This window comes from Ruegeria profundi (assembly GCF_049800715.1).
Taxonomy (GTDB): domain Bacteria; phylum Pseudomonadota; class Alphaproteobacteria; order Rhodobacterales; family Rhodobacteraceae; genus Ruegeria; species Ruegeria profundi_A.
On the sequence record NZ_JBNAFO010000005.1, the window covers coordinates 118,215 to 174,656 of the forward strand.

Below are 56,442 nucleotides of genomic sequence, written 5' to 3' on the forward strand. Positions count from 1 at the left end.
ATGACCTCTTGCACCTCGTCCAGAAAGATCTCGATAACCTCATCGAACTCATCAGCGCCAACCTCGTCACGGAGCTGTCGAACTCGGGGCCAGTGGATCATGGGTTGTGTCCTGCATCGGAATTGAATGGATCGTTGGTAGTCCGGTTTGAGTAAATGTCGGGTTAAGCACCGGCCTTAATTGGCCTTCACTCGATGTTAAGCCCCAGACGCGTAGGATCGCACCATCCCGATAAAAGGAAGCGTGTGGGGTTGCAGAGTGCCAGCGGCAAGTCTTGAGGAAACCAGATCCGATCTGGACTTCGGTGCAATCCGGAGGGTGCTGGTTGTGGATGACAGCCGCCTGCAAAGGCGCATTCTGGTGGCATCGCTCAAGAAATGGGGATTTGAGGTACTTGAGGCAGACAACGGCGAGGCGGCGATAGATATCTGCACCGCAGCCGCGCCAGACCTTGTGCTGAGCGATTGGGTGATGCCGGGGATGAGCGGGCTTGAGTTCTGCCGCGCCTTCCGTGCGCTTGAGGCAGAACATTACAGCTATTTCATCCTGCTCACCTCCAAAAGCGAAAAGCAGGAGGTGGCGCGGGGTCTGGACGCGGGCGCGGATGACTTCCTGATCAAACCGCTTGAGGCGGATGAGCTGCGCGCGCGTATCTCGGCCGGGGCGCGGATTCTGGATATGCAGCGTGAGTTGTCACAGAAAAATCGCCTGATCGAATCTGCCCTGCAAGAGTTGAAACTGGCGCATGAGGCCATCGACAAGGACCTGATTCAAGCCCGCAAGATACAGGAATCGCTAGTGCCCGACCTCACGCAAGAGTTCGGAAAATCGCGCGTTAGCCTGTTGTTGAAGCCTTGCGGGCATATCGGAGGTGATCTGGTGGGGATGTTCTCACCCGGCCCCAACCGCCTTGGGTTCTACAGCATTGATGTATCTGGTCACGGCATCACCTCGGCGATGATGACGGCGCGGTTGGGCGGTTATCTGTCCAGTAAACATTTCGAACAGAACGTCGCAATGGAAAAGCGGTTTGACAAATTCTACGCTTTGCTTCCCCCGGAGGAAGTCGCGGGGATGCTGAATTCCCGATTGCTGGCGGACGCGGGGATCGAAGAATATTTTACGATGGTCTATGCCATTGTAGACCTGCGCAACGGGCATATCAGGATGGTTCAGGCCGGGCATCCACATCCGTTGATGCTGCGACGCGATGGCACGACCGAGTTTCTGGGCGAAGGTGGGCTGCCCATCGGGTTGATCCCGGATGTGAAGTTTCAGCAGGTTGAGGCGAAGATGGAGCCCGGGGACCGGTTGTTGCTGCATTCAGACGGGTTCACGGAATGCGCCTTGGCGGAAGGCGGAATGCTGGATGATGACGGCTTGCGAAAGATGGCGCTCGACTGTGCGGCGGGTCGCGGAGGGCCTGAGTTTCTGGACGATCTGTTCTGGCGCCTGACTCAGGTGATGTCACCTGACAGCGGTATGGGGGACGATGTCTCGGCAGTTTTCTTTGAATACAATGGGGCCTAGATCGTTTAAGGTTTTACCTGACTCATCAAGTGAAACGAATGTCCCGAATACGCTGAAAGCGTGGCAGGGTATTCGTGTCGCAGGTTAAACCCGAAACGATCTAAAGCCCGCGAAGATGCAACGTCGCGAAATGGCGATCGCCATCATTGCCCAGAGTTTCAACCGCGTCGGCGGCGTGCATCCAGAGCGCTTCGTGGAACGGCTCGCTTGGTGGCCCCAGGCGGCGCACGGGACGCGCTTGATAGATCAGGCAGACCTTCTCGGCCCAAAGATCATATTCCGGCATATACGTGAACCGACGGAACGCGCCGACTCGACGTGGTGCAGCGATCAGCCAGCCTGTTTCCTCGAACACTTCCCGATGCAGGGCGGTTGTTGGCGATTCGCCTGGATCAATGCCGCCGCCGGGCAATTGCAGATCCGGCCCCGGTTCGGTCTGACAGGTCAGAAGAAGGTGCCCGGAGCGAGGCAGCAACGCGTAGACTCCGACCCGCCGAGTATACTTGCGCCCAGGTTCAGGGCTTTCGCCGAACCGTCTGATCATGTATGGCCCCTTACAACCCAATCTCTGCGACCTATATGGTGCCGGTATGCCAACCCTTGGCGTGTAAGGAAACCCCATGTCTCTTGGAACAAAAATCGCGTGGGACGATACCGTCCTGCCCTTTCAACTCGATGTATCGGACATGCGCGGGCGCGTGGCCCGTCTGGATGGCGTGTTGGACGGCATCCTGAAACAGCATGACTATCCGGAAAAGGTTGAGGCCCTGGTGGCCGAGATGGCCCTGCTGACCGCGTTGATCGGTCAGACTGTCTCGCTCCGATGGAAGCTGTCGTTGCAGGTGCAGTCCAAGGGTCCGGTGCGCATGATTGCCACCGACTACTACGCACCACAGAAAGAGGGTGAGCCGGCCCGCATCCGCGCTTACGCCAGTTTCGACCGCGATCGTCTGACCGATGGTGCGCCCTTCGATCAGGTGGGCGAGGGCTATTTCGCGATCATGATCGACCAAGGCGAAGGCACGCAGCCCTATCAGGGCATCACTCCGCTGGCCGGAGGCTCGATCAGCGCCTGTGCCGAAGCCTATTTTGCGCAGTCCGAGCAGCTGCCGACCCGCTTCTCGCTGAGCTTCGGCAAATCGACCGAACCGGGTGTGGGTGAGCATTGGCGTGCAGGCGGCATCATGTTGCAGCATATGCCCAAAGCCTCGCCCTTTGCGGCATCCAGCGAAGGCACCGGAGAGATCCTGACCGCTACGGATCTGGTCGATGGCGAAGAGGGTGAGAACTGGGGCCGCGTCAATATCCTGCTGGATACGGTCGAGGATCTTGAGTTGATCGGCCCCTCGATTGCGCCAACCGATCTGCTGGTGCGTCTGTTCCACGAGGAAAACCCACGGGTCTATGACGCGCAGCAGGTACAGTTCGGTTGCACCTGTTCAGAAGAGCGCGTGCGCCAAAGCCTGTCGATCTATTCGGCCAAGGACATTGAAAAGATGACCACCCCCGAAGGTCAGGTTACGGCCGATTGTCAGTTCTGCGGCGCGCATTACGTGCTGGATCCTGCCACCGTAGGGTTTGACGCCGAAGACAGCAAAAGTGTCTGAGTTAGAGACACAACTCCGGACGGCCTTGGGGCGTCCGGGCCATCGGTCCAGTGATTTTGACCTGAACCCAGACACCGTGCTGCCGCCGGGGCGCAAACTGCGCCCGGCGGGGGTGCTGGTGCCGATCACCGTCGCGGACGGGATGCCACGGCTGATCCTGACCAAACGATCCTCGGCGTTGAAGCACCACCCCGGCCAGATCGCCTTTCCCGGCGGCAAGCAGGATGAAGGCGACGCGGATGTCACCGCCGCTGCCCTGCGCGAGGCGCGGGAAGAGGTCGGTCTGCCCACTGACCTGCCCGAGGTTGTGGGGTTTCTACCCACGCATGAAACCGTCACGTCCTTCTCGGTCACCCCGGTGGTGGCGATCATTCGGCAGGGCTTCGACCCGGTGGCTGAGCCGGGCGAAGTCGACGAAATTTTCTCGGTCCCCCTTGCACATGTGCTGAACCCTGCGAATTATGTGATCGAGTCGCGCCGTTGGCAGGGAACAAGACGGAAGTATTTTGCCGTGCCCTATGGCCCTTATTACATATGGGGCGCGACCGCCCGCATATTGCGCGGGCTTGCAGCACGGGTGAGTGAATGAAGCAAATCAGCGCAGCTTGGGTTTCGGACCCTGCGACACAAAAGGTATGCGCAGCCCTCACGGATGGCGGCGCGCAAGCGCTGTTTGTGGGGGGATGCGTGCGCAACGCGCTTTTGGGCGCGCCGGTGTCGGACATTGATATCGCAACAGATGCGCATCCCAAAACGGTGCTGGACCTGGCGCAGAGCGCTGGGCTCAAGGCGATCCCTACGGGAATTGATCACGGCACGATCACTGTGGTTTGCAATCACATCCCGCATGAGATTACCACCTTTCGCCGCGATGTGGAAACCGATGGCCGCCGCGCGGTTGTGGCCTTCTCGGACAAGGTGGAAGAAGATGCAGCCCGGCGCGATTTCACCATGAACGCGATCTATGCGAGGCCGGATGGCGCCGTGTTAGACCCGCTTTTGGGTCTGCCAGACCTTCAGGCGCGCCGTGTGCGGTTTATCGGGACCGCAGAAAACCGCATCCGCGAAGATTACCTACGATCCCTGCGCTACTTCCGGTTTCATGCCTGGTACGGAGATGTAGAGGTCGGGTTCGATCCGGATGCTCTGGCCGCGATTGCAGCGAACCTGGACGGTTTGTCCAACTTGTCGCGGGAACGTGTCGGGGCCGAGTTGCTGAAACTGTTGGGTGCGCCCGATCCGGCCCCTTCCGTTGCCGCAATGCGCAGCACGGGAGTACTGGCGCAGCTTCTGCCGGGCGCGGATGATTGCGCCTTGGCGCCTTTGGTCGCCATTGAGCAGGCCGCAGGTGCCGAACCGGACGCGGTGCGCAGACTGGCGGCCATTGCCACGCCCGAGGACGCGGAGACGCTGCGCCTGAGCCGCAACCAACTGCAACGCCTGACCCGGATGAGGGATGAGGCGCAGGCCTCGACCAGTGTGGCCGAACTGGGCTACCGCTACGGCGACGAGGGGGGCTTGCACGAAACGCTACTGCGATGCGCCTTCCTCGAGCGCCCCTGGTCCGAGGATCTGCGCACAGCGCTGCATTCCGGGGCCGCGGCGCAGTTCCCTATCAAGGCGACGGATCTGATTCCCAATTTCTCTGGCCCCGCTCTGGGCAAGAAACTGGCTGATCTTGAGGCAAGCTGGATCGCATCTGGCTTTACCCTGACGCGCGAGGATTTGCTGGCCGGGTAGCGCGAAGTCTCAAAAGGGGATGACAAATCAGAACGTTTGTGCTTACGTGCAGCTGTCACATGGATGGAGGACTGCGAATGTATTACGGGATCTGGTTCGGCTAAAGCCGGGACGCTTACCCCGTACAGGGTGGTGTTCAGGCGCCATTCTTCTTCGCATGTCTAATTTTCTGCTCAATCGGAGCACTCCTCTATGTTTCGCTATTTCGAAAACCTCGTTGACCCTTTTGGCCCCTATAAGGAGGCCGACGCGCCGCCAACCAAGCTGTGGCCGTTCATGCTGGACTATTCGCGCCCGTTCTATCGGGTGTTCGCCTGGGCGGCGCTGATCTCGATCGTCGTGGCCGGGGTTGAGATCGGGTTGATCGCCTATATGGGTCGCGTGGTTGACCTGTTGGGCGGCACTCCGGCAGAGGTCTGGCAGAACCACGGGACTGAGCTGTTGCTGATGGCCGCGTTTGTCCTGCTGTTGCGTCCGTTGCTGCATTTGATCGACGTTCTGCTGCTCAACAATACAATCCTGCCGAGTTTTGGCACACTGATCCGCTGGCGTGCGCATAAACATGTTCTGCGCCAGTCAGTTGGCTGGTTCGAGAATGACTTTGCCGGGCGGATTGCCAACCGGATCATGCAGACCCCTCCCGCCGCGGGCGAGGTGGTGTTTCAGGTCTTTGACGCGATTTCGTTCTCGCTCGCGTATCTGATCGGCGCGGCGATTCTGCTCTATGCGGCGGACCCGCGATTGTTGATCCCGCTGCTGATCTGGTTTGCGCTTTATGCGCTGTTGGTGCGCTGGACGATTCAGCGCGTTGGCCCGGCGTCTAAGGCGGCATCCGATGCGCGCTCGACCGTGACGGGGCGTGTGGTGGACAGCTACACCAACATTCACTCGGTCAAGATGTTCGCCCATGGCCGGCAAGAGATGGACTATGCCCGCGAAGCCATCGAGGAGACGCGCCGCACATTCCAGATCGAAATGCGGATCTTCACCATCATGGACGCGGTTCTGGTCACTCTGAACGGTCTGCTGATCGTGGGCGTCGTGGGATGGGCGATTTCTCTGTGGATGCAAGGCACAGCTTCGGTTGGTGTTGTTGCTGCGGCGACTGCCTTGACCCTGCGCCTGAACGCGATGACCGGGTGGATCATGTGGGCGCTGACCAGCTTCTTCCGCCAGCTTGGCATCGTCGCTGAGGGGATGGAGACCATCGCCCAACCCATCGACCTGCTGGATGCGCCTACGGCGAAGCCGCTGCAACTGAGCAAGGGTAAGATCGAAATCAACGATCTGTCCCACCATTATGGCCGCGAGGCCGGAGGATTGGACCACATCCATCTGACCATTCAACCGGGCGAGAAGATTGGCCTGATCGGGCGCTCCGGTGCCGGAAAATCGACCCTAGTAAAGCTTCTTTTGCGGTTTTATGACGTTGAGCGTGGCGCAATCTTGATCGACGATCAGAACATCGCGCAGGTCTCGCAGGACAGTTTGCGCAGCCGCATCGGCATGGTCCAGCAGGACAGCGCCTTGCTGCATCGGTCAGTCCGCGACAATATCCTCTATGGCCGTCCGGATGCGACCGAGGACCAGATGATCGCCGCGGCCAAACAGGCCGAAGCGCATGAGTTCATCCTCGACCTGCAGGACCCTCAGGGCAGAACCGGGTATGATGCGCATGTGGGCGAGCGTGGCGTGAAACTATCAGGGGGTCAGCGGCAGCGTGTGACGCTGGCGCGGGTCATTTTGAAGGACGCGCCGATTTTGCTGTTGGATGAGGCGACATCCGCCCTAGATTCCGAGGTTGAAGCATCCATTCAGGAAACCCTTTACGGTATGATGCAAGGAAAAACCGTGATTGCCATTGCCCACAGGCTCAGCACTATCGCACAGATGGACCGTATTCTGGTGATGGATGCGGGCCGGATCGTGGAAGAGGGCGCGCATGCCGATCTTTTGGCGCAGGGTGGCCTTTACGCGCAGTTCTGGGCGCGGCAATCTGGCGGCTTCATGAATCCGGAGGCCGCTGAATGAGGGTTGCCGACCTCATCAACCCGTTCAAGAACATCGAGACGCCCCCACCACAAACGCTGGGGGCGTTCATTCGCTGGAGTCTGTCAGGCGCCTGGCCCATGCTGTTTGTCGCGGCGGCGTTCTCGGCGATTGCAGGCGCGATGGAGGCCGCCACCGCCTGGATTCTGGGCCGGGTCATCGACGTCGCGACCTCGGGCGGGCCCGAGCGGTTTTTGACCGCTGAGAATATTTGGATGATCCTGGGCGCGGCGGCGTTCTTCATGGTGATCCGCCCGATCCTGTTTGGCCTGTCCTCGGTGTCGAACAACTATATCGTCATGCCAAACATCCCGCCCTTGGTTCTGGCCAAGCTGAACCGTTGGACCTTGGGCCAGTCAGTCACGTATTTCGATGACGATTTTGCCGGTCGGATTGCCCAGAAGCAGATGCAAACCTCGAACGCGATGGCTTCGGTCGTGTCGGAAACGATCAGTGCGATTGTGTTTGCTTTGGCGTCTCTTGTTGGATCTTTGCTTTTGTTAGGGTCTATTCATCCGTTGGTGATGCTGCCCTTTGCCGGTTGGCTTGTGGTCTATTTCATGCTGGTCCGCTGGTATCTTCCCCGCATTCGCAAACGCTCGGCCGCTCGGGCCGGTGCACGGGCCATGGTGTCGGGGCAGGTGGTGGATACGATCACCAATATCAAAACCGTCAAGCTGTTTGCCCACTCCGCGTTCGAAGATCAGACAGCGCGAAACGCGATGGTTGACCTGCGCGAAAGGTCTCTGGATTTCGGCAAACTCTCTGCCGCGTTCCGGTTCATTCTGATGGTTCTGGCAGGTGTTCTGCCCGTGATGTTACTTGGTGCAACGCTTTGGCTTTGGCAACTGGGCATGGCAACGGCCGGGGATATTGTGGCGGCGGGTGCGGTTGCGATCCGCATTTCCCAAATGACGGGCTGGGTCAGCTTCACGCTGATGGGTCTCTACGCCAATGTTGGCGAGATCGAAAACGGTATGAAAACGCTGGCCAAGTGGGATCGGGTTGAGGACGCTGCGGCAGCCAAGGACCTTGCTATTTCTCAGGGCAGCATCGCCTTTCAGGCGGTCAGCTTTGCCTACGGCCGGGATATCGGCGGCGTTTCTGATCTGAACCTAATGATCGCACCGGGTGAAAAGCTGGGCATCGTCGGAGCCTCTGGTGCAGGCAAATCCACCCTCGTTTCGCTGTTGTTGCGGCTCTATGACGGGGAAAAAGGCGAAATTTTGATTGACGGACAGCATGTGTCGCAGGTGACACAAGACAGCCTGCGCCGTCAGATCGGGATGGTCACGCAGGAAACCGCCATGTTTAACAGATCGGCGCGTGAGAACATTCTGTATGGCCGCCCCGATGCGTCCGAGGCCGAGATGATCAAGGCCGCCGAGAAGGCTGAAGCGCATGAGTTCATCCTAAGCCTCGAAGACGCGCAAGGCCGGAAAGGCTACGACGCGCATCTCGGTGAGCGGGGCGTGAAGCTCAGCGGTGGACAACGGCAGCGGATCGCCCTGGCGCGCGCAATTCTAAAGGACGCCCCTATCCTTGTGCTGGACGAGGCGACCTCGGCGCTCGATTCCGAGGTCGAAGCCTCGATCCAGAATGCGCTGCATCGGGTGATGGAGGGCAAAACCGTGCTGGCCATCGCGCACCGCTTGTCCACCCTCAGCGAGATGGACCGGATCGTTGTGCTGGATCAGGGGCAGATCGTTGAGGCTGGCACGCATGAGGCGCTTTTGGATCAGGGCGGGCTCTATGCGCGGTTCTGGCATCGCCAGTCGGGTGGTTTCATTCAGGCCGAGGCCGCGGAATAAGGGTTTTGTTGCAGGCAAAGCCCGGCTATCAGGCCCCCATGACGCAGCAATTCACCATCAACCGCCTTGGTCATCAGGGTGACGGCATCGCAGACGGCCCTGTCTATATTCCCCGGACTTTGCCGGGCGAAGTTGTCAGCGGAACTTTGGTCGGCCAGCTACTGGAAGACATGAGGGTGGAAACCCCGTCCGATCAGCGGGTTAAAGCCCCTTGCCGCCACTACAAAGCGTGTGGAGGCTGCCAGTTGCAGCACGCCTCAGACGCCTTTGTGGCGGATTGGAAAGTGGGAATTGTGCGCGCAGCGCTGTCAGCACAGGGCCTTGAGGCCCCGATGCGGCCGATTCACACCTCACCCGAGCGGTCTCGTCGGCGGGCAACAATTGCCGTGCGGCGGACAAAGAAAGGCACGCTGGCCGGATTTCACGGTCGCGCGTCCGACACGATCACTGAAATCCCGGATTGCCATCTCCTGGACCCGGCCCTGATCGCCGCGATCCCGGTCGCCGAATCGCTGGCGCTGCTGGGTGGCAGCCGCAAAGGTGTACTGGCAGTTACGCTGACCCTGTCCGAGGGTGGTTTGGATATTGCGGTGTCTGGAGGCAAGCCCTTGGACGGCCCACTGGAACTCGCTTTGGCGCAAGCGACCGAGAAACACGGGCTGGCGCGCCTCAGCTGGGATGGTGAGGTGATCGCGATGCGGCAACCGCCAGTCCAGCGCTTTGGAATCGCCGGGGTCATCCCGCCACCGGGGGCCTTTCTGCAGGCCACAAAGGACGGAGAACAGGCTCTAACACAGGCTGTTTTGGAAGCCACGCAAGGTGCAAGGCGGGTTGTGGACTTGTTTGCCGGGAGTGGAACCTTCTCTCTACCGCTCGCGCAAGAGGTCGAGGTTCACGCGGTCGAAGGTGAATCCGCTATGACGCAGGCACTTGATCAGGGATGGCGCAAGGCCACGGGGTTGAAACGCGTCACCTGTGAGGCCCGTGATCTGTTCCGGCGCCCGCTGATGTCGGATGAGTTCAAGGGCTTTGATGCCGTGGTCCTTGACCCGCCGCGTGCGGGGGCCGAAGCGCAGGTCGCAGAACTTGCGCAGGCGCAGCCCCCGGTGATCGCCTATGTCTCGTGCAACCCCATTACCTTTGCGCGGGATGCAAAAACGCTGGTTGATGCAGGCTACGCCCTTGAATGGGTGCAGGTCGTTGACCAATTTCGGTGGTCGTCCCATACGGAACTGGCCGCGCGGTTTGTGCTGAACCCCGCACGTTAAGGAGACAGCAACCCATGGCGTTCAAACAGCGCTTGCAGAGCATCATCGAAGCCCCCCTCTTCGGGCAGTTCATCACGGCTGTGATCATCTTCAACGCGATCTTGCTGGGGATGGAGACCTCACCGACGCTGATGGACGCGGCTGGGCCGCTGATCGTCATTCTCGATAAACTATGCCTTGCGGTTTTTGTGGTCGAGATCGCGATGAAGCTGATCGTCTCGGGCCGCAACTTCTTCAAGAGTGGTTGGAATCTGTTCGATTTCACGATCGTCGGCATCGCTCTGGTCCCAAGCGCGGGCGGTTTGTCGGTGCTGCGGGCCCTGCGAATCCTGCGGGTCTTGCGCGTGATCTCGGTTGCCCCGCGCCTGCGCCGCGTGGTCGAGGGCTTTATCTCGGCCCTTCCGGGCATGGCCAGCGTGTTTCTACTGATGGCGATCCTGTTCTATATCGGCGCGGTGATCTCGACCAAGCTGTTCTCTTATTCCTTCCCGGCTTGGTTTGGGGATTTGGGCCTGTCAGCCTATACGCTGTTCCAGATCATGACGCTTGAAAGCTGGTCCATGGGCATCGTGCGTCCGGTGATGGAGGTTTACCCCTACGCCTGGCTGTTCTTTGTGCCCTTTATCATGGTCACGACCTTCGCGGTTGTGAACTTGCTAGTCGGTCTGATCGTGAATTCGATGCAGGATGCGCACCACGCCGAGGACGAAGTGAAGACCGATGCCTACCGAGATGAGGTGCTAGAGCGGCTGGAAGCCATAGAACGCCGACTAATTGAGCAATCAAACATCAAAAAGTGATTTCAGTTTTTGCAGTTTTTGGCATAATAACCAAAAAAAAGCAGCAGGCAGTGAATCATGGATCGTCGAGCATTTGGATTGGGTGCAATGGCAACGCTGAGCCTTTCGGCTTGTGCCTCAGCTGGCCCCAGATTTCTGACATATGATGGACCCGAGGTGACCTCGCTGGTCGTCAACAAGAGCGCGCGCAAGATGTACCTTCTGCATCATGAGCATGTCTTGCGGGAATATGATGTTGATCTGGGCTTTGCGCCCAATGGCACCAAAACCAAGCGTGGTGATGGTCGGACCCCCGAGGGGAGCTACCTGATCGATCGGCGCAACCCGAGAAGCCGCTATCATCTGTCTTTGGGCATTTCCTATCCCAACTCACAGGATGTAGCTCAGGCCAAGGCGGCGGGCGTTGATCCAGGTGGTGATATCTTTATCCACGGTCAGCCCAATCTGCGGTCGGAGCTTAAGCGTGCCAAGAAGACCCCGGACTGGACCGCCGGATGCATCGCCGTCAAGAATAACGAGATCGAAGAGATCTATGCGATGGTCAACAAAGGTACGCTGATCACCCTGCGTCCCTAGCGCCAGGGCCCAAACCCGAATTTCGCATAGTCGCGCTGGTAGGCTTTTGCTGCCAGCGCCTCGAGTTGTGCGTCGTAGATCTCTTCCAATCCATAGGGCGCGTCTGCTGCGCGGATTTCTGGCGTGGGTGGGTTTGCGTTCCCCAAGCTTGCGGCGAGATCGGGCAGAGCGGTCTGCAGGTCATCCTCTCGCAGAATCAGGTCGGGTAAGGCGATAGGCACCATCGCCTCGATCACCTTTGACTGGCTGCACCACATCGCATCAACCCGGATCGGAGTCTGGCCGTTCAGGTTGTGATGCAGGAAGGTCAGGAAAGCTGCAAACGCCGCATGGTGCTGGTCTTTCGAGTAATTCTTTTCACGCAACTGTCCGGGGATCGGAAGTTTGAAACGATTGCGCAGCATGTGGCGGATATCGGCATAGTCGTCATGGTCTTTGGCCAGAACAAAGTTGCAAAACGCAGTATGCGCGCGGGCGATCGGATGTTGCAGAACGGTGAATTTGCGGTGCCCAGGATGGGTTTGCATCCAGCTTTCGACCGCGTCGCGGGTGCCGTGCAATGCGCCCTCGTCGCACCCATCAATCCGTGCTAGCCATTGGGCAATAACAGGCTCTAACCCGCCGGGAATCGGTAGAAACAGCATTGGTGTTGTCGGGGCCGCGATACATTTTTGCAGCTTTGGTGCGCGTCGTGGTTCCAGATCTGGCGTGCGGTGCAAGGCGAAACGGTCCATCCCTGATACTGCGCGCGCCATCTCGTCCGGGTTGGTCACTTTGGTCACAGCGGCTGACGGGTTCTGCGGCTTGAGCGTATCGTCCAGCGCATCCAACCGCCCGACCGCTCCGAGCCACTTGGCGAGACCGTTCAAAACCTCAAGATCGTCCAGTTCATCATAGTTGATGTAAAAGGCGGTCTGGCCCGATCTTTGCAGGTGGTTCAGCAGGGACATCTGGAAAGAGGCGATTGTGTCGACATAATCCGAGAACTCAGCCGCGTCGAATTCGACCGTTTCCTCCAACCGGCGCTTGATATTCTTCAACTGCCATTGCTTGGTTTTCCGAACGATCTTCAGCGAAAGATAGCTGTCAAGCGGATTGCGGCTGAGGATGATTTTGGCGCAGAGCGGGTCGTTTAGGACCTCAGGCAGGATGCGCGGGTCGTGTTCCTGAAAATACCGAAACCCGTGCAACCCGTCCGGGGCTGCGCGGATCGCTGTCAGGAGTTTCCCGGGATCTTGGTCTCTTTCGTCCAGTGTTAGACCCAGAATCTGATCTGATTTCACCCGCCCGATGAAATGCGGGTTGAAGGCCTCACCATGGCAAGTGAGGCCGTCGATCCGGTTCAAGTTGGCCTCTAACAGGTTTGATCCGGTGCGCATCGCACCCAGGATTACGAACGATTCAAAGGGACCGGCCATCGGGGATCACTGCACCAGATAAGGTTTGCGGAAAGGCTTGGTGCGGGTTCCAAACACATCATCGACGGGGAAGTCGCCCATCAGTTGCGGGTGCATGCCCTGGTTCTTGAGGTTCTGGAGGAATTGCCCAAAGCCGGCCAGATCGACCATAAGCGGGGCCTCGGTCAGGTGGCGGGACGTCTGTGGTGCGATCTCGTCCAGAATGGTTTGCAGAGGCTCCATCGGGGCCTCAATGAAATCTGCCAGCGTCCAGCTCCGCACACGCGCTTTTGTCCAAACCGAGCTTAGCACCTCAAGCTGTTTGCTTTCGATCTGTTGCAAGCGGGCAGCTTCGCAGCGGATATCGGCGAAGTTCATGTTTGACCGGAACAGCGGAATCGCCCACGCCCCGGTAATCACCGAGATCTGCGCGTTCTTGTCCCGCGCCAGAAACCAGTTGATGTCCTGCGTATCCTGAGGGCCGAACTGGAAACACTGGCGCTGCCCGCGCGTGTTCCAGATCAGGTTCGACAGGAACGCCTTGGGGTTATAGTCGCGCAACGTGGCACTGTCGCTGAGCGCGCCATTGGTGATCGTCTCATCCTGCGCGAATTCGGCGCGGTTTGCGGCAAAGAGGTGCCCGTGAACCCGTGTGTTGGTCGCAGTTTCCAGCCAGGTTTCGAACTCTTCAAACAGGTCCGAGAACCCCTGAAACACCGAATAACCCGCAGCCGTCAGACCGTTCTCGCTGCCGTGGCGGGGAAAGCGGCTTTGCATATAGAGGCCATCTCGCCCATGAGTGCGCCGCTCGACCGCCTTGGAGAAAACGCGGTCGATCTTGCCCGGGTTAGGTTCGGCCGGCCGCATCGCGCTGGTCTGGTCGGTCAGGAAAGAGTGATAAAGTCTCTCGGCCCGGGGCCAGATTTTACGGGCAACAAAGCAGTCCGACCGGCGTAGCAGTTGCAGGTGGTCATCGTAAAAGATGTGGGGCCGCCCCTGGTAGTCGAATTTCGACAGGGTCAGGGACCGGCTTTCGATATGCGTGGAATAGAGCCGCGCAAGTGTCTGAAAATAGCTTTCATCCGGTATCCAGACATGGCGGAAATAGCGGTCATAGACCTTACGCCTGGGGTCTTGCAAAATGGCCGAGAGGGTCTGCCGCGTCAGGCACCACCATTGGCTGCCCATATGCGGAGTCAAACCGTCTGGGATGCTGCGGCGCATGCCGGTCGCCCGTTGCAGTTTTACATAGGCGTCAAACAGTTTGCGCTGATTGCGCCATGAAAACGGGAACCGCAGGGTAAAGCGTTCATGGTCCAGCCCACCGATCGTCCAGCTGACATCGGCGGTAGTAGCGCTTTCGATGAAATCGACGCGGGGACGGTCGGACAGGTAGTCGATCAGCTCTTGCACTGGGCGCAGAGGCAGACACGCGCCGGACGACAGGAATACATGTCGCACGTCCGGGAAGCTGTCCAGCATCTGCTCTGATGCGGACTGCGAGGCCGCGACGATACCCCAACGGCCCCAATCGCACGTATGACGCTCCGAGAAACCGACTAGGGGGTTGTCCGCGCAGGAGGCGACAAAGTTGGAATACGTCTTTTCGGCGACCTTGCCGTCCACGTGGATCACAACTGGGCAGCCCGCGGCGGTCCAATGGCGGGCAACCTGCTCCGCCCGGTCCAGGGCGGTATGAACCAGCATGACGATTCCCAGCGAACTCATGCCCAGTTGCCTTTCGACATGAGGCCCAGAATCTCAAGCTGTCGCCAGTTGATGTATTGTTCGGACCGATCGCAGCGGAAAACGGGCTGCTCCTCCAGCTGTTTGGCGTAGGCCTTGTACTCACCGGACCCGCGATAGTGCTGATTGCGCTGCATCTCTTCGCGCGCCTTTTCGCCTAGGGTGTTGATCAGTTTGGCATGCAACAACGCGCCACTGGTCTTTTCCCCGCCCCATTCGTCATAAACTTGGTTCAAACCCCTCGGCAGCAGTGAATGGGTCGAGCTGATATAGACATAGCGCCGATCCCACTTCACCAAGGGTATCTTGTTCAGCGCCGGGGCCTTCGAGGGGTTGTCCTTAAAGAAAACACGTGCCCTTGGGCCACCCTGAATCCAAAGGTTCTTATATTCGGGGTTCTTGGAAATCATGTAATTCCCAGCATCGAACCAACGCGCGATTTCAAACGGGTCCTGACCCTCGTGATAGGGTTCGTCGTCTACGGGACCATCGGGATACATGTCGATCAACATGGTGCCGAAACTTCGCACCGCACAGCTGTCCAGCCAATCCGTCAGCGCGCTGATCGGGCGGGTGTCGCAGAACGGATAGATGAAGAACTCATCAGGATCGACGGTCAGAACCCAATGCCCATGCGCGTATTTGCGCAGCAGATAGTTGGACCAATCCAACCCAAAACCCGCCTTTTTGTAGCTGGTTTTCGTCTGCCAGACCGAGACATCGGGCTGCGCGCGCAGAAACTCGAGACTGCCGTCATCGCTGTCATTGTCGACAACCAGAAAATGGTTCACGCCCAGCTTGCGGTAGTAGTCCAGAAAGAAGGGCAGGCGGATCTTCTCGTTACGGACAACGCTCATCAGCAACACATCGTCCGGGCGGATGGCGGCGGTATTGGTGCTGATGGGCTTCAGCTCACGCCGTCTTTTGACGCAGCGCACGAGACGGCGCTTGCGCCGCAACCTCATGCGATAAGACTCCAAAAGGCCCACGCGACTGCCCAACCCTTGTTATTGACGCGAGCTTCCCCGGATTGAATGCTGAGTGTCCAACATACGGGTTCCGCCGACTATGCCATTTTTTCATCTTGCGGGGCAATGCATTTACAACAGGTTAGTGACCCTAGCCCTTTTGATCCGACCAGCCCCCTGCATTCATCAGCCCAAGCTGCTGTAGTTTTAACCAACCGGTATAGGCCTCGGACTGGTCCGTCCACATATCCGGTTGCGCGATGATCCCATCATAGTATGTTTGGAATTGGTCGGGATCATGAAAATGCTGGCGGCGCTGTTTCTCGATCCGCGACTTTGTGGTGATCTCGGGCAAAAACTTCGTGTGCAAAAGCACCCCGGAAGGCGTGTCTCCGTTCGGCCCATCATAGAGAGCATTCAGGCGACGTGGCAGCGCGGAATGGGTCGAGTTTACATAGGCATAGCGCCGAGACCACTTGACCAGAGGGATCTTGTTCAAAGTCGGTGAGCGCTGGCGTGTATTGGCGAAAAACACCCGCTCGCGCGCGCCGCCCTGGACCCATAGATTACCCATAGGGGTTTGCCTTTGCGCGCGGTAAGGGCCGGCGTCGAACCAGTTCAGGGTCTCGGTCGGATCACTTTCCGGGTCATGGGTTTGCGACCCGAGCGGGCCTTTCGGGTAGAGATCCAGCATCAAAGCACCGAACCCGGCGCGGCCTTGCTCTTCCAGCCAGCGGGTCAGGTCCTGCAAAACTCGGGTGTCGTGATGCGCGTAGATCAGCAGCTCATCCGCGTCGACTGTCAGGCACCAGTGACCGTGGCCGTACCGGATTTGCAGTGAGGTCAGCCAATCCAGACCAAAGCGCGCGGCGCGGTAGCTGACCTGAGTGTACCAAAGCGATACGTCAGATTGCTGCGATAGAAACTCGGTCGATCCGTCGTCACTGCCATTGTCCACGATCAGAAAATGGTCGATGCCCAAGGCGCGGTAGTGCCGAAAGAACCACGGCAGACGGTCCAATTCGTTGCGCAGGGCGGTGAAGGCCAGAATGCCTCCACGCTGGATATCCGAGGTTCTGTTCTGCAAACAGGTCAACTGGTGACGACTGCGCCAGGATTGCCACAGCAGCCTGCGCCGTTTCCAGCGCAGCCGGTATTTCTGGGCCGGGCTGATACGAGGGAGCTGGACGCTGACGGGGGTCAACGGCGGCTCATTTCTCGTAGGCGCCGGTTTGGTGCCAGCGCCACGCGTCGGTAATCATCGTCTCTAACGTTGAGCGTTTTGGCCTCCAGCCCAGCTCTCCTTCTGCGCGGACCGAGCCTGACACCAGCTTGGTACAATCCCCTGCGCGGCGCGGCCCGACGCTGTAGGGAACGGCGCGGTTGGTGACGGTTTTGGACTGCTCGATAACCTCAAGAACCGAGAACCCCGAGCCGGTGCCCAGGTTGAACACGCGGCTGTCCTTGCCCTGTTGCAGCCAGTTCAGGCCCAGAACATGCGCGTCGACTAGGTCGCAGACATGCACATAGTCGCGGATGCAAGTGCCGTCTGGCGTGTCGTAGTCGGTGCCAAACACAGTCAGGCCATCCCGCTTGCCATCAATCGCATCCAGCATCAGCGGGATCAGATGGGTCTCAGGGCGGTGGAACTCTCCAACCTCGCCTTCGGGATCGGCACCAGCCACATTGAAATAGCGGAAGATCACATGGCGCAGGCCGTGAGCGGCTTCAAAATCCCGCAGGATATCCTCGATCGCGCGTTTCGAGGCGCCATAAGCGTTCATCGGGTGCTGGGGCGTATCCTCATCCAGCACAACATTGTCCTGATCGCCATAGGTCGCGCAGGTTGAGGAAAATACGAAATCCAGACAGCCTGCGGCCACTGCAGCTTCGATCAGAGTCAGCGAGCCAGTCACATTGTTCGACCAATAGCGCGCGGGCTCTTTCATGGCCTCACCCACCTGGCTGAGGGCGGCGAAATGCATCACGGCCTGAGGCTGATATTTGGCAAAAACCTCATCCAGCCGCGCGCGGTCCAGCAGGTCGCCCTGTTCAAACGGGCCAAACTTGACCGCATCCTGCCAGCCGGTGACAAGGTTGTCATAAGTAACTGGTACGAAGCCCGCCTGCGCCAGCGCCTTGCAAGCATGAGAGCCGATATAGCCTGCGCCGCCCGTGACAAGGATCGTTTTCATATCAGGTCCAGTGGTCATAGCTGAGCGCTTCTACGTCAGATAACAGAATCGGTCAGGGGGAAAAGGGATCACTCCAGCCCCATATCCGCCATCATCGCCTCGATCTTGGGCACGTCCTGAGGGTTGTTCAGCTCCCAAAACTGGCGGCCTTTGGCTTCGACCTCGACGCAGAGAACCTTGCGGCCGTTCTCCATGAAGCGCAGCTGTTCCAGACCTTCCAACTGCTCCAGCGGACCGGTGGGCCAGCTGGGATAGGCCGCCAACGCATCCGGGCGGTAGGCATAGACGCCCACATGGTGAAACACCGGGGTTGGATCCGTTCCTGCATAGCTGTCAGACGTGAAGGGCACCACCTCTTTCGAGAAATACATTGCACTGTTATCGCTGGAAAAAACGGCGGTCGTGCCGCCGACGCGTCCGTGTTTGCGATCATTGAGCAGGCTGTTCAGCGCGTCTCCGTCGCAGCGCAGAACAGGTGTGGCGACACCGGCCTCGGGCGCGGCGCGCAGGCCCGAGATCAGGTCCTCGACAAACCAATGCGGTGTCAGCGGCGCGTCGCCTTGCAGGTTCACGATGATCTCATAGCCACCGCCCAAAACCTCATGCGCCTCGGCACAGCGTTCGGTACCGTTCTGGCAGGCTTCCGAGGTCATCACGACCTCGGCCCCGAACCCTTCGGCGGCCTCCCGGATGCGGTCGTCATCTGTGGCGACAACGACCTTGTCCACGCCTGACACAGACTTGGCCGCTCGCCATGAACGCTCGATCAGTGTCATGGCTTTGCCCGTTGCGCCAGTCAGCGGCACCAAAGGCTTGCCCGGATAGCGGGATGAGGCGTAGCGGGCGGGAATGGCGATCAGAACGGACATCAGGCTTCCTTCAACTCAACACCCGGAGCGTAGGCGATGAAGAACGGGTTTGCATAGCCGTCCTTGCCATAGGTCAACGGTGTGTGGTCGTCGAACCGGACCACCTGACCACCAGCCCCTGCCAGTACAGCGTGCCCGGCGGCGGTGTCCCACTCCATCGTGCGTCCGACCCGTGGGTAGAGATCCGCCTCACCCGTTGCGACCAGACAGAACTTGAGGGACGAGCCCGCGCTCTTGCTGTCCTGCACCTGATATTTGTTGATGTAATCCTCGGTTGCCTGATCCCGGTGCGATTTAGAGGCGACGATCAGAAGGGCAGAATTGTCCGGATTAGAGACTGAAATCGACGTGATCTCCCCCGCGTGGACTTTATCCAATGCGCCGGTTTCCTCAACCGATTGCCCATCGGCTTGGGTATAGAACATGCGACCGCGCGCAGGGGCATAGACGACACCGCGCGTGGGGGTACCGTTTTCGACCAGTGCGATATTGACGGTGAAATCTCCGCGCCGATTGATGAATTCCTTGGTGCCATCCAACGGATCAACGATCAGGAATGTTTCGCCCTTTTCGGAATGCGAGGCGCCCTGTTCTTCGGTCACCAGCAGGATGTCGGGGAAGGCGGCGCGCAGCCCTTCTGAGATCAACGCATCGGCGGCCTCATCAGCCTCGGTCACGGGGCTTTCGTCGGATTTGACCTTCACATCGAAGGTGTCCGAGTTGTAGATTTCCATGATCTTGTCACCGGCTTCCAGTGCCAGACGTCGGATGACGGGGATAAGGGCGTCGTAGGTCACAAAAAAGCTCCGATTTGGTGGTTTATTGATCGAATGTGGTGACGGACTTATGATGTGCTGGTTACCGAACGGCAAGGTATTCGTGAAAGACTGAGGTCAACAGAGCAGGAAAGACCCGACACGTGTTCTATTTCAGGAGTAACAAGACCCTGCTGGGTGGTGCCTTCACCACGGTCGAGCTGATCTTTCATGCCGTTGTGCGCGATATCCGCACCCAACACGCAAACGCGGTGGTCGCGATTTTGCGCAGTATTATCCAGGTCCTTGTGATGGTGCTGGTGTTTTACTTGATTATGTCCTTCATGGGCACGCGGGTGGCCAAGGTGCGTGGTGACCTTGTTTTGTATCTCTTGTCAGGCGTGTTCCTGTTCTTGCTGCATATTCGGGCTGTAAAACAGGTCGCAGGTGTGGGAGCGGGCAACAACCCGATGATGCTGCACTCACCTATGAACATGGTGATCACGATCGTGGCCACGGCGCTCGGGACGCTCTACACCATGATGGTGACTATGTTTGTCATCCTGTTCATCTACCATGCCGCAGTAAAACCGTTGGCAATCGAACAGCCGGGGCCTGCCTTTGCGATGGTGCTTTTGTCGTGGTTCACCGGATGTGCGGTGGGGTTGGTTTTGATGGCGCTGCGGCCTTGGTTTCCAATGACGGCAGGCATTCTGACCACGGTGTACCGACGGTTGCAGATGATCTTCTCTGGCAAGATGTTTTTAGCCAATGCGCTGGGCGGATACATGTTGATGCTGTTCACCTGGAACCCGTTGTTTCATTTGATCGACCAATGCCGCGGTTTTGTGTTCCGCAACTATTACCCGCGCAACACAAGCTGGGAATATGCGGTCTGGGTTGGCGTCGCGCTGGTGATGATCGGCCTGCTGGGCGTCTTCTTCACCAAGAAACACGTCTCACAAAGCTGGAGCGCGCGCCGCTAAAGCGCAACGCGCAGGGTTAGGTTGATCCGCCCGCCTTTGGGTAGCAGTTTGGATGATTTGAACCGGATGCGGTCCACGCCGTGATAGGTCAATCGCGCTGGGCCGCCCATGATCACCACGTCGCCCGAGTTCAGCCAGATGGATTCCGTCTTGCCTCCGCGTGTTGTGTTGCCGATGCGGAACAGCGCGTCATCGCCGAGCGAGACCGACAGCACAGGCCATGAGAAATCGGCCTCATCTTTGTCCTGATGCAGGCCCATCTTCGCGTCTTCGCCATAGTAGTTGATCAGGCAGCAATCCGGCGCGCGATCACGCCCCACCAGATCGTGCCAGATCGCAAGGACAAGTTCGGGGATCTTGGGCCAGTTCATGCCCCCGGGATGCTGGCCCTGATAGCGGTAGCCCGCCTTGTCCGTCACCCATCCCAAATCCCCGGCAGAGGTCATGCGCACCGACATCTCTTTGCCCGATGGTGTCACGGGGCGGAACAGGGGCGCAGATTTCAGAATCGGGCGCAGCGCATCGATCAGCCGGCTCTGGGCGGCATTGTCCAGATAGCCTTTCCTGATCTCAAATCCCCGTAAAAGCAGCCGAGCCATGCCGGATTCCCCATTCCTTACCAAATCCTTGCCAAAAAAGGCCGCAGATTCCCGAAAACCTGCAATTCAGAATGCTTGCAGGCCTCTGGTCCGGCCCTTATATACGCCGAGACGCGCGATGGTGTAGTGCTGTCGCGCACATCAGATCGGGGACGGGATGCCATAACGGGTCCGGCCCTCGGGACATCGCCTTGAAGAGAAAGGGATTGAAAATATGGGAAAAGTAATCGGGATTGACCTCGGCACCACCAACTCGTGTGTTGCGATCATGGATGGCTCGCAGCCGAAGGTCATCGAAAACGCCGAAGGGGCGCGGACCACGCCCTCGATCGTCGCCTTCACCGAAGATGAGCGACTGGTCGGTCAGCCTGCAAAACGTCAGGCGGTCACCAACCCCGACAACACGATCTTTGGCGTCAAGCGTCTGATCGGTCGTCGTGTGGATGATGCAGAAGTCGAAAAAGACAAGAAAATGGTGCCGTACGCCATCGTCAATGGCGGCAATGGCGACGCGTGGGTTGAAGCCCGCGGTGAAAAGTACTCCCCGAGCCAAATCTCGGCCTTCACTCTGGGCAAGATGAAGGAAACCGCAGAAAGCTATCTGGGTGAGGAAGTCACGCAGGCGGTTATTACCGTTCCGGCATATTTCAACGATGCTCAGCGTCAGGCCACCAAAGACGCCGGTAAAATCGCCGGTCTGGAAGTGCTGCGGATCATTAACGAACCGACAGCGGCTGCTCTGGCTTATGGTCTGGACAAGGAAGAAACCCAAACCATCGCGGTCTATGACCTTGGTGGCGGTACCTTCGACGTGACCATTCTGGAAATCGACGACGGGTTGTTCGAAGTTAAGTCGACCAACGGTGACACCTTCCTGGGTGGTGAAGACTTTGACATGCGCATCGTCAACTACCTTGCGGATGAGTTTAAAAAGGAACACGGTGTCGACCTGTCGCAAGACAAGATGGCTCTGCAGCGTCTGAAAGAAGCCGCTGAAAAAGCCAAGATCGAACTGTCCTCGACCTCGCAGACCGAAATCAACCAGCCGTTCATCTCAATGGGTTCGAACGGTCAGCCGCTGCACATGGTCATGAAGCTGACCCGTGCCAAGCTGGAATCGCTGGTTTCGGACCTGATCAAAAAGTCGATGAAGCCTTGCGCCGCTGCTCTGAAAGATGCCGGTCTGTCGGCTGCTGACGTGGACGAAGTTGTTCTGGTCGGTGGTATGACCCGGATGCCGAAAGTGATCGAAGAGGTCACCAAATTCTTCGGTAAAGAGCCCCACAAAGGTGTGAACCCGGACGAAGTGGTTGCCATGGGCGCCGCGATTCAGGCCGGTGTTCTGCAGGGTGACGTCAAAGACGTGGTTCTGCTGGACGTTACCCCGCTGTCGCTGGGCATTGAGACGCTGGGTGGCGTGTTCACCCGTCTGATCGACCGCAACACCACGATCCCGACCAAGAAGTCTCAGGTCTTCTCGACCGCCGAGGACAACCAGAACGCCGTAACCATCCGCGTGTTCCAGGGTGAGCGTGAAATGGCTGCGGACAACAAGATCCTGGGTCAGTTCAACCTCGAAGATATCCCGCCGGCGCCGCGCGGTATGCCTCAGATCGAGGTGACTTTTGACATCGACGCCAACGGCATTGTCTCGGTTTCGGCCAAGGACAAAGGCACCGGCAAAGAGCAGAAGATCACCATCCAAGCCTCGGGCGGTCTGTCCGACGAGGACATCGAAAAGATGGTCAAGGACGCCGAAGAGAACGCGGAAGCCGACAAGGAACGCCGCGAGCTGGTCGACGCCAAGAACCAGGCGGAAAGCCTCATCCATTCGACCGAGAAGTCGATGGAAGAGCACTCCGACAAGGTCGATCCGACCACCATCGAAGCCATTGAGCTTGCAATTGCCGCGCTGAAGGACGAGCTGGAAACCGAGAACGCCGACAAGATCAAGTCCGGCATCCAGAACGTCACCGAAGCTGCTATGAAGCTGGGCGAAGCCATCTACAAGGCGCAAGCCGAAGAAGGCGAGGAAGAGCCTGCAGCAGCAGATGCGGGTCCTGCGGATGATGACATTGTCGACGCCGAGTTCGAAGATCTGGACGACGACAAGCGTAAGTAACCGGTAACCGGGCCAATCTGGGCCGGTCCGCTTGCCGGGCCGGCCCGATTACGTTGAGGCAGAAGGGAAAACTGATGTCAAAACGCGACTACTATGATGTGCTTGGTGTCACCAAGGGCGCATCTGCGGATGAGATCAAGAAAGGTTTTCGCAAGAAAGCCAAGGAATTGCATCCCGACCGCAACAAGGACAACCCGGATGCCGAGGCGCAGTTCAAAGAGGCGAACGAAGCATATGACGTGCTGCGCGATGCTGACAAAAAAGCGGCCTATGACCGTTTTGGTCATGCCGCTTTTGAAAATGGCATGGGCGGTGGTGGCCGTCCGGGCGGCGGATTTGGTCAGGGTGACTTCTCCAGCGCGTTCTCGGATGTGTTCGATGATCTCTTCGGCGACTTCATGGGCGGACAACGTGGTGGCGGCGGCGGACGTCGCGCGGCACGCGGGTCCGACCTGCGCTATAATCTGCGCGTAACGCTGGAAGAGGCTTTCTCGGGCCTGCAGAAAACCATCAACGTCCCCGCAGCCGTGGCTTGTTCGGCCTGTGATGGCTCGGGTGCAGAGGGTGGTGTTGAACCTACGACATGTCCAACCTGCTCGGGCATGGGTAAGGTCCGGGCGCAGCAAGGGTTCTTTACCGTTGAGCGGACTTGTCCGACCTGTTCGGGCCTTGGGCAGATCATCAAAAACCCCTGTAAATCATGCAATGGCGCGGGTCGTGTGGAAAAAGAACGCGCGCTGTCGGTCAATATCCCGGCCGGTGTTGAGACCGGTACACGCATCCGCCTCGCGGGTGAGGGTGAGGCCGGTATGCGCGGCGGCCCTCCGGGTGACCTCTATATCTTTGTTGAGGTCTCGGACCACAAACTGTTCGAACGTGACAGCGTGAATCTCTATTGCCGCGTGCCTGTCAGCATGGCCAAAGCCGCGCTGGGCGGGTCCATCGAGGTGCCGACCATTGATGGCGGGCGCGGACGGGTGCAGATCCCGGCGGGCAGCCAGTCGGGTCGCCAAATGCGCCTGCGCGGAAAGGGCATGCCTGCTTTGCGGGGTGGTGGCATCGGTGACATGTTCATCGAACTGGCTGTGGAAACTCCGGTCAACCTCACCTCACGCCAGAAAGAACTTTTGCGTGAGTTTGATGATTTGGGTGAGGATAACCATCCAGAATCAAAAAGCTTTTTCTCATCCGTGAAGTCCTTCTGGGATGGGATGAAAAGCTAAGTTCAGGCCGCTCTAACTGGGGCGGCCTTTTTCGATCGAGGCTCTGATCCCGCCGCCCCACACGTCTCTGTCGCCGGGTGGCTCGGCCTTCCAAAGGATGTGATCCTTCATTCATCTGTCGCAAATAGCTTCGGAGCGCCGGGCAGGTTCCCGCAAACTCCACCGTTCCTCTGGCCTTATTTTATTGAAGATATTGGCCATACGATACTCGGATTGAGGCTTGATTTTCCAGACCGGTCCTGAGATTGTCCGCATCAACCGTTGGGGTGCCCTTATCGAAGGGCTGAGAGGCGCAAGCGCTAACCCATCGAACCTGATCCGGGCAATTCCGGCGTAGGGAACGGTCTAAAGCAAACAGACGTTTTCCATGCCCGAGTTGCTCAAAATTGATGGAGCAACGACGTGGCACCTATTGCCTTGACCATAGCAGGATCCGACAGCGGCGGCGGCGCGGGCATTCAGGCCGATCTCAAGGCGATGTCGGCTTTGGGTGTTTTCGGGGCCAGCGTGATCACCGCCGTTACCGCTCAGAACACACAGGCGGTTACGGCCGTGCATGGAATCCCGCTAGAGGTGATCTCGGCCCAGATCAAAGCGGTGCTCAGCGATCTGGATGTGCGCGCCATCAAGATCGGAATGCTGGCGACGCCGGAGATTATTGAGACCGTGGCGCGGGGGATTTCTGGATTTCAAGGGCCTGTCGTTCTGGACCCGGTGATGATTGCGAAATCCGGTGATGCTCTTCTGGCCGATGAGGCAGTTCAAACGCTACGCGACGTTCTGCTGCCCCGTGCAACCGTTTTGACGCCGAATCTACCCGAGGCGGCATGTTTGCTGGATCAAGGTGATGCCGAAACGCCTGAGTCGATGGTTGAACAGGGCAAAGCTCTGCGTGCGTTGGGCGCAAAAGCGGTCTTGATGAAGGGCGGTCATGGAAAAGGGGATGTTTGCCATGATTTGCTGATCGACGAAACCGGGGTGATTGCCGAATTTCAGGCCCCCCGCAAGGCCACTCGAAACACCCATGGAACGGGTTGCACGCTGTCTTCCTCCATCGCTGCAGGTTTGGCCAAGGACCTGACCCTTGTCGATGCTGTGGCGCAGGCGCATGAGTATCTGCAGGGTGCAATCGCGCGGGCCGATGAGCTGAAGATCGGTGCGGGCCACGGGCCTGTTCACCACTTCCACCGGGTTTGGCCTGCGTGATCCTCTGGTCCGTCATAGGGGCCGGTGTTGCCGGTTTGGCCGTCGCGTCCGAGCTGGTCTCGCGCGGGGCAAAGGTACAGGTTTTCGATCCCGGCGGCCCTCCGGGTCCGCATGGATGCTCCTGGTGGGCGGGCGGTATGCTGGCCCCGTGGTGCGAGTATGAAAACGCGGAGGAACCTGTCCTCAGGCTGGGTCAATCCGCCATCGAATGGTGGGCTTCCCGAACGCATGTGCAACGATGCGGCACTCTGGTCGTGGCAAATGCGCGGGACATTCCGGATTTGCGCAGATTTGCCCGCCGGACGAGCTCCTATTCAGAGGTAGATCGGGCGAAAATCACTGATTTAGAGCCTGATCTTCATGGATTCGGAAAGGGATTGTACTTCGATCAAGAAGCGCATCTTGACCCCCGTCAGGCGTTGCTGGACCTGCATCGAGGTCTCAAAGACAAGGGCGTAGAATTCCAACGCAAACTCGCACCTACGCAGTTGGAAAACGCCATCGACTGCCGAGGGCTGCATGCACGCGAATATCTGCATGATCTGCGTGGCGTGAAGGGCGAAATGCTGGTTGTCCACTGCCCTGATGTGACACTGAACCGTCCTGTGCGACTGTTGCACCCGCGGATGCCGCTCTACATCGTGCCGCGCGGTGAGGGTATCTACATGCTGGGCGCGACCATGATCGAAAGCGAAGACAGCAGCCGGATCACCGCACGCTCGATGCTGGAACTGCTCAGCGCGGCCTACGCTTTGAACCCGGCCTTTGGTGAGGCTGAGGTGCTGGAAATCGGCGTCGATCTGCGCCCTGCCTTTCCCGACAACCTGCCGCGTATCCGGCGCTTGGGCCGGACGATCTATGCCAATGGCCTTTACCGCCATGGCTACCTGTTGGCCCCAGCCTTGGCACAGGGCGTGGCCGATCTGGCGCTTGAGAACAAACATTCGGAGATGGTCGATGAAGATCGTGCTTAATGGCGACCCCAAGGACGTAAAGGCCTCCACCTTGGCAGAGCTGCTAGATGAATGCGGTTTCTCGGGCCGTGTCGCAACGGCGGTGAACGAGGAATTCGTACCCTCCAGCCTGCGCGTTGCCCATGCCCTGTCCGAAGGTGACCGGGTCGAAATCCTGTCGCCGACGCAAGGAGGGTGAGGATGAAAAGCTTTTACGGCGTCGATCTGCCCAACCCGCTGATGCTGGGCACCGCGCAATATCCCAGCCCTGCTATCCTAGAACAGGCGTTTCGCGACAGCGGCGCGGGTGTGGCGACTGTCTCTCTGCGGCGGGAATCGGGGGCCGGGCAGACTTTTTGGCAGATGATCCGTGATCTGGGCGTGCTGGTGCTGCCCAACACCGCCGGCTGTCATACGGTCAAGGAGGCGGTGACCACCGCGCATATGGCCCGCGAAGTGTTTGAAACCAAGTGGATTAAGCTAGAGCTGATCGGCCATACCGACAGTCTGCAGCCGGACGTTTTCCAACTGGTCGAGGCCACGCGCATCCTGACCGAGGACGGGTTCGAGGTCTTCCCTTACACCACCGACGACCTAATCGTGGGTGAACGGCTGCTTGAGGCCGGGTGCGAGGTCCTGATGCCCTGGGGTGCGCCAATCGGTTCGGGCCGGGGGTTGAACAATGAATACGCCCTGCGCGCAATGCGGGCCGAGTTTCCGGATGTGCCGCTGGTGATTGATGCCGGGATCGGCCTGCCCAGCCATGCGGCCCACGCGATGGAGCTGGGATATGACGCCGTATTGCTGAACACTGCCGTCGCCCGCGCCGGTGATCCGGCGTTGATGGCAAAGGCCATGATGCGCGCGGTTGAGGCCGGGCAGCTGGCCCATCGGGCCGACCCGATTGAGGCCCGCGACATGGCCGAGCCCTCAACTCCCGTTGTTGGAAAGGCGTTCCTGTCATGAGTTTGGACCGTTTCTACCCGATCTTTGACCACTCGGACTGGCTGCGGCGGATGCTGACCTTAGGTGTAAAGCTGGTGCAGCTGCGCATGAAGGACCAGCCGGACGAAGTTGTCCGGGCCGAGATCGCAACCTCTCGCGATCTGTGCAAGCAGCATGGCGCGGTTCTGGTGGTGAACGACTTTTGGCAGGCCGCGATAGATGCGGGTTGCGACTGGATCCATCTGGGGCAGGAGGATCTGGATGATGCCGACCTCAAAGCGATCCGAAAAGCGGGTCTAAAGCTGGGCGTTTCTACCCATGACGATGATGAACTAGAACGCGTTCTGGCCATGGACCCCGACTACGTCGCGCTGGGGCCGGTCTATCCGACGATCCTGAAAAAGATGAAGTGGGAGCAGCAAGGCCTGCCGCGAGTCACCGAGTGGAAGGCTCGCGTGGGCGATATCCCTCTGGTCGGGATCGGCGGTATGAGCGTCGAACGCGCGCCCGGCGTGCTTGAGGCGGGGGCCGATATCATCTCTGTGGTTACGGACATCACCTTGAACGCCGACCCCGAGGCGCGGGTCCGCCAGTGGATCGAGGCCACCAGATGAGCCGCTACACCCGCCAGATGATCCTGCCTGAGGTCGGGGCCGAAGGGCAGGCGCGCCTGTCCAAGGCGCGGGTCTTGGTGGTCGGGGCGGGCGGATTAGCGGCTCCGGTCCTGCCTTTGCTGACAGGGGCGGGCGTTGGCCATCTGACGATCCTCGATGCGGATGACGTGGCCCAGTCGAACCTGCATCGACAGACGCTGTTTTCTGAGGCTAATTGCGGACGCTCAAAGGTCGAAGTAGCAGCCGATCGCTGCCGTGCTTTGAATTCTGATATCGACGTCGTCGCGCTAAAACAGGCTCTAACAAGCGAAAATGCGGCTGGTTTTGTTTCACAGGCCGATCTGATCCTCGACTGTGCGGACAGCTATGCCGCCAGCTACACCCTGTCGGATATCTGCCTGACCTTGGGCAAACCATTGGTCAGCGCATCGGTGTTGGGCCTGTCTGGTTATGTCGGAGCATTCTGCGGCGGTGCGCCGTCACTGCGGGCCGTCTTCCCCGAGGCCCCAACCAACGGGGCGAGCTGTGCCACGGCAGGTGTGCTGGGGTCAGTCGTGGGCATTGTTGGCGCGATGCAGGCGCAGATGGCGTTGGCTTTGATCCTGGGCCTCGACCCGTCGCCTCTTGGCCTGATGGTGCAGGTGGATGCCCAGACCTTCCGAAGCTCCAGCTTCCGCTTTGATGCAGCGCCTGAGCCTGAGCAATCCTTCGCCTTCGTCGCCGCCTCGCAGCTGTCTTCAGACGATGTGATTGTTGAGCTTCGGGACGAAGACGAAGCCCCTAAGCCAGTCCATCCATTGGCGCGACGCCAGAGTGTGGAACACCTGAAATCAGAGCCTAACAAAGCAAAAAGGCTGGCTTTGTGCTGTGCAACCGGCCTGCGCGCCTGGCGTGCGGCTGAACAGATTGAACCGGATTGGCCGGGCGAGATTGTCCTCGTCGCGGCCTCAACCTCGTGAGTGAAAAGGAAACGCGAGACATGAAAAAGCTGATGACAGCCATCGCCCTTCTGGCCGCTGCGCCGGCCTGGGCCGAAGACAAGATGACCGTTCTGCTGGACTGGTTCATCAACCCCGATCATGGGCCCATCATCGTGGCGCAGGAAAACGGGTACTTCGCCGAGCAGGGGCTCGAGGTCGAGATCGTTCCCCCCGCCGATCCTTCCGCCCCGCCACGTCTGGTGGCTGCAGGTCAGGCCGAGCTGGCCGTGTCGTATCAGCCGCAGCTGCATCTGCAAATCCATGAGGGCCTGCCCCTGAAGCGCGTCGGCACGCTGGTCGCGACTCCTCTGAACTGTCTGCTGGTTCTGGAAGATGGACCGATCAAGTCGCCTGCGGATCTGAAGGGCAAGAAAATCGGTTTCTCGGTCGCGGGCGTGGAAGAAGCGGTTTTGACCACCGTTCTGGGTAAATATGGCGTGGCGCTGGACGATGTTGAATTGATCAACGTGAACTTCTCGCTCTCGCCGTCGCTGATGACCGGTCAGGTGGATGCGGTGATCGGCGCTTATCGGAACTTCGAGCTGAACCAGATGGATATCGAAGGCCGTCCTGGCACCTGCTTCTATATCGAGGAAGAGGGCGTGCCCTCTTATGACGAGCTGATCTACGTCGCCAACCCCGAGACGATGGACAAAGACAAGATCGCGCGTTTTCTGGCCGCGACAGAAAAAGCCACCCAGTACATCGTCAACAACCCCGAAAAAAGCTGGGAGATCTTCGCAGCGACCTCGCCCGAGTTGCAGGATGAGCTGAACGCCCGCGCATGGGTCGACACTCTGCCACGTTTCGCTCTGCGCCCGGCGGGTTTTGATGCAGGCCGTTACGCCCGGTTCGAAACCTTCCTGAACGAAAGCGGTATGATCGACAGCGTACTGCCGGTCAGCGACATAACCATCGACGTGACCGCGCAATGAGCGAATATGGCAAAGCCTTTACGCTGATGCGTGATGCGGCGCAGGGGCCGTGGCAGGACTACACCCGCCACGCCTTTGTCGAAGGGATGAAGGACGGCTCTCTGCCCCTCGAGGCATTCCTGCATTACCTGCGTCAGGATTATGTGTTCCTGATCCATTTCAGCCGCGCCTGGGCGCTGGCGGTGGTGAAATCAGAAACGCATTCCGAAATGCTGACGGCTGTGGGCACCGTGAACGCATTGGTCGCCGAAGAGATGCAGTTGCATATCGGGATCTGCGAAGCGGCTGGGATCTCTCAGGAGGAGCTGTTTGCAACCCCGGAACGTGCCGAAAATCTTGCCTATACGCGGTTCGTGCTGGAGGCCGGATACAGTGGCGATCTGTTGGACCTATTAGTGGCGCTTGCGCCCTGTGTGATGGGGTACGGGGAAATCGGGTCTCGGCTGGCCTCCGAGGCAACGTCCGAGACCTACCGCGACTGGATCAACACCTATGCTGGTGAGGACTACCAGGGCGCGTGCAAGGCGGTCGGCGAACTGCTAGATTCGGCTCTAACACGACGTATTGGGGCAGATTTCGAGGCCTCTTCGCGATGGGAGCGTTTGTGCGAAACCTTCCGAACCGCCACGGAGTTGGAGGTCAATTTCTGGCAAATGGGTCTGACTCCATGACACCGGCGCCCGATCTCACCATCAGCGGACACGCGAGCATTGGCGATACGCCCTTGTTCGCACCACTGATTCTGACCCTTGAGGCTGGACAGTGGACCTGCCTGTTGGGCGGATCGGGCGTTGGCAAAACCACCGTTCTGCGCCTGATCGCCGGGCTGGAGACAGGCGCGGATTTCACCGGCCAGATCTTGGCCAGCGATGGTCAAACGGTCCCGACTCGCGTGGCCTATATGGCGCAGGATGACTTGCTGCTGCCTTGGGCGACGGTGGCGCAAAATGTCTCGCTCGGAGCGCGGTTGCGGGGTGAGAAACCCGATCTGGATCGCCGGGATCGCCTGATCGAGCGGATGCGCTTACAAGACCACATGGCCAAGAAACCGTCGGAACTGTCCGGCGGCCAGAGACAGCGCGTCGCCTTGGCGCGGACCCTGATGGAGGATCGCCCCATCGTGCTGCTGGATGAGCCATTCTCGGCGCTCGACGCGCGCACCCGCGCGGACATGCAGGATCTGGCCGCAGAGGCGCTACAGGGTCGAACAGTCCTTCTGGTCACCCACGATCCGGCCGAGGCTGCGCGTCTAGGCCAATCCATTGTCGTGATGACACAGCAGGGGCTGACCCCTTGCGCCCCACCTGCCGCGCCAGCACCGCGCCATGTGGATGATCTGGAGACATTGGAAACCCAAGGCGCGTTGCTGAAACTATTGAGAGAGGCGGCATGAAACTCCTCTCCGCCCTCGCCGCGACCTTGTTCGCTCTGGCCGTCTGGCAAGCGATCGTCAGCCTGACGGGCCTGCCCAAGTTCATCTTGCCCGGCCCGGCGCTTGTGGCCGAGACCTGGTGGCAGAACCGCTGGGTGATTGCGGAACATACTTGGATCACAGCGGTTGAGGTCGTGATCGGCCTGGCGGTTGGTACCGTTCTAGGCGTTGTCACCGCGCTGCAACTGGCCAATTCGCGGGCCGCACGGGTGCTGGTGCAACCGATGCTGGTGTTCACGCAGGCTCTGCCGGTCTTTGCGCTGGCGCCGCTGCTGACCCTGTGGCTGGGCTACGGCCTTTGGTCCAAGGTCGCGATGGCTGTTCTGATCATCTACTTCCCGATCACCTCATCCTTCTTCGACGGTTTGATGCGGACCCCGCCCGGATATCTCGACCTTGCGCGCACGATGCAGGCAAGCCCACGTTCGGTTCTGTGGCACATCCGTATCCCGGCGGCGCTGCCGTCGCTGGCCTCGGGGATGCGTTTGGCGGCGGTCTATGCGCCGATTGGCGCGGTTATTGGCGAATGGGTCGGGTCCTCGCAAGGGTTGGGCTATCTGATGCTGCTGGCCAACGGCCGGGCCAAGACCGATCTGATGTTTGCGGCCATGCTGACTCTGGGCGTGTTCTCGATCCTGCTGCATATGCTGGTGCGCCGCGCCACAGCGCGCATGGCAGGTGAGGTGCGTTAACCTTTCAGAAACCGATTCTGCGCAAGGTGAGGCCCATGACACAGGACGCCTTTGCCGAAGCACCAATGCTATTCGATACGGACGAAGCGCCAGCGCAGCCGCTGCCGACGGGTCGGTTACCCTCCTACATCAAAGACCATCGCAAGCGGCTGCGCGAACGGTTCATGTCTGGCGGCTCGGGCGCTATGCCGGACTATGAGTTGTTGGAACTGGTGCTGTTTCGGTCCATTCCACGGCAGGATGTGAAACCGCTGGCCCGGCTGCTGATGGATACGTTTGGCGACTTCAACCGCGTGCTAACCGCACCAGAGGAGCGGTTGCGTCAGATCAAAGGCGTCGGTGAAACCGTCATCACCGATCTGAAAATCCTAGAGGCTTGTGCCCATCGCATGGCCCGTGCACGGGTGATGCAGCGCCACGTGATTTCAGGCTGGGATGCTTTGCTGGACTATTGCCACACAACGATGGCGCACCGCGAGGTCGAGCAGTTTCGCGTGTTCTATCTGGATCGCAAGAACGTGATGATCGCGGATGAAGAGCAGGCGAAGGGCACCGTTGATCATGTCCCGGTTTACCCGCGCGAGGTGGCGAAACGGGCGCTTGAGCTGAACGCCTCGGCCCTGATTTTGGTGCATAACCATCCCTCAGGCGACCCGACGCCGTCGCAATCGGATATCGACATGACCAACCGTATTCAGGATGCCTGCACTGCATTGGGGCTGACGCTGCACGACCACCTGATCATCGGAAAATCAACCGAGCTGAGCTTTCGATCCGAGGGGTATTTGTGACGGGAAGACTCGTGTTTCTTGTCGATTGCCCTATCGACTGAAATTGCTATCTGGTTTGAGAGTTCCATGTTGTCCGATTCATATCGATGAGGACAGTTTCTCGCTTTCGCCCATGTTGCCTCTAGCCAAATGCGTCACAGGGTCTTAACATTTTTTTTGCGTCTCGCCGGAAAAAGCGTCGCGTATCTAGAGATCAGACATGGTTTCCGCGTGGCTGGGCGGAACCCTAATTGATCGCGGAGGCGGTTTCGTCCGAGTTTCTGCCCGACATCGTCACTCTCTAGTTCACCCAAACCTCAACCCGTCGGTTTGTTTTTCGGCCCCACTCAGTGTCATCGCAGGCCATCGGCATCGCTTCTCCGAAACCTTCGGTTGTGATCTCGATACTGTCGGAGATTTCGGTCTCAACAGCGGCCAGAACCGCATTGCGCACCGTTTGTGCCCTGCGATGGGCGATCCGTGCATTGGCGCTGGCGCCTCCATCGCCGTCGCTGAACCCGGCAAAGACAAGCTTGTGAGGGGTCAAACTGCCGGATTCAAGCGCCTGGGCCAATTGCAGAATATTGGACCGCGATTGTGCATCCGGGCGAGAGCTTCCCGGCTCGAACCGGAAGGAAATTGATAGTCGAGATAGAGTTCGCAGAGTTTCGACCATGTGTTGAAGCTCTTCCAATCCGACCTCGGCTCCACCAGAAACGATGGCATTGGCGAGCCGATTGCCTTGCAGCCCCATGGGTAGGTTTTCGGTCGCTTGATCGACAAATCCGGCCTGCCGTATGGCCATCTGAGCGTCAGCTGAGCGGGTATAGGCCAGAAACTGGCGTGCGATCCGTGGCAGGCGGCGTTGCGGCAGGTAGAGGAACATCGGAGAAGTCAGTGGGTAATCCTCGGTCTTGATTGACTGGCGGGTCGCCGCAAGCGCATGTCCGCAGCCTCCGGCCAACGGCAGCGCGCGGGTAGGGCCCGAGGCCGCTTGCGTCGTGATGCCGATCGCGAACGGGTCATTGGCCACTGCTTGTACAAGATCGCGATTGCGCTGGTGGCGGAGAACGGTATCGGACAGCTCGGCCTGTACGGGGCGCAGCAGCTGATCCTCGACGTCCTGCGACAAGCCTGACCCGGTGTCCGGCATGTGAAGGGCAATCGGAGCGTCCGGCCCTTCCAGATCTGTCCAGTTGGTGATCGCGCCCGACAGAACACGGACCAGATCCGCGGGTGAAATGTCCTGAACGGTGTTCTCTGGCGCAACCACTGGGACAATCGCATCCAGGGCTACAATCCGCGCGCGGCGGGGGTGGGTCAGATCGCCAAGCCCTGCGGCCTCGGCAGCGTTGCGTTCCTCATCCCGGATTTCGCGTTGTGCCATCACGATATCGGCGTCGCTGTCCATGAGGTCGGCAAACCCCTGATCCGTCGTTCCAACGCGAAAGAACAGGCGGGCCAGAGGGGCCGTGCGGTCTGGCTGGCGCAGTTCATAGGCAAAGCTGCGTTCATCCACGCGCGATGGAGTCGCTGTCAGACCCTCTTGTCGAGCGAAGCCGATGATCAGGGCAGGCAGGACCGTCTCGGCCATGACGGATGATCCCGAGAACCGGACCTCGGCCACGAAATCGGTCAGGCTGGGGCAGGCCGGGCCGTCGCATGTGACGCCAGATCCATCGACCGTCAACTCTCCGAACTGGGTGTCGACCCGGTAGAATTCGCCGTCAAAGCCCAGCAGAGTGCCGGAGACTTCGATCTTGCCATCATGCGATGTCAGAACAATATCCTGTGCTGCGGCTGAAACAGCCAGCGAAACAGAAAACAGTACGGCCAGCGCCGCACGAATAAGTGTCATGAGAAGGTCGAGCCTGCCTGCGGTTTAATTTGCCGCGATTGTCAGGTCTTGGAACAGATTATTCAACACCAGAAACTCACCGACTTCGGTACACATCGGCATCGTCAGGATCAGATCGCGCGACCGCAGCCGGCGATCACTGCGCAGTTCCAAAGACTGGACGTTCAGATCGCGGCCGCAATTGGCCTCAGTCACTTCGGTTTCAACCGTCAAAGCGACCGAGCCGGACTGTTCCGAACGCGCAGCCGGGAAAGAGTAAATCTGGATATTCTGTCCATCATGGAAGCCCGCACTTCCCAGATGGACCACGGAACCCGCGCCCTGCGATGCGCTATTGGTTGAGATATGCCCCGGCTCCCCATAGCTTGCGCCGAACTCCAAGGCGTGGATTTGCAGATCGGTCTGACCCTGCCATTGCAATGCGACCCGGTCGAACTGGTCAATATCCATGATGTGAGTGGTGGCGACCGTGCCGGTCTGATCCTCGAATGAGATCAGGAAAATGGCGTATTCGGACAGGGCCGGAATGGTCAGGTCCAAGGCGCCGTTTTCGTCGGTTTGCTGTGTCAGCGTCAGACCGCTGTGGTGAATTTCAACACGTTCGTTGCTGCGGCAGGGGGCCTTGATCCGCAGCCGTGCATTGGCGCCCATTTGGGCGGTGGCACGCGCGCTGATGCTGCAATTGGTGTGTTTTTGTGCGGCCTTCGGCGCTGGGCGCTCAAACGGTTGAGAGGGGGTCTCGTCAGAGGAAGAGGTCTGCACGATACGCTCAAGCCCGGCAATGACCGAGGCCTGATCCGCGACAGAAGCCACGGCGACAGGTTCCTGCATGCCGTTCGGCTGCGCAGGCGCACCATATTGCATCAGGTAACCAATACCCAGGGCACAGGCTACTGTGCCGCACATGGTCACGTAATTTCTGACTACGAACAAAACACCCTCCCCAGTTGAAGGAGCGAGTCGCACTCTCGTTAACAATCGCGGCCAATTTGTGGCCGCGAAGCGGAGCGATTGTGACTGATATTTGTTGACGTTAGGTCAATCTGCCGTGGCAGTGTTTGAACTTCTTACCCGAGCCACAGGGGCAGGGATCGTTGCGCGACGGATTGCCCCAGGTCGAGGGATCATTCTCGTCAAAGCCGGGCAGTGCATCGCCCGACGCGACGGCCTCGGCCTTGGCCTCGGCAGCGCCAGCAGCCTGATCAACGGCCTGCTGAGCTTGCGCTTGCTGGGCCGCCATCTGCGCCAGCATCTCGCGCTGTTCTTCCTCGGTCAGCGGGCGCACGCGCGACAATTGCTGGGTCACGGTTTCGCGCAAACTGTCCAGCATGCCTTCGAACAGCTGGAAGCTTTCGTTCTTGTACTCGTTCAGCGGATCGCGCTGGGCGTAGCCCCGGAATCCAACGACTGAGCGCAGATGTTCAAGGGTCAGCAGGTGCTCGCGCCACTTTCCGTCGATGGTCTGCAGCAGAACCTGTTTTTCGATGTTGCGCATGTTTTCGGGGCCGAAGGCGACGGCCTTTTGCGCCATCATCTCATCAGCGGCCTTAACCAGACGCTCACGCACCTGTTCGTCATCCACGCCTTCCTCGGCAGCCCAGTCCTGAACCGGGGCATCGATGGTCAGCTTTTCCTTGATCGCCTCATGCAGCCCATCGGTATCCCACTGATCTGCATAGGATTTCGGCGGCATGTATTCGTCGATCAGATCGTCGATCACCTGCTCGCGCATGTCCGACACGATCTCGGACAAGTCGTCGGCTGACATGATCTCGCGCCGCTGGCTGAAGATCACCTTACGCTGATCGTTCATCACGTCGTCGAATTTCAGAACGTTCTTGCGCATGTCAAAGTTGCGGCCTTCGACCTTGGATTGCGCGCGTTCCAGCGATTTGTTGACCCATGGGTGAACGATGGCTTCGCCCTCTTTCATGCCCAGCGTGGTCAGCACCTTGTCCAGACGTTCCGAGCCGAAGATGCGCATAAGGTCGTCTTCGAGGCTCAGGTAGAATACCGTGCGTCCCGGATCGCCCTGACGGCCTGACCGGCCCCGTAGCTGGTTGTCGATGCGGCGGCTTTCATGGCGTTCCGAGGCCATAACGTACAGACCACCCGCATCCAGAACCTTTTGTTTTTCCTCGGCGTGCTTGGCCTCTTCCGCGGCGCGCAGCTCGGCTGGGTCGGCCTCGGGGTTTTCGGCCAGGGCCTGCAAAACCTTCATTTCCACATTGCCGCCCAGCTGAATGTCGGTACCACGACCGGCCATGTTGGTGGCGATGGTAACCGCACCGTAGCGGCCCGCATCGGCCACGATCTGGGCCTCTTGTTCGTGCTGACGGGCGTTCAGAACGTTGTGTTCGATCTTTTCCTTGGTCAGCATCTGGCTTAGAACTTCGGATTTCTCGATCGAGGTGGTGCCGATCAGAACCGGTTGACCCTTTTCCTGGGCCTTCTTCGCCTCAGAGATAATCGCGCCGTATTTCTCCATTGCGGTACGATAGACCTGATCGTCTTCGTCCAGACGTGCAATCGGACGGTTGGTGGGGACTTCGACCACGCCCAGACCATAGATTTCCTGGAATTCTTCGGCTTCGGTCAGCGCGGTCCCGGTCATGCCGCCCAGCTTGTCATAGAGGCGGAAATAGTTCTGGAAGGTCACGCTGGCCAGAGTCACGTTCTCGGGCTGAATCTGGACGTTCTCTTTCGCCTCGATCGCTTGGTGCAGACCTTCCGACAGGCGACGACCCGGCATCATGCGGCCAGTGAATTCGTCGATCAGAACCACATTGCCATCGCGTACGATGTAGTCCTTGTCGCGCTGGAACAGCTTGTGCGCACGCAGGCCCTGATTGACGTGATGCACCACGGTGGTGCTTTCGGGATCGTACAGAGAATGATCCTCGGGGATCAGGCCCGCGGCGATCAGTTGCTGTTCCAGAAACTCGTTGCCCTCATCGGTGAAGGTCACGTTGCGGGATTTTTCGTCCAGCGAATAGTGATCGTCACTCAGGCTTGGAATCAGCGCATCAATCGCGGTGTACAGGTCCGAACGGTCCTGCGCCGGCCCCGAGATGATCAGCGGCGTCCGCGCCTCATCAATCAGGATCGAGTCGACCTCATCCACAATCGCGAAATTGTGGTATTTCTGATAGATGTCAGCCATATCGGCCTTCATGTTGTCGCGCAGATAGTCGAAGCCAAGCTCATTGTTGGTGGCATAGGTCACGTCACAAGCATAAGCGGCTTTCTTCTCGGCATCTTGCTGGCCCGACCAGATCACACCAGTGGTCATACCCAGCGCGGCAAAGACCTTGCCCATCCATTCCGCATCGCGTTTGGCCAGGTATTCGTTGACCGTGACAACATGCACGCCCTTGCCGGTCAGGGCGTTCAGGTAGGCGGGGAAAGTGGCAACCAGCGTCTTGCCCTCACCCGTCTTCATCTCGGAAATATTGCCCTGATGCAGGAAGGTGCCGCCCATCAGCTGCACATCAAAGGCCCGCAGACCCAGTGCGCGTTTGGCACCTTCGCGCACGTTGGCAAAAGCTTCGGGCAGCAAGTCATCCAGGCTCTCGCCATCCAGCACACGTTTGCGCAGTTCGGCGGTCTTTTCGATCAGACCCTCGTCAGAGAGTTTTTCGAACTCGGGTTCCAGCGCGTTGATCTTTTCGATCAGGGGGCGAGTCGCCTTGATCTTGCGGTCGTTCGGTGTTCCGAACACCTTTTTGGCGAGCGTTCCGAGTCCCAGCATGTTCACTCCAGCGGATCTGTTCTTGTCTTGGTTGCGACAGGCTTGCCCACCTTGCGCGCAACCCATAGATACGGGGGGTGAAAGGCGGCCCTGTCCAAGGCTTCAAAGCGATGTAAGCGGCAGGTTCTGAAGTGTCAACGCTGCGCCCTGTCGCGGCAAAGAAATAGGATGATTCCATGCCCAAAGGCCTCACTTTTCTGCCATCGCTGGCTTTGACCGCCGTGATGGCGCTGCCGCTGGCCGCCGAAACCAAGCTCGATGCAGGCACCGTTCTGGCCACGGTCAACGGGGACGAGATCACATTGGGTCACGTTGTCGCCACCGTCGCCGCATTGCCGCAGCAATATCAGCAGATCGAGGATGATGTGCTGTATGACTTCGTGCTTGAACAGCTGATCCAGCAGCAATTGTTGGGCCAACAGCAGGAAGAGCTGACCCAGCAAAACGCGCTGACGCTGGACAATGAGACGCGCTCATTGCTGGCGGTGCAGACTGTGAACGCCCTGACCAACGATGTTGTGACGGATGAGGGGGTACAAGCGGCCTATGACGCGCAGTTCGCCGAGTTTGAAGGCGAAGAAGAGTTCGATGCCAGCCATATTCTTGTTGAATCCGAGGACGAAGCCAAAGCGCTCAAGGCGCAATTGGATGACGGTGCCGACTTTGCCGAGATGGCGCGCGAGCATTCGACCGGCCCGTCCGGCCCCAATGGCGGTGCGCTGGGTTGGTTCGGCAAGGGCCAGATGGTGCCTGAGTTTGAAAACGCCGTGCTGGGCCTTGAAAAAGGTCAGATCTCAGACCCGGTACAAACGCAGTTCGGCTGGCATCTGGTGATCCTGAACGACAAGCGCAAATCTGAAGCCCCCGCGCTTGAGGCCGTGCGCGATGAACTGGCCCAGACCATTCAGCAAGAGGCTATTCAGGCCCGTATTGATGAGTTGACCCAACAGGCTCAGATCGAGCGCACCGCCCTTGAAGGGGTTGGTCCTGAAGTCATCCGCCAGTTGGACCTGATTCAGGAGTAAACGCCCGTGGCCACGATCACCAAAACCTCGCCACTGGCCCCTGCCGGTTTCCCTGACCTGCCCGCAATTGACGGAGTGCGTTTTGCAACCGTTGAGGCGGGCGTGCGCTACAAAGGCCGGACCGACGTCATGTTGGCGGTTCTCGATCCCGGAACGTCCGTGGCAGGGGTGTTTACGCGCTCGGCCACGCGCGCCGCTCCGGTGCTGGACTGTCAGGACAAGATCGGCGGCGCCAGCGATGGACCAGCGGCGATTTTGGTGAATTCGGGAAATGCAAACGCCTTCACCGGCCACTACGGCCAAGACTCGGTCGCTGAGGTGACGCAAGCGGTTGCCAAGGCAACCGACGTTCCGGTTGAGAGGGTCTTCACCTCATCCACCGGCGTGATCGGAGAGCCTCTGCCGCATGATCGCATCGTCTCTCAACTTGAGGCGCTGAAATCCGGTCTCAGCCGTCACGCGATCGAGGACGCAGCGCGGGCGATCATGACCACTGATACCTTCCCGAAAGGGGCGTCGGCTCAGGTCGATATAGACGGCAAAACAGTCTCTATTGCCGGGATTGCCAAGGGGTCCGGCATGATCGCGCCCGATATGGCGACGATGCTGGTCTACATCTTCACCGACGCTGTGGTTGACCAATCAGCGCTGCAATCCATGCTGGGCGCGCAGACAGACCGGACTTTTAATTGCATCACCGTCGATAGCGATACCTCGACATCGGACAGCCTTTTGCTGTGCGCAACCGGAGCCTCAGGTGTTGATGCTACGGGCAATGCGGCCTTCGCCGAAGCGCTGGAAACCGTGATGCTGGATCTCGCGCAGCAGGTTGTGCGCGACGGTGAAGGGGCGACCAAATTCGTGGAAATCCGCGTGACCGGAGCCGCCTCGGACGCAGATGCCAAGGTGCATGGGCTAGCGATTGCGAACTCCCCTCTGGTGAAAACTGCGATTGCAGGTGAGGACCCAAACTGGGGCCGTGTCGTCATGGCCATCGGCAAATCTGGAGCCGCTGCGGATCGTGACCTGCTGAGCATTTCCTTTGGCGGTATTCTGGTCGCTGAAAAAGGTTGGGTTAGCCCCGACTATCGTGAAGAAGACGCGGCCACCTACATGAAAGGCCAAGACCTTGTGATCGTAGTCGATCTGGGGCTGGGCGAGGGGCAATCCACCGTTTGGACCTGCGACCTGACCCACGGCTATATCGAGATCAACGCGGATTATCGCTCGTGAAAACAGTTCTGGTATCCGCTGTCGCCCTGATCGACATTGAGGGCCGCGTCTTGCTGGCCCAACGGCCCGAGGGCAAATCCATGGCTGGTCTGTGGGAATTCCCCGGCGGCAAGATCGAACCTGGCGAAACCCCCGAGGCCGCGCTGATCCGCGAATTGCACGAGGAACTTGGTATCGACACCTGGGCCTCCTGCCTCGCGCCGCTGACCTTTGCAAGCCACAGCTACGACGATTTCCACTTGCTCATGCCACTGTTTGCCTGCCGCAAATGGGAAGGCATCCCGCAGTCCAAAGAGGGTCAGGCGCTGAAATGGGTGCGTGCGAATGATCTGCGCAATTACCCGATGCCTGCCGCGGATGTACCGCTGATTCCGATACTGCGGGATTGGTTGTGAACGTCTGGCAAAACCAGAGTTAAGGTCTCCAAATGAAAGAATAGAAAAGAAACCCAGCGGGATTTTCCGCAGGGTTTCCTATCTTCGAATGTTAAGCCCAGCCAAGCTGCTTCAAGGAATGCGCATCGTTCCAGATTTTCGTCATATGCCGAATTTTGTCGCCATCGAATTCAATCGCGTAAACGTAGTCGGCCGCGATTGTTTTGCCGGTGGCCGGAACCGGACCATCTACTGAATGGGTTCCGTGGAAAACAGCAAATGCATTCACGATTCCACGTTCATCGTCAGTCGAGAAAGATTTTAGCTCATAGTGCCCATCTGGAATCGGAGTTAGCAGCCCCTTCATCCAGTCGGCGTAGCCTTCTAGTGTCGTCACATCGACCAGAGCATCGGCTTGCGCTGAAAACGTGGCCCCGTCGTGACAGAAGTCCTTACAGCCGTCCCAGCCTTTGCCGGTTTCGCATGCCTCAAAGAACTCTCGTGCAGTTTTTTGAATGGACATTGGTTTCCCCCCTAAATAACAGCCAGCTGAATTGGCCACTCAGTCACTCAACACCAATCAGAGTACGCTGAAAGGTGCGTATCTCAAAATGACCCAGGATAAACCTGCAAGGCCGAGGTGGAATGACGTATGCTCATATGTGTGCGGATATTCGATTGCGCTGATCTTTGAGAGCGCATGTTCGATTGGACGAAACGAGTCCGTCTGACCCTGTTACAATTCGTAAGAATTGAGAAAACATCAGGCAAAACTTGACGCTGATCGTGACTGTGCTCCTAATCGGGGCATTGGCGTTCGGGCACCATCCCGGACCTGCCATTTCCGACCCGGGGAGGGGTCGGGTGGGGAGGAGAAAGAGATTGGCTCAGACGCAGTCGGGCGCTGAAGGGATGCAGTCCCTTCCGGCGCTGCTACATCGCAATGCGACAGAGTTCGGGGATACCCCGGCTTATCGAGAAAAGGAATTCGGGATCTGGCAATGCTGGACCTGGGCGGAGGCCGCCAAGGAAATCCGCGCCATCGCGCTTGGATTCCTGGAGTTGGGCGTTGAGAAAGGCGACCACATCGCTGTCATCGGTCGCAACCGTCCGGCGCATTACTGGTCGATGGTGGCTGCTCAGATGGTGGGCGCGGTTCCGGTGCCTCTGTATCAGGACTCGGTCGCCGAAGAGATGGCCTATGTGCTGGAACATTGCGGCGCGAAATTTGTCGTCTGTGGTGATCAGGAACAGGTCGACAAGGTCATCGAGATTCAGGAAAACCTGCATCAGGTCAAACACATCCTCTATACCGACAAGCGTGGGATGCGGAAATATGACCACTCCCAGATGAATGCGCTTGAGGACATTATGGCCGAGGGCAGTGCTGGACACGCGCGGTTCGATACCGAGCTGGACAAGCGTATCGCGGCGATCACTTATGACGATACTTGCGTGATGCTCTACACCTCCGGCACGACGGGCAAGCCCAAGGGTGTTGTGCTGTCGAACCGGAATGTCATTGAAAGCGCTAAGAACTCGGCCGAGTTCGATAATCTGACGCGGAACGAAGACATTCTGTCCTACCTGCCGATGGCCTGGGTGGGTGATTTCATCTTCTCGATCGGTCAGGCCTATTGGTGCGGCTTCTGCGTGAACTGCCCCGAAAGCGCCGACACAATGATGACGGACCTGCGTGAGATCGGGCCGACCTATTTCTTTGCCCCTCCGCGTGTTTTTGAAACGCAGCTAACTAACGTGATGATCCGGATGGAGGATGCGGGTAAGCTGAAGCGCAATATGTTCCACCACTTCATGGCCCATGCCAAAAAGGTCGGTGGCCTGTTGCTGGACGGCAAGCCGGTGGGCTTTGGCGACAAGCTGAAATACGCGCTGGGCAATATGCTGGTTTACGGGCCGCTGAAGGATACGCTTGGCTATGGCCGGTTTCGCGTTGGCTATACTGCGGGTGAGGCCATTGGGCCAGAAATCTTTGATTTCTATCGCTCTTTGGGCATCAACCTGAAGCAGCTTTATGGTCAGACCGAAGCGACCGTCTTTATCACGCAACAGCCGGACGGCGAGGTGCGGGCGGATACGGTCGGCGTTCCAGCCCCTGCGGTCGAATTGAAAATCGACGATACGGGCGAGATCCACTACCGCTCACCCGGTGTGTTTGTCGAATACTACAACAACCCGGACTCGACGGCCTCGACCAAGGATGCTGAGGGTTGGGTTGCGACAGGGGATGCCGGGTTCATCGAGGAAAGCTCGGGCCATTTGCGGATCATCGACCGCGCAAAGGATGTGGGCAAAATGGCTGACGGGTCGATGTTCGCGCCGAAATATGTCGAGAACAAGCTGAAATTCTATCCTGATATTCTCGAGGTCGTGCTGTTCGGCAACGGCAAGGATCGCTGTGTGGCCTTCATCAATATCGACCTGACGGCGGTCGGAAACTGGGCGGAGCGCAACAACGTAGCTTACGCGTCTTACCAGGAACTCGCGGGACATCCGCGTGTATTAGAGACGATTAAGGCCCACGTGGAAGAGGTAAATAAGTCGGTCGCAGCGGATGAGATGCTGTCGGGCTGTCAGGTGCATCGTTTTGTGGTTCTGCACAAGGAACTGGATGCCGATGATGGCGAGATGACTCGGACCCGTAAGGTGCGTCGCGGCTTTGTCGAGGATAAATTCCACGACATTATCGCCGCGCTTTATGACGGGTCCTCGAGCGTTTCGACGACAACCGAAGTGACCTATGAGGATGGGCGCAAAGGGTCGATTTCTGCAACGCTAGAGATCGTTGATGCGCCTGTTGTGTCGGTCGCGCAGCACAAGGTTGCGGCGGAATGATGGGCCGTTCGAGCGCCGCTCGACCTGCGGTCATCGCCCCGCCCGCCGTCCCGTTTTCGCGTAAGTCTGGGAGAGGCTGATGCTGGATAATTCCGAAGGATATGTCACCGAAGACGGCCGCAAGATCGGCGGAGTGGTGATGGAGATGAAAAACATCACCCTGCGATTTGGCGGCGTGGTGGCGATCAAGGATATCTCGTTTGATATTCGCGAGGGTGAGATCCGCGCCATTATCGGGCCGAACGGCGCGGGCAAATCCTCGATGCTGAATGTGATCTCGGGGTTTTATGTCCCGCAGGAGGGGGAGGTTTGGTTCCACGGCTCCAAGCGTCCTCCGATGCGGCCGTTTGAGGTGGCACAGCAGGGGATTGCGCGGACTTTCCAGAACATCGCCTTGTTCGAAGGCATGAGCGTTCTGGACAACGTGATGACCGGACGCCTGAGCTTTATGAAGACCAACATCCTTCAACAGGCTTGGTGGAAGGGGAAGGCCGAGGCTGAAGAGACCGAGAATCGTGAGGCGGTTGAACGAATTATCGACTTCCTCGAGATCCAGCACATCCGCAAGACGCCGGTGTCGCGCCTGCCTTACGGGCTGAAAAAACGGGTGGAACTGGCGCGCGCTTTGGCGGCGGAGCCGAAGCTGCTGCTGTTGGATGAACCCATGGCGGGCATGAACGTCGAAGAGAAAGAGGATATGAGCCGCTTCATCCTCGATGTGAATGATGAATTTGGCACCACCATCGCTCTGATCGAACACGACATGGGCGTGGTGATGGATCTGAGCGACCGGGTTGTCGTGATGGATTACGGCAAGAAAATTGGCGACGGCACTCCCGACGAGGTGCGCAACAACCAAGAGGTCATCGACGCCTATCTGGGGGTCAGCCATGACTGACATCGGGGTAGTAAATTGGGGGGGCACCAATGCCTGAACAACTCGTATTTGCGATGGAGGTCATCCTCAACGGTCTGATGGCCGGGGTGCTTTATGCGCTGGTCGCGCTAGGTTTTGTACTGATCTACAAGGCCTCGGGGATTTTCAATTATGCCCAAGGGGTTATGGCGCTTTTTGCGGCGATGACGCTGGTGGGGATCATGAAGGGGCAAGTGCCTTTTGCCCATTTGATCAATGCGATTTTCGGGACGCATATCCACTACTTTGGCTGGAACGTGCCCGCGCTTTTGGCGATCCTTTTGACCATGGCGGTGATGGTGTTGCTGGCCTGGGCGGTGCAGCGCTTCGTCATGCGCCATCTGGTCGGGCAGGAGCCGATCATTCTGTTCATGGCCACCATTGGTCTGGCTTACTTCCTTGAGGGCGTGGCCGACCTGATGTGGGGGTCTGAGATCAAGACGCTGGATGTAGGGCTGCCCCAGGGCATCAACCTGTGGATTGATGAAACGACCTACAACATCTTCGACTACGGCTTCTTCATCGACAATCTGGACATCGTGGCGACGATCATCGCGGCGCTTCTGGTGGCAGCTCTGGTTGCCTTCAGCCAGTACACCAAACAGGGCCGGGCGATGCGCGCCGTGGCGGATGACCATCAGGCAGCGCTGTCGGTTGGCATCTCACTGAACTTCATTTGGGTCATGGTCTGGTCGGTCGCAGGGTTCGTCGCTTTGGTCGCGGGGATCATGTGGGGCACCAAGTCCGGCGTGCAGTTCTCGCTGTCGCTGATCGCGCTCAAGGCGTTGCCGGTGCTGATGCTGGGTGGTTTCACCTCAATCCCCGGAGCGATCGTCGGCGGGCTGATCATCGGCGTGGGCGAGAAGCTGTTCGAATTCGCCTTAGGACCTGCGCTGGGCGGCGCGACTGAGAACTGGTTTGCCTACGTGCTGGCGCTAATCTTCCTCGTGTTCCGACCTCAGGGCCTGTTCGGCGAGAAGATCATCGAGAGGGTTTAGCGATGACCAAGCTGATCGCCATCATCAACGTCATCGCATGGGCCGGGTTCTGGGCGTTTGGGTATATAGCCCTGACCTCGGACGATCTTTCCGAAGGCCAGCTGACCATCGCGGCAATCCTGGCTTTTGCGGGTCTGATCATGGGCGTTCTGGCCTATTTGAAACTGGTCCGCGCGTCTGAGGCGAGCGGATATGCCAAGGGCTCAAACCAATTGGACGCCGCGGCCCGGAACCGGGCGCAGGAAGAATGGGGAAAGTAAGACATGTTCTATCGTGAGGCCGGGGATTTCAAAACCTCGTACATTGCTGACAGCCAGACTTTCCCGATCAAGTTTGACCGGTACCGCTACTATGTCGTGCTGGCGGTGGCGTTCGGGATCATTCCTTTCATCATCAACGATTATTGGGCCAACGCGCTGCTGCTGCCCTTTCTGATCTACGCCATCGCAGCGATCGGGCTGAACATCCTTGTGGGTTATTGCGGGCAGGTCTCGCTGGGCACCGGGGGGTTCATGGCTGTGGGTGCCTATGCCTGTTACAAGCTGATGACCGCTTTCCCGGATGTCAGCATGTTCATCCACGTGATCCTAGCAGGAGGCATCACAGCCTTTGTGGGTGTCTTGTTCGGCCTGCCGAGCCTTCGGATCAAGGGGTTCTATCTGGCGGTGGCGACGCTAGCGGCGCAGTTTTTCCTGGTGTGGCTGTTTAACAGGGTGCCGTGGTTCTACAACTATTCGGCTTCGGGGCAGATCAACGCGCCGGAACGGGATGTGTTTGGTATCATCATCACCGGCCCGAATGCTCCGGCTTGGGCGACCTATCTGTTCTGCCTGATTTTCCTGACCGTCTGCGCCATCCTCGCGCGCAACCTGACGCGGGGCACCACGGGCCGGACCTGGATGGCGATCCGCGACATGGATATCGCTGCCGAGATCATCGGCGTGAACCCCCTCAAGGCCAAACTGACCGCCTTTGCCGTCAGCTCGTTCTTTGTGGGCATCGCAGGGGCGCTGTTCTTTGCGGTCTATCTGGGCGCGGTCGAAGTCGGCGAGGTCTTTGGCATCCAGAAATCATTTCTGGTGCTGTTCATGGTCATTATCGGAGGATTAGGGTCTATTTTCGGATCCTTCGCAGGGGCTGCGTTCCTTGTGCTGTTGCCGGTCGTGCTGAAGCTGATCGGCGTAGACCTGCTGGGTTGGCCCACGGACATCGTGGCGCACCTGAACCTCGTTATCGTAGGCGGGCTGATCATCATGTTCCTGATCCTCGAACCGCACGGGCTGGCGCAGCTGTGGCGTGTCGCCAAAGAGAAACTCAGACTCTGGCCGTTCCCGCATTAGGGACAGGCCCAATCAAAAAAGACGGGTGCAAACGCCCGAAACCACCATCGGATCAATCAAGGGAGGAGACACCCGATGAACAAGAAACTGGCAACCCTGGCGCTGGGCGCCGTGATGGCCGCAGGTCCGGTCATGGCCGACCTTGTGTTCCCGTCGCTCAGCTACCGGACGGGTCCCTACGCGGCTGGCGGTATTCCGTTTGCTGACGGTTACGCCGACTATTTCACCCTGCTGAATGAACGCGATGGCGGCATCGGGGGTGTTCCAGCCAAGGTTATCGAATGCGAAACCGGCTATAACACTGAAAAAGGTGTGGAATGCTATGAATCGACCAAGGGCGAAGGTGCTCTGGTCTATCAACCGCTGTCCACCGGAATTACCTATCAGCTGATCCCGAAAGTGACGGCAGATGGCATCCCGCTGCACACGATGGGATATGGCCGGACCTCGGCTGCGAATGGCGAGGTGTTCAGCCACGTGTTCAACTATCCGGCCAACTACTGGAACGGAGCTTCGGGCGCGATCAACTATCTGCTGGATGAAAACGGCGGAGACCTGAGCGGCAAGAAAATCGCGCTGGTGTACCACAACTCTGCCTACGGCAAAGAGCCGATCCGCACACTGGAAACGCTGGCCGAAAAGCACGGCTATGAGCTGTCTCTGCTGCCCGTCGACCACCCGGGTCAGGAGCAGAAATCGCAGTGGCTGCAAATCCGCCGCGAAAAGCCCGATTTTGTGATCATGTGGGGCTGGGGCGTCATGAACCAAGTTGCGGTTCAGGAAGCGGCCAACATTCGCTTCCCGATGGAGAACTTCATTGGCGTCTGGTGGTCAGGTGCTGAATTCGATGTCGAGCCTGCAGGTGAAAAGGCCACCGGCTACAAGGCCCTGACCTTCACGGGCCTAGGTATGGACTATCCGGTCTATGACGATCTGCAGAAATACGTCGTCGATGCCGGTAAAGCCGCAGGCGCAGGGGATCAACTGGGCACTGTTCAGTACAACCGCGGTCTCTATGCTGCGATGTTGGCGGCTGAAGCGGTAAAGACTGCGCAGGAAATGCACGGCACGGCCGAGATCGACGCGTCAATGATGCGCGATGGCATGGAGGCGTTGGAAATTACAAATGCCAAGATGGAAGGTCTGGGCATGGTCGGTTTCGGACCGGAATTCTCGGTTTCCTGTGAAAACCATGGCGGCCCCGGTCTTGTGGGCGTGGTCCAGTGGGATGCAGCAGCCGGAACCTGGAACCCGGTTCAGGACTTCAAACCGACAGATGCCGAAGTCATCAACGCTCTGATCGCAGAAGACTCGGCGGCTTATGCGGCTGAAAACAATATCGAAACGCGCTGCAACTAAAGCGCTCTGAACCAAGCGGGGCGGCGGTTTGCTGCCGCCCTGACCCGAACACGCGAACGAGGATAGGCGCTGATGCTGGATGCGGCCCAAACCACGGATGTGCAGGCGGAAACCCTGCTTGAGGTCAATAATATCGAGGTGATCTACAATCACGTGATCCTCGTGCTGAAGGGCGTCAGCCTGACGGTTCCCAAAGGCGGCATCACGGCGCTGCTTGGGGGGAATGGCGCGGGCAAGACCACGACGCTTAAGGCGGTGTCGAACCTACTGCATTCTGAACGGGGTGAGGTCACCAAGGGCTCGATCAAGTATCGCGGCCAAAGCGTGCATGAAAGCGACCCGGCGGATCTGGTGGAAAAAGGCGTCATTCAGGTGATGGAAGGCCGCCACTGTTTCGAACACCTCACGGTCGAGGAAAACCTGCTGACTGGGGCCTATACCCGCAAGGACGGCAATGCCGCGATCCAGAGCGATCTGGAGCTGGTTTATAATTACTTCCCGCGCCTGAAAGAGCGCCGCAAAAGTCAGGCGGGCTATACTTCGGGCGGGGAACAGCAGATGGTCGCGATGGGCCGCGCGCTAATGTCACGGCCCGAGACGATCCTGCTGGACGAACCCTCGATGGGGCTTGCTCCGCAGCTGGTCGAAGAGATTTTCGGCATCGTAAGAGATCTGAACGAGAAAGAAGGCGTCTCGTTCCTATTGGCCGAACAGAACACCAATGTTGCGCTCAGGTTTGCCCATTATGGCTACATTCTGGAATCCGGTCGCGTGGTGATGGACGGCCCTGCTGCCGAACTTCGCGAGAACCCGGATGTGAAGGAATTCTATCTCGGCATGTCAGATGAAGGCCGCAAAAGCTTTCGCGATGTGCGCTCGTACCGCCGCCGCAAGCGGTGGTTGTGATCTGATGGAGGATATGGCGATGACCTATTTCGACGCACTCGAAACGCGCTCGGCGGATCAGCGCGCCTCGGATCAGGCGGTGGCGCTGCAGGCGCAACTGGAGCGGGCGCGGTCTGCGCCGGGGTTCATGGCGCATTTCGCTGAAACAGACACTAATACGGTGAAAACGGCCGAAGACCTGCCCATGCTACCGGTGCTGCGCAAGTCGGACCTGACTCGCGCGCAAGGAGAGCGCTCGCCCTTTGGTGGCTTTACAGTCAAACCGGCGCGGCACTTTCACCACGTGTTTCAGTCCCCCGGCCCGATTTACGAGCCGGGCAGCACCGACCACGATTGGTGGCGCATGGGTCGCTTCCTGAACGCCGCCGGTGTTGGCGCGGGCGACATCGTTCAGAACTGCTTCGGTTATCACCTGACGCCTGCGGGCATGATCTTTGAAAACGGCGCACGCGCGGTTGGTGCGGCTGTTCTGCCTGCTGGAACCGGCCAGACCGAGCTGCAGGTGACCGCAGCTCGCGACGTCGGATGTACCGCCTATGCGGGCACGCCTGACTATCTGAAGGTCATTCTGGACAAGGCCGATGCCATGGGCGTCGCGCTGAGTTTCTCAAAAGCCGCTGTTGGCGGGGGCGCGCTGTTCCCGTCGCTGCGGCAGGAATATGCGGATCGCGGCATTGCCTGTCTGCAATGTTATGCCACGGCTGATCTGGGCAATATCGCATATGAGAGCGCCGCGATGGAGGGGATGATTCTGGACGAACATGTCATCGTCGAAATTGTCACTCCCGGCACCGGCACTCCGGTTGCGACCGGTGAGGTTGGCGAGGTCGTAGTGACCTCACTCAACCCAGATTACCCGCTGATCCGGTTTGCGACCGGCGACCTGTCGGCCATCATGCCGGGTCAGTCGCCTTGTGGTCGTACGAACGATCGGATCATGGGATGGATGGGGCGCGCCGATCAGACCACCAAGATCAAGGGCATGTTCGTCCGGCCCGAGCAGGTGGCCGCGCTGGTCGACAAACATGCCGAGATCGTCAAAGCCCGCGTGATCGCAACCCGTCAGGGTGAGATGGACACGATGACCGTCCAGATCGAGAGTGCTGGTGGCGATGACATGGCTTATGCGAAATCCGTGGCCGAAGTGCTGAAGTTGAAAGGTGCGATCGAGGTTGTGGCCCCCGGGTCCTTGCCCAAGGATGGTTTGGTGATCGAGGATCAGCGCGTCTATGACTGATATCTGCGGCGTTTGATGCCGCAGATTTGTTGCTCTGGGCACTGGTGTTTCCTAGCGTTTTAGTCGAGAAAGAGGGCGCCCTCGTCCCTTACAAGCCCGGAAAATGGCCCAGATCGAATATTCTGAAAATGGATCACGAAACCGCGGCGTGCGTGGCACGCGGCTGCTGGCCGCCATTGCCCATATCGTAGCAGCGGCCTGTCTGTTGCCGATGGTCGCGGTGGTTCTGGCGGCGCTGACCGGTGGCACGGAAACCATCTCGCACCTGGCTGAAACCGTGCTGCCCCGCTACACGATGACCACCGCAATATTGGTGGTTCTGGTGGCCGTGGGCACGTTCAGCATCGGGACCGGAGCCGCCTGGCTGGTGACGATGACGCGGTTCCCCGGCGTGCGCCTTTTGGAAATCGCTCTGGTCCTGCCATTGGCCTTCCCGGCCTACGTTCTGGCTTATGCCTACACGTTCATTCTGGATCATCCCGGTATCGTGCAGGCCACGCTGCGCGATGTGACGGGTTGGGGGCCGCGCGACTACTGGTTCCCCGAAATCCGCTCGACCGAGGGCGCGGCGGTGATGCTGACGCTGGTGCTATATCCCTATGTCTACCTGCTGGCACGGGCAGCGTTCCTACAGCAAAGCGCCACCGCGTTTCTGGCGGCGCGAGCGTTGGGAAACAGCCCCTGGCTGGCGTTTCGGCGGGTCTCTCTGCCCATGGCCCGCCCGGCCATTGCCGGAGGCGTTCTTCTGGCGATCATGGAGACCATTGCCGATTTCGGAACCGTCTCGTATTTCGGTGTCCAGACCTTCGCCACGGGCATTTATACCAGTTGGTTTTCGCTGGGAGATCGTGCAGGCGCCGCACAACTGGCTTTGTGTCTGCTGACCTTCGCGCTTGTGTTGGCGGTGGCTGAACGCACTCGGCGCGGCAAGGCCAAGTATTATCAAGCGGGCAAGCAACATGCAGCTCTGCCCGCAGCGCAACTGACTGGATGGCGCGCGATCGGGGCTTTTGCCCTCTGCGCCATTCCCGTGTTTTTTGGGTTCCTTCTGCCGGTGGTTGTTCTCTTTGAGATGGGGTTGAAATCCGAGCAGAGCCTACTGTCGCCCCGCTACCTCGGTTTCATCCAGAATTCGCTGATCCTCGCCGGGACGGCTGCTGTCATCACCGTTATTGCAGCCGTTAGTGTTGGGTTCTTTCAGCGTTTGAGACCGGGGCGACCCTCGACCATCGCGGGCTATATCGCGCGGCTGGGCTATGCGGTGCCGGGTGGGGTGATCGCGGTTGGTCTGCTGGTGCCCTTCGCCAGCTTTGACAACGCGCTGGACGCGTGGATGCGCGCGACATTTGATGTATCGACGGGCCTGCTGGTGACCGGGTCCATTTGGCTGCTGGTGGCGGCCTATATGGTGCGGTTCCTTGCGGCGGCCCTAAGCGCTTATGAAGGCGGGCAAAGTACGGTTCACGCCAATATGGATGCTGCGGCCCGGTCTTTGGGGCAGACGCCTCTTGGAACGCTCCGGCGGGTGCATCTGCCTATCCTGACGCCCTCGTTGCTGACGGCCTTGTTGATCGTCTTTGTCGACGTGATGAAGGAACTGCCCGCAACCCTGATCATGCGCCCCTTCAACTTTGACACGCTGGCGGTACAGGCCTACCGGCTGGCCTCGGACGAGCGGCTGGAGGGGGCGGCGGTGCCATCTTTGGTCATTCTGGCCGTTGGATTGCTGCCAGTCATCCTGATCTGTCGACAAGTCGGACGACGGTAACACCCGTTGACGAATTATGGTCCGCTTGCGCATCGGGCTTGATTCAGCCGCGTTTTCCGGCAAGGCTTGTGGTATGAACATGCAGCCTCCCAGCCGGTTCCCAACAAACTCGGCCCAGATGCCCGTCGCGTTCGACCGGCGCGAGATGTCCCATATCCTGTCCGTCTATGGTAAGATGGTCGCCGCCGGAGAATGGCGCGACTACGGAATTTCCAACCTGCGCGACATGGCGATTTTTTCGATCTTCCGACGGACCGCCGAGCATCCCATTTATCGGATCGAGAAGCACCCCCGTCTGCGCCAAAAGCAGGGGATGTATTCCGTTGTGGGGATGGACGGACGGATTCTGAAACGCGGCCATGACCTGCGCACTGTTCTGAGGGTGCTGGAGCGCAAACTGATCCGCTCAGTTTCCCCGGATTAGAGCCTTTTATGGGCCGTCACAGGCCCGTCGCCCTGCGCCTGAATGCGCGTGATGGCGTGATCCAAGGATTCATACGCGACTGCCATGTGATGCGCGTTGGCATGTAACAGCATATTCGGCCCGGAAACCCATGCGACATGGCCTTTCCAAAACAACAGATCGCCGCGTTTGGCCTCTGATCCTTCGGGCAGAGTGATACCAAGGGCCTTTTCCTGATCGCCGCTGTCGCCGGGACACGCCATACCGCAGGCCAGCAACCCCACCTGAACCAGCCCAGAACAGTCGATCCCGAACCGACTGTTGCCGCCCCACAGATAGGGTGTGCCTAGAAACAACTCGGCCACAGCGACAGGATCACGGTTCAATTCGGCAATCGGGGCCGTGTGGACTTTTGGGATGAATCCCAGCTCAGTTTCAACAAATCTGTCCGCTTGGGAGAGGGCGTGTACGAAACTTCCGAAGCTCAGCGAGGTCAGATCGCGGGTTTTCATATCCGCCTGTTCATAGGCATGTGTGGCAGGTGCAACAATCCTATGGGTCGTGGTCTGTTGCGGCCCCAATTGGGCCGAGCGAACCCATCCGACATAGCCATCCTTGTCAGCCTTGATACGACTCCACCCGTTTTTCTGCTCTGCAAGCTGTACTGTGTCTCCGAACAGCAACTGACGATCGCGCGGGCCATCAGGGCTGCGCAGCAGGTCAACGACCGGGTCCAAGACGCGAAGCTGGGTCATAGGCCCAAGATCTCGGGCAGTGCGGTCAGTAGGGCGCGTGGGCTTTGCCCCAGACCTCCCTTGCTGCGACCCGGTTGCTTGCTGGGCTGCCAGGAATAGATGTCGAAATGCATGTAATTGCTGTCTTCAACAAAGCGGCGCAGGAACAGAGCTGCGGTGATGGATCCTGCAAAACCGCCCGAGGGCGCGTTGTCCAGATCGGCGATGCCGGGTTCGATCATCGCCTCATAGGGCGTATGGAAAGGCATGCGCCAGACCGGATCAGCGGCTTGGGCAGCAGCTTTGCTCAGCGCCCCGGCGGCCCGGTCGTCATCGGTGTAGAACGGCGCCAGATCAGGCCCCACGGCCACACGGGCCGCACCGGTCAGGGTCGCCATCGAGATCACGAGATCAGGTTTCCCCTCATCCGCCAGCGCCAGCGCATCGGCCAAAACCAGCCGCCCCTCGGCATCGGTGTTGTTGATCTCGACGGTCAGACCCTTGCGCGAGGTTAGGATATCTCCGGGACGGAAGGCGTTTCCAGCCACCGCATTCTCAACCGCCGGGATCAGCACCCGCAGCTGTAGCGGCAGGCTCAGCGCCATGATCATCCGGGCAAGGCCCAGAACATTGGCGGCACCCCCCATGTCCTTTTTCATCAGACCCATCGACGCGCCCGGTTTCAGATTCAGCCCGCCGGTATCGAAACACACACCCTTGCCGACAAGCGTCAACGTCGGCCCGGTCGCGCCCCAATTCATCTCGATCAGGCGCGGGGCCTGATCTGCGGCTCGTCCGACCGTGTGGATCATCGGGAAATTCTGTTCCAGCAACGCGTCGCCGGTGATCGTTTTGCACGTGGCTCCGAATTCGTCCGCCAACGCCTCGGCTGCCGCTTGCAGTTGATCCGGCCCCATATCGGAGGCTGGCGTGTTGACCAGATCGCGGGTCAGCGCCTCGGCATTTGCCAGTACCTCTAACCGCGCGGCATCAACCCCCTCAGGAGCTACCAGACACGCCTTGGCGGCGGATTGAGGCGCATAGCGATCAAAGGCGTAGCCGGTCAGCAACCAGCCCAGACACTCCATCTCTAGATGCTCCGTCGGAACGCCCGCTGCGATGTGATAGCCGCCTTCCGGCAGCGCATCCGCCGCAGCGGCCAGAGGGAACCGCTTGCGGGCGCGCTTGCTCTGGGTCCCGTATCCGGCCAGCGCAAACCCCGCACCGCCCTCCGTGCTTGGCACGGTCAGGACCTGACCCAAAGCGCCCTTGAACCCGTTTGCCGTTACCCAATTTCGGATGTGATCGGACTGACCGGCCAGCCAATCGTCCAGATCAGGTTGCGCCACCACATGCAGCGGCACAGAGGTGTCAGAGGGTTGGGCAAAGCTGAGGGTCATAGGTGTCTCGGGCTGAGTGAATTTGCGACCAGACTATCCGCCTGCGGCCTGCCCGCAACCCCCGTCACACCGAAAGGTCCTGCTGATCCCAGATCGCGGTCAGAGAGCGCTCTCCAACCCGGATCAACCGACCCAGCGTTGCCCCTGCTGCAACCGCATCGCCCGCATCCACGGCGCAGGTGACGTCGCCCGCAACCTGCGCCAGCGCCGTCATTCCGATCTGATCGGCGATTGCCACCAGCGATTTGGCGCATTTGCGCAATGCCTCCCAATCGCGCTGACGCCAGTGCCGTTCGCAATTCGACAGGCGCACAGCCAGTTCCTCGACCGTGCGGCAAAGTACGTCCAGCGCGTTCTTGTCGCCCAACTGCCGGTACAGCCCGCTGAGGCGATCCGGATCCAACCGCAAGGTTTCCTTGTGTTCAAGCCTGAGTATGTTTTCCACCACATTCACCCTAGTTTAATCGCCCCCACGGCGTGGCATTGATCCTTGCTGTCAATTCCTTTGCAAAACCTTGCGATGAATTTGGATAATGGCTCGAATTTTTCTTGAATTCGGTTTACAGCAGCCTACGAAACGAAAGACGGGAATGCCGAAATGGATTTAGCCAAACCTTTGCCGACCTATCTGGTGAAACGGTATCACGGCTGGAAAGCGACGACCTATTCCGAAAATCAGGTCTGGTATCGGCGTTTGGCGGATGAGGGGCAGCGCCCCCGTGCGATGGTGATTTGCTGTTGCGACAGCCGCGTTCATGTAACCGCGATCTTCGGTGCCGATCAGGGTGAGTTCTTCATTCACCGCAACATTGCCAACCTTGTGCCGCCTTACGCGCCGGATGGGGATCACCACGGGACCAGTGCAGCCATCGAATATGCGGTGACCGCGTTGAAAGTGGCGCATCTGATAGTGCTTGGTCATTCGCAATGCGGTGGGGTGCAGGGCTGTATCGACATGTGCAAGGGTGAAGCCCCGCAGCTGGAAGCAAAAGAAAGCTTTGTTGGCCGTTGGATGGATATCCTCAAGCCCAAGTATGAACAGGTCGCGGATATCGAGGATGGCGTCGAGCAGGCCCGCCAGTTTGAACGTCAGGCCGTCGTTGCCTCGCTGGAAAACCTGATGACCTTCCCGTTTGTGTCCGACGCGGTCAAGAACGACACGCTCAGCCTGCACGGACTTTGGACAGATATCGGCGCGGGCGGGTTGGAGTGTTTCGATCCCTATCAGAAAAAGTTCGTTCCGGTCTGACGCCCTAGCATCGCGTTAAACGGCAGATCCGTCCAATTTTCTATGATATGCTCCGGACAAGGGAATTGCCCTTTGGAGCATATTATGAAATTGATTAAACGCGTTTTTCTTGGCCTGATCGTTCTTGTACTGGCACTGGTCGGCATTGCGTACTTGCTGCCCTCAAAAGCCGAGGTATCCCGCAGCATCACCATCAACGCCGCGCCTGAGGTGATCTTTCCCTATGTGAACTCGATGCAGCAGACCGAGCATTGGTCACCCTGGTTG

At 58.9% G+C, this 56,442-nt stretch carries 55 protein-coding genes and 1 riboswitch (2 of these 56 running past the window's edge); of the genes, 38 read left to right on the plus strand and 17 right to left on the minus strand.

Annotated features, from left to right (window positions below; genetic code table 11):
- Positions 1-101: the beginning of an Hpt domain-containing protein gene (locus ACP15L_RS10240; RefSeq protein ID WP_425084078.1), read on the minus strand. 229 nt of this gene lie to the left of the window's left edge; only the first 101 of its 330 coding nucleotides appear in the window; its start codon is at positions 99-101; its stop codon lies beyond the left edge, outside the window.
- A gap of 157 nt (positions 102-258) precedes the next feature.
- Here ACP15L_RS10240 and ACP15L_RS10245 point away from each other — a divergent pair, with 157 nt between their 5' ends.
- A complete protein-coding gene (locus ACP15L_RS10245; RefSeq protein WP_425084079.1) occupies positions 259-1,530 on the plus strand; it encodes a PP2C family protein-serine/threonine phosphatase in 1,272 nt (423 codons plus the stop codon).
- Between the two features lie 100 nt (positions 1,531-1,630).
- Here ACP15L_RS10245 and ACP15L_RS10250 read toward each other — a convergent pair whose 3' ends face one another.
- Positions 1,631-2,074, minus strand: a complete 444-nt coding sequence (locus tag ACP15L_RS10250; protein ID WP_425084080.1) for an NUDIX hydrolase — start codon at positions 2,072-2,074, stop codon at positions 1,631-1,633.
- A 76-nt stretch (positions 2,075-2,150) separates the two neighbouring features.
- Here ACP15L_RS10250 and ACP15L_RS10255 point away from each other — a divergent pair, with 76 nt between their 5' ends.
- From ACP15L_RS10255 to ACP15L_RS10290, 8 genes are all read left to right on the plus strand, one after another.
- Positions 2,151-3,137, plus strand: coding sequence for an Hsp33 family molecular chaperone HslO (locus ACP15L_RS10255; protein ID WP_170667592.1), 987 nt, complete (start codon positions 2,151-2,153; stop codon positions 3,135-3,137).
- Positions 3,130-3,726 (plus strand): CoA pyrophosphatase, encoded by a 597-nt coding sequence (locus ACP15L_RS10260; protein WP_425084081.1) that lies wholly within the window; start codon positions 3,130-3,132, stop codon positions 3,724-3,726. Before ACP15L_RS10255 ends, ACP15L_RS10260 begins: the two co-directional genes overlap by 8 nt.
- Entirely contained in the window at positions 3,723-4,877 is a 1,155-nt protein-coding gene (locus ACP15L_RS10265) for a CCA tRNA nucleotidyltransferase (RefSeq protein WP_425084082.1), read from the plus strand. The genes ACP15L_RS10260 and ACP15L_RS10265 overlap by 4 nt, the downstream gene beginning before the upstream one ends.
- 192 nt (positions 4,878-5,069) lie before the next feature.
- Entirely contained in the window at positions 5,070-6,908 is a 1,839-nt protein-coding gene (locus ACP15L_RS10270) for an ABC transporter ATP-binding protein (protein ID WP_425084083.1), read from the plus strand.
- A complete protein-coding gene (locus ACP15L_RS10275; protein ID WP_425084084.1) occupies positions 6,905-8,737 on the plus strand; it encodes an ABC transporter ATP-binding protein in 1,833 nt (610 codons plus the stop codon). Before ACP15L_RS10270 ends, ACP15L_RS10275 begins: the two co-directional genes overlap by 4 nt.
- Before the next feature lie 38 nt (positions 8,738-8,775).
- The gene (locus tag ACP15L_RS10280) at positions 8,776-10,005 is read left to right on the plus strand and encodes a class I SAM-dependent RNA methyltransferase (protein WP_425084085.1); all 1,230 of its coding nucleotides are present in this window, start codon (positions 8,776-8,778) and stop codon (positions 10,003-10,005) included.
- A 14-nt stretch (positions 10,006-10,019) separates the two neighbouring features.
- Positions 10,020-10,805: an ion transporter gene (locus ACP15L_RS10285; protein WP_170550765.1), complete on the plus strand. Its 786-nt coding sequence runs from the start codon at positions 10,020-10,022 to the stop codon at positions 10,803-10,805.
- Between the two features lie 57 nt (positions 10,806-10,862).
- Positions 10,863-11,381, plus strand: a complete 519-nt coding sequence (locus ACP15L_RS10290; protein WP_170660940.1) for a L,D-transpeptidase family protein — start codon at positions 10,863-10,865, stop codon at positions 11,379-11,381.
- On the opposite strand, the gene ACP15L_RS10295 is transcribed toward ACP15L_RS10290, so the two are convergent.
- The 7 genes from ACP15L_RS10295 to cysQ all read right to left on the minus strand — a co-directional run bounded on the left by ACP15L_RS10295 (position 11,378) and on the right by cysQ (position 19,353).
- Complete coding sequence (locus tag ACP15L_RS10295; protein WP_425084086.1) at positions 11,378-12,799, minus strand: nodulation protein NodH; 1,422 nt, start codon at positions 12,797-12,799, stop codon at positions 11,378-11,380. The two genes, ACP15L_RS10290 and ACP15L_RS10295, sit on opposite strands and share 4 nt — an antisense overlap.
- Positions 12,800-12,805: 6 nt before the next feature.
- On the minus strand, positions 12,806-14,506 hold the full coding sequence (locus tag ACP15L_RS10300; protein ID WP_425084087.1) for a beta-1,6-N-acetylglucosaminyltransferase: 1,701 nt from the start codon (positions 14,504-14,506) through the stop codon (positions 12,806-12,808).
- Positions 14,503-15,489, minus strand: coding sequence for a glycosyltransferase family 2 protein (locus ACP15L_RS10305; protein ID WP_425084088.1), 987 nt, complete (start codon positions 15,487-15,489; stop codon positions 14,503-14,505). Before ACP15L_RS10305 ends, ACP15L_RS10300 begins: the two co-directional genes overlap by 4 nt.
- Positions 15,490-15,643: 154 nt before the next feature.
- Positions 15,644-16,696, minus strand: coding sequence for a glycosyltransferase family 2 protein (locus ACP15L_RS10310; RefSeq protein ID WP_425084089.1), 1,053 nt, complete (start codon positions 16,694-16,696; stop codon positions 15,644-15,646).
- Positions 16,697-16,703: 7 nt separating this feature from the next.
- The gene (galE, locus tag ACP15L_RS10315; protein WP_425084090.1) at positions 16,704-17,687 is read right to left on the minus strand and encodes a UDP-glucose 4-epimerase GalE; all 984 of its coding nucleotides are present in this window, start codon (positions 17,685-17,687) and stop codon (positions 16,704-16,706) included.
- Positions 17,688-17,755: 68 nt separating this feature from the next.
- Entirely contained in the window at positions 17,756-18,556 is an 801-nt protein-coding gene (locus ACP15L_RS10320) for a 3-deoxy-manno-octulosonate cytidylyltransferase family protein (RefSeq protein WP_425084091.1), read from the minus strand.
- Positions 18,556-19,353, minus strand: a complete 798-nt coding sequence (gene cysQ / locus ACP15L_RS10325) for a 3'(2'),5'-bisphosphate nucleotidase CysQ (RefSeq protein ID WP_425084092.1) — start codon at positions 19,351-19,353, stop codon at positions 18,556-18,558. Before cysQ ends, ACP15L_RS10320 begins: the two co-directional genes overlap by 1 nt.
- A 122-nt stretch (positions 19,354-19,475) precedes the next feature.
- On the opposite strand from cysQ, the gene ACP15L_RS10330 reads away from it, so the two are divergent.
- Complete coding sequence (locus ACP15L_RS10330) at positions 19,476-20,297, plus strand: ABC transporter permease (protein WP_425084093.1); 822 nt, start codon at positions 19,476-19,478, stop codon at positions 20,295-20,297.
- Here ACP15L_RS10330 and ACP15L_RS10335 read toward each other — a convergent pair.
- Positions 20,294-20,896 carry an alpha-ketoglutarate-dependent dioxygenase AlkB family protein gene (locus tag ACP15L_RS10335; RefSeq protein WP_425084094.1) on the minus strand — a complete coding sequence of 201 codons (603 nt, stop codon included), beginning with the start codon at positions 20,894-20,896 and terminating at the stop codon, positions 20,294-20,296. The genes ACP15L_RS10330 and ACP15L_RS10335 overlap by 4 nt on opposite strands.
- 214 nt (positions 20,897-21,110) lie before the next feature.
- On the opposite strand from ACP15L_RS10335, the gene dnaK reads away from it, so the two are divergent.
- The 13 genes from dnaK to radC all read left to right on the plus strand — a co-directional run bounded on the left by dnaK (position 21,111) and on the right by radC (position 32,789).
- A complete protein-coding gene (gene dnaK / locus ACP15L_RS10340; RefSeq protein WP_170380243.1) occupies positions 21,111-23,018 on the plus strand; it encodes a molecular chaperone DnaK in 1,908 nt (635 codons plus the stop codon).
- A gap of 74 nt (positions 23,019-23,092) precedes the next feature.
- Positions 23,093-24,241, plus strand: coding sequence for a molecular chaperone DnaJ (dnaJ, locus tag ACP15L_RS10345; RefSeq protein WP_170380244.1), 1,149 nt, complete (start codon positions 23,093-23,095; stop codon positions 24,239-24,241).
- Positions 24,242-24,493: 252 nt separating this feature from the next.
- A riboswitch (TPP riboswitch) is annotated at positions 24,494-24,598 on the plus strand.
- 45 nt (positions 24,599-24,643) lie between these two features.
- Positions 24,644-25,447 carry a bifunctional hydroxymethylpyrimidine kinase/phosphomethylpyrimidine kinase gene (gene thiD, locus ACP15L_RS10350; protein WP_425084095.1) on the plus strand — a complete coding sequence of 268 codons (804 nt, stop codon included), beginning with the start codon at positions 24,644-24,646 and terminating at the stop codon, positions 25,445-25,447.
- Complete coding sequence (thiO, locus tag ACP15L_RS10355) at positions 25,444-26,421, plus strand: glycine oxidase ThiO (protein WP_425084096.1); 978 nt, start codon at positions 25,444-25,446, stop codon at positions 26,419-26,421. Before thiD ends, thiO begins: the two co-directional genes overlap by 4 nt.
- Positions 26,405-26,599: a sulfur carrier protein ThiS gene (gene thiS / locus ACP15L_RS10360; protein WP_425084097.1), complete on the plus strand. Its 195-nt coding sequence runs from the start codon at positions 26,405-26,407 to the stop codon at positions 26,597-26,599. Before thiO ends, thiS begins: the two co-directional genes overlap by 17 nt.
- 2 nt (positions 26,600-26,601) lie before the next feature.
- Positions 26,602-27,366 carry a thiazole synthase gene (locus tag ACP15L_RS10365; protein WP_170680732.1) on the plus strand — a complete coding sequence of 255 codons (765 nt, stop codon included), beginning with the start codon at positions 26,602-26,604 and terminating at the stop codon, positions 27,364-27,366.
- Entirely contained in the window at positions 27,363-27,959 is a 597-nt protein-coding gene (locus ACP15L_RS10370) for a thiamine phosphate synthase (RefSeq protein WP_425084098.1), read from the plus strand. The genes ACP15L_RS10365 and ACP15L_RS10370 overlap by 4 nt, the downstream gene beginning before the upstream one ends.
- On the plus strand, positions 27,956-28,918 hold the full coding sequence (locus ACP15L_RS10375) for a HesA/MoeB/ThiF family protein (RefSeq protein WP_425084099.1): 963 nt from the start codon (positions 27,956-27,958) through the stop codon (positions 28,916-28,918). Before ACP15L_RS10370 ends, ACP15L_RS10375 begins: the two co-directional genes overlap by 4 nt.
- A gap of 20 nt (positions 28,919-28,938) precedes the next feature.
- Complete coding sequence (locus ACP15L_RS10380) at positions 28,939-29,874, plus strand: ABC transporter substrate-binding protein (protein WP_170720626.1); 936 nt, start codon at positions 28,939-28,941, stop codon at positions 29,872-29,874.
- Positions 29,871-30,545 (plus strand): thiaminase II, encoded by a 675-nt coding sequence (tenA, locus tag ACP15L_RS10385; RefSeq protein WP_425084100.1) that lies wholly within the window; start codon positions 29,871-29,873, stop codon positions 30,543-30,545. Before ACP15L_RS10380 ends, tenA begins: the two co-directional genes overlap by 4 nt.
- Positions 30,542-31,267 (plus strand): ABC transporter ATP-binding protein, encoded by a 726-nt coding sequence (locus tag ACP15L_RS10390; protein WP_425084101.1) that lies wholly within the window; start codon positions 30,542-30,544, stop codon positions 31,265-31,267. Before tenA ends, ACP15L_RS10390 begins: the two co-directional genes overlap by 4 nt.
- Positions 31,264-31,998, plus strand: coding sequence for an ABC transporter permease (locus ACP15L_RS10395; protein ID WP_425084102.1), 735 nt, complete (start codon positions 31,264-31,266; stop codon positions 31,996-31,998). The genes ACP15L_RS10390 and ACP15L_RS10395 overlap by 4 nt, the downstream gene beginning before the upstream one ends.
- A gap of 35 nt (positions 31,999-32,033) precedes the next feature.
- On the plus strand, positions 32,034-32,789 hold the full coding sequence (radC, locus tag ACP15L_RS10400) for a RadC family protein (RefSeq protein WP_425084103.1): 756 nt from the start codon (positions 32,034-32,036) through the stop codon (positions 32,787-32,789).
- Between the two features lie 280 nt (positions 32,790-33,069).
- Here radC and ACP15L_RS10405 read toward each other — a convergent pair whose 3' ends face one another.
- The 3 genes from ACP15L_RS10405 to secA form a co-directional block, all read right to left on the minus strand.
- Positions 33,070-34,626, minus strand: a complete 1,557-nt coding sequence (locus ACP15L_RS10405) for a phosphate ABC transporter substrate-binding/OmpA family protein (RefSeq protein ID WP_425084104.1) — start codon at positions 34,624-34,626, stop codon at positions 33,070-33,072.
- Positions 34,627-34,650: 24 nt separating this feature from the next.
- Entirely contained in the window at positions 34,651-35,559 is a 909-nt protein-coding gene (locus tag ACP15L_RS10410) for a hypothetical protein (RefSeq protein ID WP_425084105.1), read from the minus strand.
- 100 nt (positions 35,560-35,659) lie between these two features.
- The gene (secA, locus tag ACP15L_RS10415; RefSeq protein WP_425084106.1) at positions 35,660-38,377 is read right to left on the minus strand and encodes a preprotein translocase subunit SecA; all 2,718 of its coding nucleotides are present in this window, start codon (positions 38,375-38,377) and stop codon (positions 35,660-35,662) included.
- Positions 38,378-38,553: 176 nt separating this feature from the next.
- Between secA and ACP15L_RS10420 the strand changes: the two genes are divergently transcribed.
- Genes ACP15L_RS10420 through mutT form a run of 3 tightly spaced genes read left to right on the plus strand, consistent with a single transcriptional unit; the run spans position 38,554 to position 41,030 of the window.
- Positions 38,554-39,402: a peptidylprolyl isomerase gene (locus ACP15L_RS10420; protein WP_425084107.1), complete on the plus strand. Its 849-nt coding sequence runs from the start codon at positions 38,554-38,556 to the stop codon at positions 39,400-39,402.
- 6 nt (positions 39,403-39,408) lie between these two features.
- Positions 39,409-40,635, plus strand: coding sequence for a bifunctional glutamate N-acetyltransferase/amino-acid acetyltransferase ArgJ (gene argJ, locus ACP15L_RS10425; RefSeq protein WP_425084108.1), 1,227 nt, complete (start codon positions 39,409-39,411; stop codon positions 40,633-40,635).
- Positions 40,632-41,030 carry an 8-oxo-dGTP diphosphatase MutT gene (mutT, locus tag ACP15L_RS10430; RefSeq protein WP_170334201.1) on the plus strand — a complete coding sequence of 133 codons (399 nt, stop codon included), beginning with the start codon at positions 40,632-40,634 and terminating at the stop codon, positions 41,028-41,030. Before argJ ends, mutT begins: the two co-directional genes overlap by 4 nt.
- A gap of 91 nt (positions 41,031-41,121) precedes the next feature.
- Here mutT and ACP15L_RS10435 read toward each other — a convergent pair whose 3' ends face one another.
- The gene (locus ACP15L_RS10435) at positions 41,122-41,532 is read right to left on the minus strand and encodes a nuclear transport factor 2 family protein (RefSeq protein ID WP_170479942.1); all 411 of its coding nucleotides are present in this window, start codon (positions 41,530-41,532) and stop codon (positions 41,122-41,124) included.
- A 389-nt stretch (positions 41,533-41,921) separates the two neighbouring features.
- On the opposite strand from ACP15L_RS10435, the gene ACP15L_RS10440 reads away from it, so the two are divergent.
- From ACP15L_RS10440 to ACP15L_RS10485, 10 genes are all read left to right on the plus strand, one after another.
- Complete coding sequence (locus ACP15L_RS10440; RefSeq protein WP_425084204.1) at positions 41,922-43,865, plus strand: AMP-binding protein; 1,944 nt, start codon at positions 41,922-41,924, stop codon at positions 43,863-43,865.
- Between the two features lie 79 nt (positions 43,866-43,944).
- A complete protein-coding gene (locus tag ACP15L_RS10445) occupies positions 43,945-44,763 on the plus strand; it encodes an ABC transporter ATP-binding protein (RefSeq protein WP_170380262.1) in 819 nt (272 codons plus the stop codon).
- Positions 44,764-44,792: 29 nt separating this feature from the next.
- The gene (locus tag ACP15L_RS10450; RefSeq protein ID WP_170462900.1) at positions 44,793-45,779 is read left to right on the plus strand and encodes a branched-chain amino acid ABC transporter permease; all 987 of its coding nucleotides are present in this window, start codon (positions 44,793-44,795) and stop codon (positions 45,777-45,779) included.
- Positions 45,780-45,781: 2 nt separating this feature from the next.
- Positions 45,782-46,039, plus strand: a complete 258-nt coding sequence (locus tag ACP15L_RS10455; RefSeq protein WP_170380264.1) for a hypothetical protein — start codon at positions 45,782-45,784, stop codon at positions 46,037-46,039.
- 3 nt (positions 46,040-46,042) lie between these two features.
- Positions 46,043-47,119 carry a branched-chain amino acid ABC transporter permease gene (locus ACP15L_RS10460; RefSeq protein ID WP_170380265.1) on the plus strand — a complete coding sequence of 359 codons (1,077 nt, stop codon included), beginning with the start codon at positions 46,043-46,045 and terminating at the stop codon, positions 47,117-47,119.
- 75 nt (positions 47,120-47,194) lie between these two features.
- Positions 47,195-48,478: an ABC transporter substrate-binding protein gene (locus ACP15L_RS10465; protein ID WP_170380266.1), complete on the plus strand. Its 1,284-nt coding sequence runs from the start codon at positions 47,195-47,197 to the stop codon at positions 48,476-48,478.
- A 72-nt stretch (positions 48,479-48,550) separates the two neighbouring features.
- Positions 48,551-49,384, plus strand: coding sequence for an ABC transporter ATP-binding protein (locus tag ACP15L_RS10470; protein ID WP_170380267.1), 834 nt, complete (start codon positions 48,551-48,553; stop codon positions 49,382-49,384).
- 19 nt (positions 49,385-49,403) lie between these two features.
- Positions 49,404-50,621 carry a phenylacetate--CoA ligase family protein gene (locus tag ACP15L_RS10475; protein WP_425084205.1) on the plus strand — a complete coding sequence of 406 codons (1,218 nt, stop codon included), beginning with the start codon at positions 49,404-49,406 and terminating at the stop codon, positions 50,619-50,621.
- A gap of 103 nt (positions 50,622-50,724) precedes the next feature.
- A complete protein-coding gene (locus ACP15L_RS10480; protein ID WP_425084109.1) occupies positions 50,725-52,389 on the plus strand; it encodes an ABC transporter permease in 1,665 nt (554 codons plus the stop codon).
- Between the two features lie 73 nt (positions 52,390-52,462).
- Entirely contained in the window at positions 52,463-52,813 is a 351-nt protein-coding gene (locus ACP15L_RS10485) for a DUF2794 domain-containing protein (RefSeq protein ID WP_170380289.1), read from the plus strand.
- On the opposite strand, the gene ACP15L_RS10490 is transcribed toward ACP15L_RS10485, so the two are convergent.
- The 3 genes from ACP15L_RS10490 to ACP15L_RS10500 all read right to left on the minus strand — a co-directional run bounded on the left by ACP15L_RS10490 (position 52,810) and on the right by ACP15L_RS10500 (position 55,380).
- A complete protein-coding gene (locus ACP15L_RS10490; protein WP_425084110.1) occupies positions 52,810-53,547 on the minus strand; it encodes a C40 family peptidase in 738 nt (245 codons plus the stop codon). The two genes, ACP15L_RS10485 and ACP15L_RS10490, sit on opposite strands and share 4 nt — an antisense overlap.
- The gene (locus tag ACP15L_RS10495; RefSeq protein ID WP_425084111.1) at positions 53,544-54,926 is read right to left on the minus strand and encodes a leucyl aminopeptidase family protein; all 1,383 of its coding nucleotides are present in this window, start codon (positions 54,924-54,926) and stop codon (positions 53,544-53,546) included. Before ACP15L_RS10495 ends, ACP15L_RS10490 begins: the two co-directional genes overlap by 4 nt.
- Positions 54,927-54,990: 64 nt before the next feature.
- Positions 54,991-55,380: a hypothetical protein gene (locus ACP15L_RS10500; RefSeq protein ID WP_425084112.1), complete on the minus strand. Its 390-nt coding sequence runs from the start codon at positions 55,378-55,380 to the stop codon at positions 54,991-54,993.
- A 144-nt stretch (positions 55,381-55,524) separates the two neighbouring features.
- Here ACP15L_RS10500 and ACP15L_RS10505 point away from each other — a divergent pair, with 144 nt between their 5' ends.
- The gene (locus tag ACP15L_RS10505) at positions 55,525-56,175 is read left to right on the plus strand and encodes a carbonic anhydrase (RefSeq protein ID WP_170380271.1); all 651 of its coding nucleotides are present in this window, start codon (positions 55,525-55,527) and stop codon (positions 56,173-56,175) included.
- A gap of 84 nt (positions 56,176-56,259) precedes the next feature.
- Positions 56,260-56,442, plus strand: partial view of an SRPBCC family protein gene (locus tag ACP15L_RS10510; protein WP_425084113.1) — the 5' portion only. Its footprint extends 354 nt past the window's final position; the window shows 183 of its 537 coding nt (coding positions 1-183); it begins with the start codon at positions 56,260-56,262; the stop codon falls past the right edge of the window.

Excerpts from the sequence above, each read along its gene's own strand:
- ACP15L_RS10280 (WP_425084085.1), top strand. The coding sequence starts at position 8,776 with ATGACGCAGCAATTCACCATCAACCGCCTTGGTCATCAGGGTGACGGC.
- ACP15L_RS10470 (WP_170380267.1), top strand. The coding sequence starts at position 48,551 with ATGCTGGATGCGGCCCAAACCACGGATGTGCAGGCGGAAACCCTGCTT.
- ACP15L_RS10480 (WP_425084109.1), top strand. The coding sequence starts at position 50,725 with ATGGCCCAGATCGAATATTCTGAAAATGGATCACGAAACCGCGGCGTG.
- ACP15L_RS10335 (WP_425084094.1), bottom strand. The coding sequence starts at position 20,896 with ATGGCTCGGCTGCTTTTACGGGGATTTGAGATCAGGAAAGGCTATCTG.
- ACP15L_RS10465 (WP_170380266.1), top strand. The coding sequence starts at position 47,195 with ATGAACAAGAAACTGGCAACCCTGGCGCTGGGCGCCGTGATGGCCGCA.
- ACP15L_RS10485 (WP_170380289.1), top strand. The coding sequence starts at position 52,463 with ATGAACATGCAGCCTCCCAGCCGGTTCCCAACAAACTCGGCCCAGATG.
- ACP15L_RS10365 (WP_170680732.1), top strand. The coding sequence starts at position 26,602 with ATGAAAAGCTTTTACGGCGTCGATCTGCCCAACCCGCTGATGCTGGGC.
- ACP15L_RS10440 (WP_425084204.1), top strand. The coding sequence starts at position 41,922 with ATGCAGTCCCTTCCGGCGCTGCTACATCGCAATGCGACAGAGTTCGGG.
- galE (WP_425084090.1), bottom strand. The coding sequence starts at position 17,687 with ATGAAAACGATCCTTGTCACGGGCGGCGCAGGCTATATCGGCTCTCAT.
- ACP15L_RS10255 (WP_170667592.1), top strand. The coding sequence starts at position 2,151 with ATGTCTCTTGGAACAAAAATCGCGTGGGACGATACCGTCCTGCCCTTT.
- tenA (WP_425084100.1), top strand. The coding sequence starts at position 29,871 with ATGAGCGAATATGGCAAAGCCTTTACGCTGATGCGTGATGCGGCGCAG.
- ACP15L_RS10265 (WP_425084082.1), top strand. The coding sequence starts at position 3,723 with ATGAAGCAAATCAGCGCAGCTTGGGTTTCGGACCCTGCGACACAAAAG.
- ACP15L_RS10380 (WP_170720626.1), top strand. The coding sequence starts at position 28,939 with ATGAAAAAGCTGATGACAGCCATCGCCCTTCTGGCCGCTGCGCCGGCC.
- thiS (WP_425084097.1), top strand. The coding sequence starts at position 26,405 with ATGAAGATCGTGCTTAATGGCGACCCCAAGGACGTAAAGGCCTCCACC.
- ACP15L_RS10270 (WP_425084083.1), top strand. The coding sequence starts at position 5,070 with ATGTTTCGCTATTTCGAAAACCTCGTTGACCCTTTTGGCCCCTATAAG.
- radC (WP_425084103.1), top strand. The coding sequence starts at position 32,034 with ATGACACAGGACGCCTTTGCCGAAGCACCAATGCTATTCGATACGGAC.
- ACP15L_RS10495 (WP_425084111.1), bottom strand. The coding sequence starts at position 54,926 with ATGACCCTCAGCTTTGCCCAACCCTCTGACACCTCTGTGCCGCTGCAT.
- ACP15L_RS10445 (WP_170380262.1), top strand. The coding sequence starts at position 43,945 with ATGCTGGATAATTCCGAAGGATATGTCACCGAAGACGGCCGCAAGATC.
- ACP15L_RS10285 (WP_170550765.1), top strand. The coding sequence starts at position 10,020 with ATGGCGTTCAAACAGCGCTTGCAGAGCATCATCGAAGCCCCCCTCTTC.
- ACP15L_RS10435 (WP_170479942.1), bottom strand. The coding sequence starts at position 41,532 with ATGTCCATTCAAAAAACTGCACGAGAGTTCTTTGAGGCATGCGAAACC.
- ACP15L_RS10395 (WP_425084102.1), top strand. The coding sequence starts at position 31,264 with ATGAAACTCCTCTCCGCCCTCGCCGCGACCTTGTTCGCTCTGGCCGTC.
- ACP15L_RS10320 (WP_425084091.1), bottom strand. The coding sequence starts at position 18,556 with ATGTCCGTTCTGATCGCCATTCCCGCCCGCTACGCCTCATCCCGCTAT.
- ACP15L_RS10405 (WP_425084104.1), bottom strand. The coding sequence starts at position 34,626 with ATGACACTTATTCGTGCGGCGCTGGCCGTACTGTTTTCTGTTTCGCTG.
- ACP15L_RS10290 (WP_170660940.1), top strand. The coding sequence starts at position 10,863 with ATGGATCGTCGAGCATTTGGATTGGGTGCAATGGCAACGCTGAGCCTT.
- ACP15L_RS10295 (WP_425084086.1), bottom strand. The coding sequence starts at position 12,799 with ATGGCCGGTCCCTTTGAATCGTTCGTAATCCTGGGTGCGATGCGCACC.
- ACP15L_RS10455 (WP_170380264.1), top strand. The coding sequence starts at position 45,782 with ATGACCAAGCTGATCGCCATCATCAACGTCATCGCATGGGCCGGGTTC.
- dnaK (WP_170380243.1), top strand. The coding sequence starts at position 21,111 with ATGGGAAAAGTAATCGGGATTGACCTCGGCACCACCAACTCGTGTGTT.
- ACP15L_RS10475 (WP_425084205.1), top strand. The coding sequence starts at position 49,404 with ATGACCTATTTCGACGCACTCGAAACGCGCTCGGCGGATCAGCGCGCC.
- dnaJ (WP_170380244.1), top strand. The coding sequence starts at position 23,093 with ATGTCAAAACGCGACTACTATGATGTGCTTGGTGTCACCAAGGGCGCA.
- ACP15L_RS10370 (WP_425084098.1), top strand. The coding sequence starts at position 27,363 with ATGAGTTTGGACCGTTTCTACCCGATCTTTGACCACTCGGACTGGCTG.
- ACP15L_RS10305 (WP_425084088.1), bottom strand. The coding sequence starts at position 15,489 with ATGAGGTTGCGGCGCAAGCGCCGTCTCGTGCGCTGCGTCAAAAGACGG.
- ACP15L_RS10375 (WP_425084099.1), top strand. The coding sequence starts at position 27,956 with ATGAGCCGCTACACCCGCCAGATGATCCTGCCTGAGGTCGGGGCCGAA.
- secA (WP_425084106.1), bottom strand. The coding sequence starts at position 38,377 with ATGCTGGGACTCGGAACGCTCGCCAAAAAGGTGTTCGGAACACCGAAC.
- ACP15L_RS10490 (WP_425084110.1), bottom strand. The coding sequence starts at position 53,547 with ATGACCCAGCTTCGCGTCTTGGACCCGGTCGTTGACCTGCTGCGCAGC.
- ACP15L_RS10250 (WP_425084080.1), bottom strand. The coding sequence starts at position 2,074 with ATGATCAGACGGTTCGGCGAAAGCCCTGAACCTGGGCGCAAGTATACT.
- ACP15L_RS10505 (WP_170380271.1), top strand. The coding sequence starts at position 55,525 with ATGGATTTAGCCAAACCTTTGCCGACCTATCTGGTGAAACGGTATCAC.
- ACP15L_RS10450 (WP_170462900.1), top strand. The coding sequence starts at position 44,793 with ATGCCTGAACAACTCGTATTTGCGATGGAGGTCATCCTCAACGGTCTG.
- ACP15L_RS10460 (WP_170380265.1), top strand. The coding sequence starts at position 46,043 with ATGTTCTATCGTGAGGCCGGGGATTTCAAAACCTCGTACATTGCTGAC.
- ACP15L_RS10390 (WP_425084101.1), top strand. The coding sequence starts at position 30,542 with ATGACACCGGCGCCCGATCTCACCATCAGCGGACACGCGAGCATTGGC.
- ACP15L_RS10300 (WP_425084087.1), bottom strand. The coding sequence starts at position 14,506 with ATGAGTTCGCTGGGAATCGTCATGCTGGTTCATACCGCCCTGGACCGG.
- ACP15L_RS10275 (WP_425084084.1), top strand. The coding sequence starts at position 6,905 with ATGAGGGTTGCCGACCTCATCAACCCGTTCAAGAACATCGAGACGCCC.
- ACP15L_RS10420 (WP_425084107.1), top strand. The coding sequence starts at position 38,554 with ATGCCCAAAGGCCTCACTTTTCTGCCATCGCTGGCTTTGACCGCCGTG.